The following is a 57671-nucleotide window of genomic DNA, read 5'->3' as shown; positions in this document are numbered from 1 at the left end:
AGATGTTCCTATTGAGTTTAGTGAAAAACTTATGGAGAATAGAAAAAACAAAATTACAGGAGAAAAAGAGAAAGATATTCATGAAAGTGATATAGAGTATTTAGAGAAATCTTATAATAATGCTCTATATATAGCTGATAAGTATGATTGGAAGAAAATAAATTGTGTTTCAGATAATAAATTAAGAAGTATTGAAAGTATACATAATGAAGTTTATGAAATAGTTCTTGATTCAATAAAATCTATGGAGAGATAAATATGTATTTTGAAAATATTATAGGACAAGATTTTGCAAAAAAGTATTTAATAAATTCTATAAATAAAAATAAACTTAATAATGCGTATATGTTTGAAGGAATAGATGGAATAGGAAAAAAGAAATTTGCTGATGAGCTATCAAAATTGTTACTTGACTATGTAAATCTAGAAAATAGTCCAGACTATGTACTTATAAATCCAGATGGAAATAGTATAAAAATAGCTCAAATTAGAAACTTACAATCAGATATAGTAGTACGACCTCATAAGGACTATAAAATATATATAATAAATAATGCTGAAAAGATGACTGTAGAAGCTCAAAATGCCCTTTTAAAGACATTAGAGGAGCCTCCAAGTTATGCTATAATAATTTTAGTCACAAATAATAAAGAATCACTATTAGAAACGATAAAATCTAGATGTGACATAATAAAGTTTTCGCCTATACCAATAGCAGATTTAAAAACCTATTTAATAAATAAAGGCATAGAAGAAGAAAGGGCTCAAATATTGGCTACTTTTTCAAGAGGGAGTATTGAAAATGCTTTAGATTTATCTCAGTCGGCTGAGTTTTCAGTAATGAGGGACGATATACAACAATATATCCAAATAATGCTAGATAAAAATATAGTAGAGATTCTAAATATACCAAATAACATGGAGAAATATAGAAATCAGATTATAAGTTTATTGGATATTATGATAAACTATTTTAGAGACATTATCTTATTAAAAGAGAATGTAAATAGAGATATGTTAATAAATATAGATAAACTAGTTTTTATCCAAAATATGAGTGGAAAAATTAGTTATTCTCAATTATCCAAAATTATTGATATAATAGAAGGTACAAAGACTAAAATTAAAAGTAATTGTAATTTCAATATAAGCATACAAGTTATGTCTTTAAATATATACGAGGTGATTAAATGATAAAAATAGTAGGAATTAGGTTTAAAAGTGCGGGGAAAATATATTATTTTGACCCTGTTGATTTTAATATAGAGCAAGATATGGATGTAGTTGTAGAAACTGCAAGAGGTTTAGAGTATGGTAAAGTAGTGGTTGGGCCAAAAGAAATGGACGAGAGCGAATTAGTTTCTCCTTTAAAGCCAATTATAAGAATAGCTACAGAAGAAGATAAGAAAATATATTTAGAAAATAAGGAAAAAGCAAAAGAGACTTTTGAATTATGCCAACAAAAGATAAAAGAACATGAGTTAACAATGTTTTTAATAGATTGCGAATATACATTTGATAGAAATAAATTGATTTTTTACTTTACAGCAGAAGGTAGAATAGATTTTAGAGAATTAGTAAAAGATTTAGCGGCTATATTTAAGACTAGAATAGAACTTAGACAAATCGGTGTTAGAGATGAGGCAAAGTCTATAGGAGGTCTAGGACCTTGTGGTAGAAAGCTTTGCTGTTCTTCTTGGTTAGGTGATTTTCAACCAGTTTCAATAAAAATGGCAAAAGACCAAAGCTTATCTTTAAATCCAACAAAGATATCTGGTATATGTGGAAGACTATTCTGTTGCTTAAAATATGAACATGATGTATATAGTGAAGCAATAGAAAAAATGCCTGTTGTAGGTGCATTAGTGCAATCAGATGATGGAAAAGGAAAAGTTGTAGAGGTGAATCCTCTGTTAGAACAAATCAAAGTGGAGTTCCAAGATAAAACAGTAAAAATATATACGAGAGAAGATATAAAAATACTTAAAGAGCCTAAAAAATGTGAGGGCTGTGGTGGTAAATGCAAGGGTAATGATGGATTAGATGAAGCTACACTAAAGGAGTTAAAGAAATTAGAAGATTAAATTTAAGGTAGGACTTCTCCTACCTTTTTTAAAGCAATTAATGCTTAGAGCTACTAATATTTGAGGAGAGTTATATATGGATATACAATTAAAAGATTCAGAGAGAATCGACGATTTACAATTAAAAGGTCTTAAAATTATACAAGATACTAATGGGTTTTGTTTTGGTATAGACGCTGTTTTATTAGCTAATTTTGCAAAAGTAAAAAAAGATGCTAAAGTTGTTGATTTAGGCACTGGTACAGGAATTATACCAGTTCTAATTGCAGGCAAAAGTGAAGCTAAAAAAATTATTGGTGTAGAAATACAAGATGATGTATATGAAATGGCAACTCGTTCTATAAAATTAAACAATTTGGAAGAAAGAGTTGAGATTATAAATGGAGATATAAAGTCAATAGACAAGGTTTTGGAAGTTAATGGCTATCATGTAGTTACATCAAATCCTCCATATATGCATATTGATGGTATAAAAAATCCAAATGATAAAAAAGCAATATCAAGACATGAAGTAAAGTGTAATCTAGAGGATGTAATAAAGACTGCATCCAGATTAGTTATGCCTAGAGGTAAATTTTTCATGATACATAGACCAACAAGATTGGTTGATATAATAACTTTAGGGAGAAAATACAGATTAGAACCAAAAGTTATTCAGTTTGTTCATCCAAGACCTAAAAAAGCGCCTAATTTAGTTTTGGTTCAATTTGTAAAAGATGGCAGACCAGAGCTTAAGATATTAGACCCACTATATGTCTATGGAGAAGATGGTAATTATACAGAAGAATTAAAATCAATATATAATAATGAAGATATAGGAGAGTTATAGATGAGTGGAAAATTGTACATATGTCCAACACCAATAGGAAATCTAGAGGATATAACGTATAGGACTTTAAGAATATTAAAAGAAGTAGATTTAATTGCAGCAGAAGATACAAGACACAGTATAAAGCTTTTAAATCATTTTGAAATCTCAAAACCTTTGACTAGTTATCATGAGCACAATAAAGATTCAAAAGGCGATTATTTAATCAATAAATTAATTGATGGAGAAAACATAGCTTTGATAAGTGATGCAGGTATGCCTGGTATATCTGACCCAGGAGAAGAAATAATAAGACAGGCTATACAAAATAATATAGGAATAGAAGTGTTACCAGGAGCAACAGCATTTGTAACAGCTTTGGTTGGTTCTGGTATGGATACACATAAATTTGTTTTTGAAGGTTTTTTGGATAGGGATAAAAAAGTTAGAAGAGAGCAACTAGAAGAAATAAAAGAGGAGAGCAGAACTATAATTTTTTATGAATCACCACATAGATTGAAGGATACACTAAAAGATATGCTTAAAGTTCTTGGAAATAGAAAAATTTCTGTAAATAGAGAGCTCACAAAAAAATATCAAGAGATAATAAGAGAAGATATAGAAACTGTCATAAAAATATTTGAGGAAAAGGAAGTAAGAGGAGAGTTTGTATTAATAGTAGAAGGTTTTTATGGTGAAAAATCAGAAAAAAGAGATTATGATGGTCTTACAGATAGAGAATATGTTTTAAAGTTAATTGAAAGTGGTATGAACAAAAAAGATGCAATAAAAATAGTTTGTAAAGATAGAAAATTAAAAAAGGATGTTGTTTATAAACAAGTTCTGGATTTATAAAACCTGAATCTGAGGTGATTTTATGGAAATAGGAAAAATTATAATAGAGAGTTTAAAAAGGAAAGATACACATAAAACGTTTATAGAGTTGGATAAAAAGAATGAACTAGAAAAAGTAATCCCTAAAGTAAAAGCAATGAAATCTGTAGGAGAATGTAAATATCATGTTGTTAACTGCTTTGAACATTCTATAAATGCATTAAAAGAATTAGAAGTAGTGCTAAATGACAAAGAATTTTTTCCAAATCATTTGAGAGAGCATGTGTCAAATTATTTGAATTTATATATTGAGGATGAAATAAATAAGTCACAAGTACTAAAGTTAGGAATATTTTTACATGATATAGGAAAGCCAGATAGTTTAACTTTAGATGAAACAGGTAGAGTTCATTTTACAAATCATGAAAAAATAGGTGCACAAATAGTAAATAATATGGGTACAAATTTAGAATTATCAACACAGACATATAAACTTATAAGTAAATATGTAAGATATCATATGATACTTTTATCTTTATATAAGAAAAATGATTTGAGTAAAAAAGAGTTAGCTAATGTATTTAATTTAGTAGACGAAGACACTATAGGTATAATATTACTTGGATATGCAGATATAGTATCTACTATAAAACTATTAGACAAGAACGAAGAAGTAGGAGTATTAAAGACCTATATGGAATATATTCTAACAAATTACTTATATAAGAGTAATTATACAAATGCATAAAGTTATTTAATATAATTTAAGGTTTAGACAGTTAATTTAAATTTAAAATATACAAACTTCAAAAACCTAAAAGAAGTTGTCTTTAATAAAAGACAACTTTTTTTACATCAAAACTTAAAATTTTATTAGAAATATCTAGTGGTGTATTAGCGAATAAGCCATTGATGTTCAATTTATCTTACAATATTGATTTTGCTTGTATCGGTGTTGATAATATAACAGAGGTCTTGGTAGAACCTATTTTCTTTATAGTATCAATCACGTTTTCTAATTCATACATATCTTTTACAATAACTTTTAAAAGTAAGCAATCATCACCTGTTATGTGGTGACATTCTACAATTCTAGGGTCATTTCCAGCAGACTCAATGAATTCTGTATATCCATTACTTGGAAGAGATATGTGAATAAACGCTTTTATAACTCTACCTAATGAATCTGGATTAACAATTGCTTTATATCCTTCTATAACACCAGATTCTTCTAATCTCTTGACTCTTTCTGAAACTGCAGGAGAAGTTAAACCAACTATTTTTCCTAAGTCCTTCATAGAAATTCTCCCATCATCCTGTAAAATTTCTATGATTCTGTAATCTGTAACATCCATAAATAAACAGTCCCCCTTAAATAAAAATAATTAATGCCTATAAAACTTTTTTAGAATCTATCATTTTTGTTTTTAAATACCAAAGATCTCTAGATAAATCAACCTTGTAAATGTGTGGATTCGAAAGTCTTTTGTATTGTTCCCAGATAGTACTTAATTCATATTGTACATGATTTCTTATTTCAAGAACAGCTTTTTTATTATATTTACATACACCTTTCATGTACAATGGCTTAAGAAGTTCTTTAACTTTGTAATTTGTAAAGACCTTTGTTTTCCAAGTATAAGTAGGATGGAAGATTTCTAAAGGTTTAGATTCATCTATAATTTCATCATGTAACATAATTAAATCTGCTTCTGCTTTATTGTCTTCGTTATATATTCTTATAACTTTCTTGTAACCAGGATTATTTATTTTTTCTGGATTCTCAGAAATTTTTATCTTAGGTTCAAGAGTACCTTCTTTACAAGATGCAGCTAATTTGTAAACGCCTCCAAGAGAAGGTGAATCGAAAGAAGTAATAAGCTTTGTACCTACTCCCCATGAATTTATAGTAGCTCCTTCTGCCTTAAGTGATGCTATAGTATATTCATCAAGGTCATTAGATGCAGTTATACTAATATCTGAAAAACCAGCACTATCTAGTTGTTTCTTTGCTTCTTTAGATAGATAAGCTAAGTCTCCAGAATCTAGTCTTATACCCATAGGTTTGTATCCTTTTTCAGAAATATTTTTGAAGACTTTTATTGCATTAGGTACACCACTATTTAATACATCATAAGTATCCACAAGTAGTAGGCATTTATCTGGATAAACATCAGCATATGCTTGGAATGCTTCAAGCTCAGTATCAAATTTTTGTACCCAACTATGAGCGTGAGTACCAATTATAGGAACATCAAACATCTTTCCAGCTAATACGTTTGCAGTTCCAGAACAGCCACCAATTACAGCAGCTCTAGCACCGTATATGCCCGCATCTGGACCTTGTGCACGACGTAATCCAAATTCAAGTACAGTGTCTCCTTGAGCTGCAAAGCAAACTCTAGATGCTTTCGTAGCAATAAGAGATTGAAAATTAACTATTGTCAACAATGCTGTTTCAATAAGTTGAGCTTGATACAGGGGTGCTTTAACAGTAATCAATGGCTCATTAGGAAACATTATAGTCCCTTCTTCAACAGCATAAATATCTCCTGTAAACTTAAACTCTTTCAAAAACTTTAAAAACTTATCAGAAAATAAATTTAAGCTTTTTAAGTACTCCAAATCTTCATCTGAAAAATGAAGGTTATCTATGTATTCAACAACCTGATCAATACCACAAACTATAGTATACCCTCCATCACAAGCGTTTTTTCTAAAAAACATATCGAATACAACAATGTCTTCGTGAATATTTTTTTCAAAATAGCCATTTAACATAGTAAGCTGATATAAATCAGTAAGAAGTGTTAGATTTCTCATTATTTCTCTCCTTAATTATTATTAAATATTAAAAATTATAAAAACTCCCACACTTATACTAAAACATAATATAGTACAACTTTCAAGTATAAAGTATTACCTAACTATCATAAAATTATTTAAAGAGGAGGTTGATTATAATAGGAAAAATATGGTTTTACATGGTATCAATAGGAATAATAGGAAGTTTGATTTCTAAAAATATGGGAGAATTAAATAAAGTTATATTGAGTGAAACATCAAAAGGTATAGAATTTGCAATAAGTCTAGCTGGCATTATGGCACTCTGGATGGGTATAATGAATATTGCAAAAGAGTCGGGCTTGATTGAAAAAATAGGTCAGAAATTAAATCCTATAATGAGAAGATTGTTTCCTTCTATTCCAAAAGGTCACAAAGCAATGTCTTATATAGTTATGAATATTGCCTTGAACATGTTGGGTGCTGGGAATGGTGCAACAGCATTTGGTTTAAAAGCAATGAGTGAGCTTCAGACCCTAAACAACAAAAAAGATACAGCTACTAATGATATGATTATGTTTATGGTAATAAACATATCATCTATACAGATAATTCCATTTACTATAATTAAATTAAGAATGGATATGGGAGCTCAAAACCCAAGTGAAATAATTTTTACAACTTTATTTGCAACCATAATATCTACAGCAATAGCAATAATAACATGTAAACTTTTTCAAAGAAGATATAGATAAAGGGGATGTAGATGTATGGAAGTATTTTCAAACTTACTTATACCAGTAATAATTTTGTACATAGTAGTTTATGGTAAATATAAAAAAATAGATGTATATGATAGTTTTGTAAAAGGAGCAATTGATGGTTTAAAGGCTGCATGGGATATTTTACCTTATATAATAGGTATATTTTTAGCAATAGGAATATTTAAAACTGGCAAAGGTCTTGATATGTTAGAATGGCTATTTACACCAATAGCAAATATGATGAGTATACCAAAAGAATTAATAGGTTTAATAAGTGTAAAACCTTTATCTGGAAGTGGTGCTTTGGGAATGTATAGCGAACTTGCAAATAGAGTTGGAATAGGCAGTTTAGTAGAAAAAATGGGAGCTACAATTGTAGGTTCTTCTGAGACTATTTTTTATACAATGGCAATCTATTATGGGAGTTTAAAGATAAAAAATACTAGACATACATTATCATGCGCTATGATTAGTCATGTTGCAGGAGTTATAGCAGCAGTTTTTATTTGCTATGTAATATTTGTATAATTTGTTGACAATGTGGGAAAAATTTTATAATATAGTGATTATATAGAAATAAATTGTAATATGAATTATAAGCTATGAAAAGAAGAGTAGATAAGGATTTTTTCTATCAGAGAGCTAGGTTAGGTGAAAGCTAGTGTAAAAAGATTTATTGAAGATGGTCTTGGAGCTTTTTATCTGAGCATATATGCTAGGGTAAAACGGTTGGGCACGTTATAGTCTGTTAAGATATCTATAAAGTTAATTTCTACATTTCATGTGAAACATAATCGTTATAGATGAATTAGGGTGGTACCGTGAATAATCTCGCCCCTATGATAAATCATAGGAGGCGATTTTTTATTATTTTAAATGAAATATTTATATGACTACGAACGATAAAAAATTAGGAGGTAAATAATATGAGCAAACCGAGTTTTTATGTAACAACACCAATATACTATCCAAGTGGAGGATTACACATAGGTCATACTTACTCAACAGTAGCTGCAGATACAATAGCTAGATTTAAACGTTTCTGTGGATATGATGTAAAGTTTTTGACAGGAACAGATGAACATGGTGAAAAGATACAAAAGAAAGCGATAGAACAAGGAATGTCAGAAATAGAATACCTTGACGGAATGATAAAAGATATAAAGGCATTATGGAATACTATGGATATATCTTATGACGATTTTATAAGAACAACAGAAAAAAGACATACAGATATAATACAAAAAATATTTACTAAATTATATGAACAAGGTGATATATACAAAGGGGAATATGAAGGTAGATACTGTACTCCTTGTGAGAGTTTTTGGACAGAATCACAGTTATTAGAAGGAAACAAATGTCCTGATTGTGGAAGAGAAACATACTTAGTAAAAGAAGAATCTTATTTCTTTAGACTATCTAAATATGAAGATAGATTAAAAGAGTTATTTAAAGACGATAGTTTCTGTTTCCCAGCTGCTAGAAAAAATGAAATGGTGGCAAATTTCTTAGATAAAGGGCTAGAAGATTTAAGTGTAACAAGAACAACTTTTGACTGGGGAATAAAAGTTCCTTTTGATGAAAAGCATGTAATTTATGTATGGGTGGATGCTCTATGTAACTATATAACAGCATTAGGATATATGACAGATAATGATGAAGAATTTAAAAAATATTGGCCTGCAAATGTTCAAATAGTAGGTAAAGAAATAGTGAGATTCCATACAATAATATGGCCAGCACTTTTAATGGCTTTAGGTTTAGAAGTTCCAAAACAAGTATTTGGTCATGGATGGATATTGTTTGCTGATGATAAAATGAGTAAATCAAAAGGTAATGTTGTTTATCCAGAGCCTATAATAGAAAGATATGGAATAGATACTCTTAAATACTTCTTATTAAGAGAGTTTGCATTTGGTCAAGATGGAAGTTATACTCATAGAAATTTTGTAACAAGAATAAATTATGACTTAGCAAATGATTTAGGAAACTTAGTAAGTAGAACTGTAGCAATGGTTGAAAAATACAACGGTGGTATAATACCAACAGTAAAAACTTCAACTGATTTTGATGCTGATTTAAAAGAGCAAGCTGTATCAACTAGAGAAAATTTTGAGGCTGAAATGGATAAAATGCAATTCCATGAAGCATTAGAGAGTGTATGGAAACTAGTTAGAAGAACTAATAAATATATAGATGAGACTATGCCTTGGGTTCTTGCTAAAGATGAAACTAAAAAAGATGAATTAGATACAGTTTTATATAATTTATGTGAATCTATAAGAATAATTGCAACACTAATAAATCCTATAATGAATGAAACTGCTAATAAAATATATGCACATATAGGAATAAAAGGTCAAGATGATATAACTACATGGGAAAGCACAAAGACATTTGGTCTTATTGGAGAAAATGTAAAAGTGTTTAAAGGTGAATCTTTATTCCCAAGATTAGATGTAGAAAAAGAAATAGAAGAATTAACTAAAATGTTTTCTGGGAAACCTCCAGTAGAAGAAAAAACTTTAGAGCATAAAGAAGAAATTACTATTGATGATTTGGATAAAATAGAGCTTAGAGTAGGAAAAATAATAAGCTGTGAAAAGCATCCAAAAGCAAATAAATTATTAGTATCACAAGTTAAAATTGGACCAGAAACAAGACAAATAGTATCTGGAATAGCTGAATACTATAAACCAGAAGATTTAGTTGGTAAAGAGGTTACAGTGGTATGTAACTTAAAACCAGTTAAGTTAAGAGGTGTAGAATCTCAAGGTATGATATTAGCAGCAGGAGATGATGGTGACCCTTATGTTCTACCATTTACACAAGGTGCTAAGGATGGATGCGAGGTTCGCTAATAGGCAATTAAATAGTAAGGAGATAAAAAATGTTATTTGACTCACATGCACATTTAAATGATGAAAGTTTTGATGAAGATAGAGATGAACTTATTAGTTCATTAAAAGAAAAAGGTGTAGAGTTGGTTGTAAATCCAGGAGCAGATATAGAAACGTCTATAACAGCAATTGAACTATCAAAAAAATATGACTTTATATATTCAGCAGTTGGAGTACATCCACATGATGTATCAAAACTAGATGATACAGCAATAGACACTCTAAGAAGACTTGCAACTGAAAATGAAAAGGTTGTGGCTATAGGAGAGATTGGGTTAGATTATTATTATGATTATTCTCCAAGAGAAGAGCAAAAAGAGTGGTTTAAGAAACAAATTGAGCTAGCTAATGAGTTAAAGCTTCCAATAATAATACATGATAGAGATGCACATGGGGATACTTTTGAGATAATAAAAAACACTAAGAGTCCTGAAATAGGTTGTGTGCTTCATTGTTATAGTGGTAATGTGGAATTAGCTAGAGAGTATGTTAAAATGGGATGTTATATATCAATTCCAGGAACAGTTACTTTTAAAAACAATAAAAAAACTAGAGAAGTTGTAAGAGAGATACCTCTAGAAAGACTGTTTATAGAAACGGATTCACCATATATGTCACCAGAACCACATAGAGGAAAGAGAAATAATCCTTCTCAAGTAGCTTTTGTTGCAGATAAGATATCTCAAGAAAAAGGAATATCTTATGAGGAAGTGTGTAAAGTTACTAAAGAGAATGCGAAGAAGTTTTTTAATATAAAATAGGTAAATTAAAAATAAAATTTACAATTATTACAATTATATAAAAATAATAGTTATAAATATAGAGAAAGTATACCATTCAATTTGAGTGGTATGCTTTTTTTATTTGTAATATTATAATTTTTTAGTAGTCTTACAATATATTTCTTAACATTGTTAAAAAAGAATTTACAAGATATTCATTAGAATTAACTCAAACGTAATATCTATTTAACTTAGATTGTATATTATATTCTTAGAAATAAGTAAATAGAGGAAAGATTAAGGAGGCAAAATCTTGCATACAGTTGATAGTACTAAGATATTGATAAATATGAACTATGAGAAATTGGAGCAAATATATTTAATGATAAAAAATACATCAAGCATTTCTATAATTAAAGGCCCTAGCTTAGCTACAGTGATGGTAAGAGCTAACGAAAGTGTAAAAAATACTACATTTAATTTAGGAGAAATATTAGTTACAGAGTGTAGTGTTAAGGTAGATGAAAGCTTAGGTTATGGTATAGTTGCAGAAAATAATGAAAAAAAAGCTATTTGTCTGGCAACTATAGATGCAGTTTTACATAGCAATAATAATAAATTTGATGAATTAAAGAATTACATAAATAAAAGTATCTATGAAGAAAGCTTAAGATATGAGCAAGAACTTATTAATGAATTTAGTTTAATTAATAAAACAAAAGTCCAATTCAATACTATGGATTAAGTAGGAGGAGAATCATGGTAAGTTACATGCAAGAAATATATAGAAAGTTGCTAGATAGTGCTTCATTTCCTGGGAAATTAAATAACATCAATAATATAACTATAGAAAATAATACAAAATTATCAAATGGAGCAATTGGTATAGCAATTACTTTATTAGACCAAGAAGTTACCTTCTATATAGAAAACTGTACTAAAGAAGATATAAAAAATATAAGAGCACTGACAATGTCAAGCCAAGTAAATTACAATAAATCAGACTACATGTTTTTAGATATTAATTCAGAATTAGATATACTACAAATTAAAATAGGTTCTTTTGAATATCCTGATGAAAGTACAACTATAATACATCAAGTAAACGAACTATCAACAGATTATAAAGATAAATTCATAAGACTTTATTTAAGTGGTTCTGGTATAAAATCTAAAAAGAATTTATATATAGATGGAATTAAACAAGAATTCTTAGAAAAATTACTTATGATAAATAAAGACTATCCTACAGGGGCAGATTTGATTTTAATAGATACCAAAGGAGAAGTTGCATTTATACCAAGGTCATCAAAATTAAGTTGGGAGGTATTATAATAATGGCTTATGTGGCAGTTAAAGGTGGAGAAGAAGCTATATTACAGGCTAGAAATATACTTGAATTTTATAGAATAAAAGGAGAAAGCCTACCAATAGATGTAAAACAAATTAAAGAGCAAATGTCTTATGCTGTGGATAAAGTGATTTCTGAGGGAAGTCTATACAACAAGGAATTATCTGCATTAGCTATAAAACAGGCTCAAGGTGATATATTAGAAGCATCCTTCTATATAAGAGCATTAAGGTCAACAATGCCTAGAGTAACTTATTCAGAACCTATAAATACAGAACAAATGAGAATAGGTAGAAGAATCTCAGCTACATTTAAAGATATACCAGGAGGGCAGTATCTTGGAGCAACTAGAGATTATGAAAATAGAATACTAAATATAGAGTTGATTAAAGAAGATGAAGAAAAAAATAGAGATTTTAAAGCTAACTATATAAATGACTTAGAACGAGTGAATGAAATACCTAAATTCACAAAGGTATCTAATATATTTAGAAACGAGAATTTGTTGGAAGAGGATACTTATGAAGATAAATTAGAAGAAGAAGTAATAGATGATATTACAAGAAATAGTCTAAGATTTCCAGTTTCTAGGTCAGCAAAATTGCAGGCACTTACTAGAGGTGAAAGTGGAGCAGTATCAGGGTTTGCTTATTCTATTGTAAGAGGTTTTGGTGATGAGCATCCATATATAAGTGAGCTTAGAACAGGAGATGTATATATAAAAATAAAACATCCTATTTATGAAGATGAGCAAATAACAATAGGAGAAATGTTGGTTACTGAGTGTGAAATAGTATCAAAAGCATCACAAAATAAGTCTGAAAATTCTAAAAATAAATCGGGAGATATAAATAAAATGTCTTTAGGATATGGTCTTTGTATGGGAAATAATGAAAATAAGGCTATATCTATGGCTATACTAGATAAATCTTTGGAACCAAATAGTGAAAAATTAGCCCAAGATGAAGAATTTGTATTACTTCATATAGATGGTATAGATTCATTAGGGTTTATATCTCACTTTAAGCTTCCTCACTATGTAGATTTTAAAGCAGATGTAGAAAGAATAAAATAGGATATGGAGGGAAATTAAGTGATATATAACTATGGTTTTTTAGATGAAAATACAAAAAAAGAAATCCGAAGAAAAATACTAAAAGCAGTATCAATACCTGGTTATCAAGTACCTTTTGGTTCAAGAGAATTACCTATTGCCAAAGGATGGGGGACTGGAGGACTACAATTAACACTATCATTGCTTGGTGAAAGTGATGTAGTAAAAGTGATTGACCAGGGTAGTGACGATTCTACAAATGCTTGTAATATAAGAAATTTTATTTCAAGTGTAAGTAATGTAGAAACTACAAAAGATACATTAAAAGCTACATTGATTCAAACAAGACATAGAATACCAGAAGAAAAATTAAAGTCTAATCAAATAATGATATTCCAAGTGCCAATACCAGAGACACTTAGAATAGTAGAACCTAGTGAAGTAGAGACAAGGAGGATGCATTCAGAAGAAGATTATAGCAGGATGTGGGTATATCTGTATGAAGATATAGTTAAATTTGATGATATATCAATAGCAGCAGAGTATCCATGTAAAGTAAATGATAGATATTTAATGAATCCATCACCAATACCAAGATTTGATATAAAGAAATTAAATATGTCAGATAACTTATTTTTATTTGGTGCAGGTAGAGAAAAGAGAATATACGCCATACCTCCATACACAAAGGTAGAACCCTTAGAATTTGATGACTATAAATTTGAAGAGGAAAAATTTGAAGGAAAACATTGTAGTTTATGTAAAAGTTCAAACACATTTTTAGATGAAGTATATGACAGTGATACTAATGAAAAGTACTATAGTTGTTCTGATACAAGTTATTGTGAAAAAGTTAGGTTAAGAAATGATGGCGTAGATGTGGCAATTGGAGGTGCTTGGAATGAGTAGTGCAAAACTAGGAGAAGACAAAAAAATAGAAAATATAGATAAACGAGTATTAATAGGAAAACATATCAATCTTATTTATGGAGAGGGATGTGAAAAGTGTTTTGAGAGTACAGGATATGAAAGTAATAATATATGTAAATATTGTGGTTCTATAGTTGCATGTAATAATGTAAATCTTGAACTTTATGAAGGAGAAGTTCTTGGTATTGTTGGAGAATCTGGCTCAGGAAAAAGTACATTGTTAAAGATTTTGTTTTTTCAAGAAAATGCAAATAGTGGAGAAGTGTACATATCAAATTATAACGAGTTCGAAAATATATTAGAACTCTCAGACCAAAAAAAGAGGTACATAAAGAATCATTTTATGGGTATTGTATATCAAAATCCCCATCTTGGTTTAAATTTGAATTTTAGTAGTGGTGGAAATATAGCAGAGAAATTATTAATGGCAAATATATATAATGTTGAGAAAATAAGAGATAGAGCTAAAGAACTTCTAGTAAAGACTAATATACCTGTAGAGAGAATAGACCATAAACCAAAATATTTTAGTGGAGGAATGCAACAAAGAGTTCAGATAGCAAAAGCACTTTCTAATAATCCTCCAATACTTTTATTAGATGAAGTTACAACAGGACTGGATGTTTCTGTACAAGCTGAGGTATTAGATTTAATAAGGGAAATACAAAGAGAACTTAAAATTTCTATGATAGTAGTATCTCATGACTTTGATGTTATAAAAATGCTTGCTGATAGGACAATTGTGATGAAAAATGGAAGTGTAATTGAATCTGGTTTAACAGACCAGATAATGGAAGACCCACAGCATCCATATACTCAGCAACTTATAAATTCACTACTATAAATAATATTTGTAATAAGTAAAATGGGGGTTTTAAATAAAATGGAAGAAATTATACTTGAAGTAAATAATTTTAGCAAAGATTTTGAATTACATGCATTAAACAAAACTATAAAAGCGTGTAGTGAAATAAATTTTACAATTTCTAAAGGTGAATTTTTAGGAATAATAGGAAAATCTGGAGCGGGAAAGTCTACTATATTAAAAAGTATTTATAAAACCTATATCCCAGCGACTGGAGAAATAATATTCAACTCAGAAATATATGGAAAGATAGATTTATCTACAATTGGCGATAGAGAAATGATAAATCTTAGAAAAAAGGAAATAGGATATGTATCACAGTTTTTAAAAACACTTCCACGAATAACTGCTATTGAGCTAGTAGTACATTCTCTAATTGAGAGTGGATTTGAAAAAGATTGTGCATATGATATGGCGAAAGATATACTGACTCAGTTTGAAATAAAGGAAAACTTGTGGGATTCCTATCCGAATAATTTTTCTGGTGGAGAAAAGTTAAGGTTAAATCTAGCACAAGCTATGGTAAAAAAACCTAGACTTTTATTGCTTGATGAACCAACTGCATCACTTGATAATCAATCTAAAATATACGTAAAAGAAAAAATGTTGGAACTTAAAAATCAAGGAACTACAATGATAGGGATATTTCATGATATAGAATTTATGGAGACAGTTATAGATAAAACCTTTACTATGACAAAAGGCACTATAAGTGAAAGCGGGGTAGCTTAGATGGTAAAATTAATTCATAATGCAAATATTGTATTGGAAGATAAAATATTAGAAAATGGCCATTTAATTATAGAAGGAGATACAATAAAGAAAGTCTCAAATGATAAGATTGACTACTTACTAGATTTCAACGAGATAGATGAAATAATAGATGCAAAAAATTTATATGTTATACCTGGTATCATAGATATTCATAGTGATGCTATTGAAAAGGAAATAGAGCCAAGACCAAGTACATTATTACCATTTAATATGGCATTTTATGAGCTAGATAAAAAACTACCTGCAAATGGAATAACAACAGTTTATCATTCTATATCTCTAGGTGATGGAGTAGGAGTTAGAAGTATTGATAATTCTTTAAAAATGATTGAAAATATCGATTCGTACAAAAATATAAATAGTAAGAGTATAAATCATAAAGTTCATCTAAGGTATGAAGTGTTGTACCATGAAGGCTTAGATAAGGTATCAGAGTTATTAGACAAAGATAAAATAGACTATTTATCTATAATGGACCATTCTCCAGGACAAGGTCAATATACAAATCCGAAGTTCTATAGAGAATATGCTACTAAAGTATGGGGAGTAACAGAAAATTATGTAGATACATGGTTAGATGAATTAGTAGATTTACATGATAATTTAGATTGGAATAAAATAGCTAGTGTCATAGGAAGGGCAAAAACTAAAAATATAAATGTTGCATCACATGATGATGATACATTAGAAAAAATGGATTTTATAAAAAATATAGGAGTTAATGTATCTGAATTTCCTATAACTCTTGAAGTTGCAAAATATTCAAAGAAACTGGGTGTTTTAACTTGTCTAGGTGCCCCAAATATTGTAAGAGGGAAATCTCATAATAACAACTTAAAGGCAATGGATGCTATATTGGAAGATTGTTGTGATATTGTTTGTTCAGACTATCTTCCATCAGCAATGATAAAGTCCATGTGCATAGTTGCACAAGGAACTAACAGTCTAAATAAAGCAGTTAACCTATTTACTTCAAATCCAGCTAAAGCAGTTGGTATATATGATGAAAGAGGTAGCATAAAAGAAAATAAAAAAGCAGATTTAGTTTTATTGGATATTGATAGTGAGTATCCAAGAGTTGTAAATACTATTGTAAATGGAAAAACAGTTTATAAAAGGGAGGTATAAAGATTGTTAACAGATTTACATTGTCATACAAGCATATCAGATAACAACTTCACTACAGAAGAAATAATTAAGATAGCATTAGAAAAGAATATAAGTGTTTTAGCAATAACAAATCATGATACATTGTCTGGGCTAGATGAAGCTATCGTATTGGGAGAAAATTATGGAATAACTATAATACCAGGTATAGAAATATCAGCATACGATTATAAAAACAGAAAAAGAGTTCATATCTTGGGCTATAATATAGATTTAAATAGTCAAGAAATAAAAAATTTATGTAATCCAATGGTTTGCGATAGGCATAAAGCATCTGTTAAGATGGTAAATAAAATTATAGATTTAGGATATAAAATATCTCTAGAAGATGTAAAGAAATATTCATCAAAGACTGGAATATTTAAACAACATATAATGAAAGCACTTATAGATAAAGGGTACACAGATAAAATATATTCAAGTTTATATAAAGAGTTGTTTCATAGAGGAAATGGTAAGGTGTATGTATCTTTAAAATATGTAGATTATAAAGATGCAATAAGAGCTATAAAAAGCTCTGGTGGAATTTGTGTACTAGCTCATCCTGGCCAAATGGACAATTTTAATGCTATTGAAAATATGGTGAATGTTGGATTAGATGGGATAGAAGTGTATCATCCATCTCACAATAAAGATTTAGAAAAAGAGTCACTTTCTTATGCTAAGAAATATAACTTAGTTGTTACAGGAGGCTCAGATTATCATGGGCTTTACTCTCAGCATGAGTGTGACCTAGGAAGTAAAAGCTTAAATAGAGAAGATTTATTTAAGTTTAGGTTAGCCTTAGGAGGGGTTTTATAAATGTCTTTTTTACAAGTTAAAGATGTAAGTAAAAGTTATGGACAAGCTAAAGTGCTAAAAGATATATCTATTGATATTAAAAAAGGAGAGTTTATTTGTTTATTGGGACCAAGTGGTTGTGGGAAAAGTACATTGCTTAGAATAATTGCAGGTCTTGAAGACAAACATGATGGAAAAATAATAATGAATGATAAGGATATGACGAACTTACCACCTGAAAGTAGAAATTTTGGTATAGTTTTTCAGTCATATGCACTATTTCCAAACATGACTGTTTACAAAAACATAGCTTTTGGCTTAGAAAATAAAAATATAAATAAATCTAATATTGATAAGAAAATTAAAGAAGTTTTAGAAGTTGTCGAACTAAATGGATATGAGAAAAAGTATCCATCGCAATTATCAGGAGGACAGCAACAGAGAGTCGCGCTAGCTCGTGCAATTGCTTTAGAGCCAGATTTTTTACTTCTTGATGAACCATTATCTGCATTGGATGCAAAAGTAAGGTTGAAACTTAGGGAACAGATTAGAAGTTTACATAGAAAGCTTGGAATTACCACTATAATGGTAACTCATGACCAAGAAGAGGCACTTTGCCTAGCAGATAAAATGGTTGTTATGAATAGTGGAGAAATAATACAGGTTGGGACTCCAAAAGAAGTATATAAAAATCCAGAGACACCTTTTGTAGCTGACTTTATAGGAACAATAAACTTTATAGATGATGGTATTAATAAGATAGCTATCAGACCAGAAGATATAAAGGTAGAATTTAATAGAGATTCTAAAGACAATGACATTAAAGTTGGAGAGATTTTAGATATTGAATTTAGAGGATTTAACTATAGAATTACAGTTGAATATTGTTCTAAGAAAATAAAATTAGACATAGTTTCAAAAGTTGCAGAACAAATGAAACTGTGTATAGGGTCTAAAATAAATTTCAAAATTCCCAAAGAGGGAATTGTAGAATATAAATCAGAGGGATGTGCTTAAATAGCTAGGGGTGAATAAATGATAACAACAAAAAACAAAAGAAGGATAAGTGATAGCACAATACAAAAATGTTTTCTGATTTTTTCGCTAATTGTACTAATAGTATTTATTTTGTTTCCTTTAGTATCATTATTAAAAAATGCATTTTTAGATACAAGTGGAAACTTCATAGGTATTTCAAATTTTAGTAAATATGCTGAAAATCCAAGTCTTATAGCATCATTTAAAAATTCAATTTTTGTATCCACAGTTTCATCTTTAATGTCGCTGTGTTTAGCATTTATCTATTCATATGCAATAACGAGAACAAATATAAAATTTAAGAATTTTTTCAAAACTATGGGAATGTTTCCTCTTTTTGCACCAACTATGTTATATGGTATTTCACTTATATACCTTTTTGGAAATAAAGGAATATTTACAACAATGGGATTTGAGATACCGTTATATGGACCATTAGGAATAATTGTCTCTCAAATACTGTTTACATTCCCACAAGCTTTTTTAATACTATCTGTTGCGCTTTCTATGGCAGATTATAGACTTTATGAAGCAGCAGATAGCTTAGGGGCTAGTGATTTTAAAAAGTTTTTTAAAATTACAATTCCAGGCATAAAGTACTCACTAGTAAGTTCTTTCTTTGTATCCTTTATACTTGCATTTACAGACTTTGGAGCAGCAAAGGTAGTTGGAGGAAACTATAATGTATTAGCTACGGATATATATAAGCAAGTAGTAGGGCAGTTTAATATACCAATGGGGGCAACTGTTTCTATGGTAATGTTAATTCCTGTACTAATAGCTTTTACATTAGACAAGGTGGCAAGTAAAAAACAAGGAATGACTATAACAGCAAAATCTATGCCTTATAAAATTAAAGAAAATAAATTTAGAGATAGAGTATTTTTAATAGCGTGTAGTTTTATAACTTTACTAATCTTCATTTTGATATTCGTTTCAGTTATAGGTTCAGTTATAAAATTATGGCCATATAACCTAAGTTTTACGATGGAACATTATACATTTAAAGGTATTTTAGGAAGCGGATTAAAAACTTATTTAAGCAGTTTAAAAATATCAACACTAACAGCTATATTTGGAACTATATTTGTGTTTTTTAGTGCATACATGATAGAAAAAGTGGATAAATTTCCACGATTAAGACAAACAGCTTACTTCTTATCTATGATACCAATGGCATTACCAGGTATAGTACTAGGAATATCATATATAACTTTTTTTAACTCAGCAAGTAATCCACTAAATTTCCTATATGGTGGTACAGTCATACTTGTCATAGTAAACATAGTACATTTTTATTCTGTTTGTTTTATAACTTCAAACTCATCACTAAAAATGTTGGATAGAGAGTATGAATTAGTCGCAAAATCTATAAATATTCCATTTTATAAAGTGTTTTTTAACATCACAGTACCAATGTCTATAACATCAATACTTGAGATAGTGGTATATTATTTTGTAAATTCAATGGTTACTGTTTCAGCATTAATATTTTTGTATACCCCTCAGACTCAGACTGCATCAATTTCCATATTGAAGTTAGATGAGATAGGATATATAGGGCCATCAGCAGCTATGGCAGTATTAGTGCTTTTAACAAATATAATAGTAAGACTTTGCTATGAATTCGTAACAAAAAAATTAAAAAACAATACACAAAAATGGCAACAAAAAGATGTTGCATAGGGGAGGTAAAGATGAAATTTAAGAAGCTAGTTTCTTTAGGAGTATTATCAACACTTTTATTGAGTGTAATAACAGGATGTAGCACTGCCTCATCAGGTGGAGATTCAAAGTCTGATAGTAAAACAAAAGGAGAATTAACAGTTTATACAGCAATCGAAGAAGACAGTATAGACCCATATTTAGCTACATTTAAAGAAAAATATCCAGATATTAAATTAAATGTTGTTAGAGCATCGACAGGAGATATAACAGCGAGATTATTAGCAGAAAAAGATAATCCACAAGCAGATGTTGTATGGGGGATTGCTGCCACAAGTTTGTTAGTTGCAGATGACCAAGGAATGCTAGAACCATACGCTCCAGAAGGGTCTGATAAGATAGACACTGCATTTAAAGATGATAAAGAAGTGCCTTCATGGGTTGGTATAGATGCTTGGATGACAGGTATAACTGTAAATACTAAAGAATTAAAAGATAAAAATATACCAGTTCCTAGTTCTTATGAAGATTTGATAAAGCCAGAATATAAGGGGCTTATATCTATGCCAAATCCATCTTCTTCTGGAACAGGATATTTAACAGTGTCAGCGCTTATACAAATTATGGGAGAAGAAAAGGCATGGCAATATATGGATAAGTTACATGAAAATATTGGTGTATATACTCAATCTGGTTCAGCTCCAGCTACATCATCAGCTTCAGGAGAATACCCTATAGGGATATCTTTTGGATACAGAGGCATAAAATTAAAAGAAGAAGGTTATCCAGTAGAAGTAGTGTTTCCAAAAGAAGGTTCTGGATGGGATATAGAAGCAAATGCTCTTGTAAAAAAAGAGAATATAAAAGAAGCTTCTAAGGTATTTTTAGATTGGGCGATAAGTAAAGATGCAATGAATGAGTATTCTAAGAACTATGCAGTTACTACAGTTGATACAGGAAATCCAATTCCAGAAGGATTCCCTAAAAAGCCATTAGAGCAAATGATAGATAATGATTTAAAATCAGCAGCAAAAAATAGAGAAACTATATTAAATAAATGGATATCAAAATATGATGGAAAGACAGAAAAGGAAAGTTAAATTCATTAATAAAATCCAACAAAAGAGAACCTAGAATATAAATTTTATATCTAGGTTTTTTTAATATATATTTTATATTTGTCATGAGACCCACATATTTTTTCTATAAATCATTGATATTAAAAAAGAAAATTGTATGGATGATATAATATTAATATAGGTAATGCTACAAGGGACTTATTGTTGCTTATAAGTGATTCAATAGAATATAATAGTGAATATATTTATCTAGTAGAAATAAATTTTTTTTAAACTATAGATTTCTAAATAAAAATAAATAGGTTAGTGCCTTGATTAAATCAAATAAAAACCTTAAAATAAAGAGATGTAAACAAAAACTAAAAACAAATAAAAGGTGAATTTATATGATAAAAGAGATAATAGTAGTAGAGGGAAGAGACGATGTTACAGCAGTTAAGAGAGCGATAGATGCAGAACTTATAACCACAGGTGGATTTGGATTTCCAAAAGGAGTAATGGAGCGTATAAAATCAGCTAATGAAAGACGTGGAGTTATAATATTTACAGACCCAGATTTTGCAGGTGAAAAAATAAGAAAAAAAATAGCATCAGAAGTCCCAGGATGTAAACATGCGTTTTTACCAAGAGAAGAAGCTAAAAAGGATGGAGATATAGGAATAGAAAATGCTACTCCAAAAAGTATAATAGCAGCTTTAAATAAAGTTAGAACTGAAAGTACAGAAAAAAGAGATGAATTTAAACAAGTTGATTTGATTAGAAATGGTCTTATAGGAAATGAAGATGCATCATCTAGGAGAGATGCACTTGGTAAAATACTTGGAATTGGCTATGGAAATGCAAAGCAATTTTTAAATAGATTAAATAATTATGGTGTTGAAAGAGAAGAATTTGTAAGTGCATTAAAACAAATTTAAATGTAAGCATGTATGATATGAAAAAAATATAAAAAATAAATATAAAATTACAGAGTAATTTAAAATAAATTGTCTTTAATAACTATTTTGCTTTGAATACATGTAAATAAGTATAATTAATAGGATAAAATCTTAAAATAAGTTAAAAAGGAGTAAACGATGGATAGACTATCTTCACATAGCGCAACAAAAGAAGTAGTACAAAAACATAATTTTAAATTTTCAAAGTCTTTAGGTCAGAATTTTTTAATAGATAGTAATATAATAGATAAAATATTGGATGGAGCTAGAGTGGCAGACGGAGATAATATAATAGAAGTAGGACCTGGTATAGGTACACTAACTCGTGAAATGGGTAAGGTAGCAGAAAAAGTAGTAGCTATAGAAATTGATAAAAACTTAATTCCTATATTGAAAGATACCTTATCAGATTTAGAGAACATAGAAGTTATAAATCAAGACATATTAAAAGTAGATATACAAGAGCTAATAAAAGATAAATTAAATGGTGGACCAGTTAAGCTTGTAGCAAATCTTCCATATTATATAACTACACCAATAGTTATGAAGTTTTTAGAAGAGGATATACCTGTAACAGATATAGTGGTTATGGTTCAAAAAGAAGTTGCAGATAGAATGAATGCTGTTCCAAGTACGAAGGATTATGGAGCATTGTCTATAGCTGTTCAGTACTATTGTGAAACAGAAATTGTAGCAAAGGCTCCAAGACATATGTTTATACCACAGCCTAATGTAGATTCAACAGTTATAGGTTTACATGTTAGAGCTGAAAAGAAATATGATGTTCATAATGAAGAAATATTTTTCAAGACAATAAAAGCATCTTTTGGACAAAGAAGGAAGACTCTACTTAATTCATTGGGAGGCCTTGGTTTTCTTAATAAGGACGAAATAAGAGAAATATTAAAAGAAGCTAATATAGATGAAAAAAGACGCGGTGAAACTCTTAGTATAGAAGAGTTTGCAGTTCTTTCAAATATAGTAAATACAAAAGTATCTTCTAAATAGGAGGTACTTTTTTTTATTTTATTAACATATATTGTTTAGAGAAACTGTGTTAAGGGGGGATTGCAGTGGGTTCTAAAAGAAAGTTTAAAAGAGACTATATAATACTAGAAGCTAAAGACATAAACTTTAGATACAAAGAACGAGTACTGCCAAAAGCTTTTGCAAAAGTCGAAGTAAATGATGAAAAATCAATCATTGCATTATATGTAGAAAATCTAAAATATGTTAAAGATGGGTATAAAGCAGTAGCAATAAAAGGTGACCATGGATTAATAGACTTAGGAAATATAATTTTAAATGAACAAGGAAGAGGTGAATTTGTTTTAGATTTAGAGGATTATGATGAAGAGATAAAAGGAATTGCCTTATTGTATGAAAGAAATATTCCTTTAGTTGGCTTTAAGGGAAATAAGATTGAAAATTATGAGGACATATTATTCCAAGATGTAGAAGATGAAGAATTAGCTGAAAGTGAAGAAGAGTATTTAGAAGACGATATAGATGATGCAAGTGAAGAATATAGAGAAGATGATGATGACAATGAAGAAAATAGTGATAGTGACGAAGAATATATCATAGAAGAATATGATGAAGATGAAGATGAATATGACGATTATTGGGAAGATGATGAAAGTGAAGAGGTAGAATTAAAGGCAAGAGCAGATATAGAAGATTCTAGTGATGGTGAAATTGAAGAATTTAATAACTATAAAGAAATAGAAAATTATAACAAGGCTAAAGAAAATGAATGCTATGACGATATAGAAGATGATGAGGAATATGATGAGGATGAAGAAGACTTTGAAATAAGACATGAAGAAAAGATAGTTGCTTCTCCAAAAACTACTAAGTCAAAGAAAGCTCAAAAAGAACAAAATAATATTGAAAAAGTAAAAAGAGCTAATGGGATAAGTCAAGTAGATAGTGGAAATAAGCAAGCTGGAACATTACTTATGCCTAGACAAATAAAAAAAGGGCTAAAACTATTCAGAGAAGTTAAGCCTTTTGTAGCAGATTATATAGACAATACAAGATGGTGGAAAATAGAGGTAAATCCTACAACATTGTGTGGATATTCAATGCCTTATTTAGGATATTTAAATGTATTGAATTATACAATGTATAGTGATGCAGTTTTACATTCATATAAATATAGACATTACTTATTTGGAGTACAATATGATGAATATAATAAGAGAAAGCATTATATTTATGCTATTCCAGGGAATAGAAATGAACAACCAGATAATGGAAGCACAGGATTTTTAAAATATCAAGTTTGTGACCATAGAACCAATAGTTTAGGCTACTGGTTATGCTTTATAGATTCTAGACAGAGAAATATAGTTAGATAAAACAATAAGAATGAAAGAATTTAACTTTAACTTTCATTTTAGTAAAGAAAATTAATGAAAATGATATAAAAGTTTAAAAACTATTGATAATATTTAAATATTACACTACAATATATGTTGAAATACCTATTATATTATGGAGGAAGATTATGATAAACGAGCAAAGAATTTTAAATGAGTTCCTTGAATTAATACAGATAGACAGTTTATCTTTAAAAGAGGGGAATGTAGCTAAAGTATTAGTTGAAAAGTTAGAAGAAATAGGTTGTTCAGTTGTAGTAGATAATGCTGGTGAAAAAGCAAATGGAGAAACAGGCAATATAATAGCTACTTTAAAAGGAAATAAAGAAGGAAAGAAAATATTATTTAGTTCACATATGGATACAGTAACTCCAGGAATAGGGGTAAAACCTATAGTGGATGAAGTAAATGGAATAATAAAAAGTGATGGTACTACAATATTAGGCTCTGATGATAAAGCAGGTATAGCAGCTATATTAGAGGGATTAAGACAGGTAAAAGAAAACAATATAGAACATACTGATATTCAAGTTGTATTCTCTATATGTGAAGAATGTGGATTAGTTGGAGCTAAAAATTTAGACTATGCAAAAATAGATTCTAAATATGCCTTTGTATTAGATAGTGGTGGTTCTCCTGGAGAGATAATAGTAAAAGCTCCTGCACAAGATGTAATAAATGTTAAGATATTAGGAAAGACAGCTCATGCAGGTCTTGAGCCTGAAGCTGGTATAAGTGCTATAATGGTAGCTGCTAGAGCAATAGATAATATGAATTTACTTAGAATAGATGAAGAAACAACTGCTAACATAGGAATTATAAATGGTGGAACAGCTACAAATATAGTAACAGGAGAAGTTAACATAGTTGCAGAAGCTAGAAGCCTAAAAGAAGATAAATTAGATGTTCAAACTAAACATATGGTAGAAACTTTTGAAAAAGCCGCTAAGGATTTTGGAGCTAAAATTGAAATAGATGTAAATAGAGCATATACTCCAATAGATGTTAATGAAGATTCAGAAATAATACAACTTGCAAAAAAAGCATTTTCAAATTTAGGAATAGAAGGTCATACTGAATCTACAGGAGGAGGTAGCGATACTAATATATTAAGTAAAAATGGTATTGAAGCTATAACTCTAGGAATAGGTATGAAAAATGCTCATACATTAGATGAACATATAGCTATAAAGGATTTATATGATTCTGCCAAAATGGTAATAGAGATAATAAAAGAAGCATAAATTTAAATAATAGTGTATAATATATATATCGCCTAGCTCAAGCTAGGTGATTTTTCATTTTATAGAAGATTGATAATCTCTATTGAAAGTAAAAGATATACATTTGAATATAATAATAACTTTAATTTATGTTTAAATATATGTTTTTAATAATATTTAGATTTGGTTTATGAGGAGGAATAACAATGGAAACAAGGTACGAGGAAGCAAATAAAATAACAATACAATCAATAATTTGGAATATAGTCTTAACAATAATTAAGGTGATAGCTGGTATTATTGGTAATTCTAGTGCTATGATTGCAGATGGATTACATTCCGCTTCAGATATTATAAGTTCTGTAGGTGTGCTGATAGGTAATTATGTATCTTCTAGACCAGGAGATAAGGAACATAATTATGGTCACGAAAAGGCAGAGACATTGGTATCATTCGTATTATCAATATTACTTATATTTGTTTCTATCACAATAGGTATAGGGGCTATTAAATCCTTATTTAACTTAGATGCATTGAGTGTTCCATCAATACTTCCATTAATAGTGTCAGTCATTTCAATTTTGATAAAAGAGTATCAATATAGAATAACAATAAAAGTTGCTAAAAAGATAAATTCACCCGCTTTAAAAGCAGATGCTTGGCATCATAGGTCAGATGCTCTATCTTCAGTGGCTGCATTTATAGGTATAGGAGGTTCTATTTTAGGATTTAAACCATTAGACCCAATTGCATCAGTTGTAGTAGCAGTATTTGTAGCTAAGGTAGGAATTGATATACTTATAAGTTCTGTAAATGAATTGATGGATGTTTCAGTTGAAGAAGAAGAAAGACAAGAATTAAAGTTTATTGTAGCAGATACAGAGGGCGTTAAAAATCTAGGAGATATAAAGACTAGAAAACATGGAGCTATGGCATATGTGGACTTGACTATATGTGTTGATGAAAATCTAACAGTAAAACAGGGGCATGATATTGCTACTAAGTTGGAAAAACATATAATAAAACATATGGAATTTGTAAAAGGGATAACAGTTCATGTTGAACCATGTACTAATTGCCAAGGAAATAAGTGTATAAAATAATTATGGCTTAAAAAAAAGTGTAAAAAGTTATATAATTGTTTTATGACTATAAACTCTAGGGGTGGTTAAATGAGTAAGAAAAGAAAACTAAAGAAAAAAGCTGCAATATTAATAGGAGTAGTTGTTTTCTTTATAATATACTTTATATCTTTTAAAATAGGTCTAAACATGGAAAAGGATAAGAGTGAGGTTCCAAAGAAAGTAGAAACAGAGACAGAAGATAATAGGTCTTTAATGACTCAAATAAAAGAGAAGAAGAAAATTTATGTATCAGATAAAAATGTAGAAAACATAAAAATCGAAGAAGATATGTGGAACGAGATAAAGTTCTTTTTCTCAGAATTTAAGAAAGTGAGAAATACTACTTCTTATGAAGCAATTTATGAAGGGTATTCTGATGATGGAATTAAATTTTCTACAGACCTTAATTTTTTTAGAGTCTATACTGTAAATAAAGAGGAATATTATAAAGTTCCAATTGATTCCAAGAATTCTTTTAAGAAGCTTTTAGATGAGAGCATATATACTTCATTTGACCTTTTGAGTCACTATAAAGACTGGAAAGAGGTCACTATAACTTATGGAAAAGAAACTAAGAAGATTCATAAATGGAAGTTTGATGATTTAGCACATAAGATGATTTCAAAAAGAGTTGTAGGAAAGGTTCAGCCAGAAAAAAGTAAGGAAAGAAGTGATTATAATTTCAGTATAAATATAAAAGGTGAAAATTTTGCGGTGAAAGTGGATACAATGGGCAAGGATTATGTAAAAGTTACTTCTAAGAAAACTGTCTCTTACTACGAGGTTCATACAAGTTTATTTGATTATCTTAAAAATGAAATATTTGAGATTGGAAAGAAATAAAATATTAAGAAGGCTATCAAGTGATTATATCATTTGATAGCCTAAATTAATTTTTATATGTTATTTTTAGTTACATACTATTTTTCAACTAGTAAGTCTGCAACCTTATATATTGGACCAGCACCAGCAGTTATTACTAAATCATTATCATTAACATTTTCACGTAAATATTTTACTATATCTTCAAATTCTTTTATGTAGATAGCATCTACATTGTTTTGATATAATTTTTCAACTAAGTCTTTAGAGTGTATATCTCCTGGGTCATCTTCTCTTGCAGCATATATATCTGTTATTATAACTTTATCAGCTGCATAGAAAGCTTCTGAAAATTCACCTAAAAGAGATTTTGTTCTAGTGTAAGTATGCGGTTGGAAGATGCACCATAAAGTTGATTTTTTTAACTTTTTAGCAGCAGCTAAAGTAGCCTTTAGCTCAGTTGGATGATGTGCATAATCATCTATTACTAAGGCATTTTTGTAATATCCCTTAGATTCAAATCTTCTTCCTACGCCTTTATATATTTTTATATTTTTTCTTATAGTCTCTAAATCAATACCAGAAACAAGAGCTGCCATTATAGCAGAAGAAGCATTGTATATGTTATGAAGGCCATATACAGAAAGTTCAAATTCTCCTAAATCTTTTCCTTGGTACTCTATTTTAAAGATTCCGTGACCACCATTGTCAAAATGTATATCTTTTATAACAGCATCATTGTCAGAATCTCTACCATATTTTATAATAGTAGCTTTAACATCGTACAATATGTCATCAACATTTTCATCATCACCATTTATTATGAAATATCCATCTGGAGGTAAAAGTTTACCAAATTTGTTAAACGAAGCTTTGATTTCATCTATACCAGAGAAATAATCAAGATGGTCTTCCTCAACATTTAAAACTATAGATATCTTAGGATTAAAATTAAGGAAACTATCTACATATTCACATGCTTCAGTTATAAAGTGGTTAGAATTACCTATCTTAACATTACCGCCTATCATACTTAAGTTACCACCAACCAATATAGTAGGGTCTAAGTCTGCATATTCAAAAATTGTAGACAGCATAGATGTTGTAGAAGTTTTTCCATGTGTCCCAGAAACTGCTATAGAGTTTTTATACTCCCTCATAATCTGACCTAAAAAAGTAGCTCTGTTCATTATTAATTTATTTTTTTCTCGAGCAGCTATAAGTTCTTCATTGTCTGGGTGAACTGCTGCAGTATAAACAACCATATTTACATCATCTGATATATTTTCTTTTTTTTGACCGATATAGATAGTTGCCCCTTGATCCCTAAGTTTGTCTAATAGGTATGATTCGTTTGAATCCGAACCTGAAACCTGATAACCCTTATTGATACATATTTCGGCTAATGCACTCATGCTGATACCGCCAATTCCTATAAAGTGTATATTCATAATAAAACCACCTTTCTTTTTAATTAAGTCCTACAATATGAACTATTTTTGTGGTATAATAATATAATGTTCAATATTTTATAATTAATATGCATATAATATTATATGTATTTTATTTTTGAATATAATAAAACATAAGTAATATTATACCACAATACGAATTGTTATGCATTAGTTAGTTTAACGTTATATAAAGGTACTGGCAGGAGGAAATAGTAATGAAATTTAAAAGAACAGAGAGAATTGGGGCAATAGTTAAAATACTATCTGATAACCCAAATAAAATATATACATTAAGTTATTTTACAAATCAATTTAATGCAGCAAAATCAACAATAAGTGAAGATTTATTAGTTGTAAAAAATGTATTTGAAAAACTACACTTAGGTAAAGTTATAACTATCTCAGGAGCAGCAGGAGGAGTAAAATATATACCTAAAACTTCTATAGCAGAAAATGCAGAGTTTTTAATGGAATTGTGCGAGAAAATATGTGACACATCTAGAATACTATCTGGCGGTTTTTTATACTTAATTGATTTAATTTATGACCCTACAATAGCTGCTAAGATAGGAAAAATATTTGCTTCAAACATTGAATATGTAGACGCAGATTATGTTGTAACAATGGAAACAAAAGGTATACCTATGGCACTTATGACTGCAAAGGCTATGAATTTACCTCTAGTTATAATAAGAAAAGATATAAAAGTATCAGAAGGTCCTACCCTTAGTATGACATATGTAAGTGGAAATAATTCGAAGGTTGAGAGTATGAGTTTACCAAGAAAGGCTCTTAAACCAGATAGTAAAGTTATAATTATAGATGATTTCATGAGGGGTGGAGGTACTATAAAAGGAATGGTAGACCTTATGAATGAATTTGGAGCAGAGGTTATAGGTACTGGAGTATTCATATCTACAACAAATCCTTCAGAAAAAATGGTAAAAGATTATATATCACTAATTCAGTTAGATGTTACTGGAGATAAAATAGTAGTTGAACCAAACTTAAAAACTTTTAAATATGAATATAGAAATGAAGACTTAGATGGGGAAAATGATTCAGAATTTGAATTTGAGATAGATGAAGATTAATAAAAAAATATTTAGAAAAATATGTAAAAATAAAAAGAGGATATCCCTAGTTGTCCATAGAATTACTTAAAAAACAGTTTATATTAATTTATTCCAACAATAATAATTTTAATATAAATTAATTTCTGTCAAAATCAAAGGGGGATATATTGGTATGAAGATAACTGACGTAAGAGTAAGAAAATTAACAGAAGAAGGTAAAATGAAATGTATAGTGTCAATAACTTTTGATAATTTGTTTGTAGTACATGATATAAAAGTTATAGAAGGCCACAATGGGTTATTTATAGCAATGCCTAGCAGAAAAGTAGGCGAAGGAAATTTCAGAGACATAGCTCATCCAATAAATGCAGAAATGAGACAAGTTTTAGAAGATGCAGTTTTACAAGCGTATCATGAAGCATTAGTTCAATGGGAAGTAGCTGCTGAATAACAATAAATATAAAAATGGAGAGAGCCCGAACATTTAGGCTCTTTTTAAATGTAGAATTTGCATTAAAATATGTACTTTTTAGTAAAAAAGTGCTATATTATTAGTGATAATGTATATGTTGTATACAAATTGTTAAATAAATGTATTATAATGTATATTGATTGAGATAATAATACGAATAAAATTAAATTAGATTGAATGGAGTGTATCAATGAACTTTAAAGCTATAATCCTTGCCGCTGGCAAAGGAACAAGAATGAAGTCTAAATACCCAAAAGTTATACATAAAGTATGCGGAAAAGAAATGGTCAACCATATTATAGATGTTTCAAAAAAATCAGGCGTAAAGGATACTGTTGTAATTTTGGGGCATGAAGCGGATGTAGTAAAAGAAAAACTTGCAGAAGAAACTATGATAGCTATGCAAACAGAACAGCTTGGAACAGGACATGCTGTAAAAATGGCTAAAGAATATATAAATGATGAAGATGTAATAGTTGTACTTTGTGGAGACACTCCACTTATAAAGGAAGAAACATTAAAGAAATTATTTGATTTCCATATAGAAAATAAATATCATGCCACAGTTCTTACAACAAAAGTTGGAAATCCAACAGGTTATGGTAGAATAATAAGAGATAAGAAGGGGGACCTTCTTAAAATAGTGGAGCAAAAAGATGCAAATTCAGAAGAAAAAATGATAAGTGAAATAAATTCTGGGATATACTGTTTTAATGGAAAGAGTCTTAGAGAAGCATTAGATTTGTTAAATAATAACAATGCACAAGGTGAATATTATTTAACTGATACTGCTAAAATAATGAGAGACAAAGGCTTAAAAGTTGGTGCATTTGCAGGTTCAACTATTGAAGAACTTATGGGTGTTAACTCAAGAGTGGAATTATCAAAGGCAGAAGAAATTATGAGAAAAAGAATAAATGAATCTCATATGGTAAATGGAGTGACTATAATAGACACTAACTCTACCTATATAGAATCTGATGTTGAGATAGGTAATGATACTATAATATATCCAGGTGTTATGTTACAAGGTAAAACAAAGATAGGTTCAGATTGTATAATTGGAATGAACTCATCTATAACAAACTCAGAAATAGGAACTGGAACAGAAATAAAAAATTCAACTATACTTGATAGTAAAGTTGGAGATAATACTACTGTTGGACCATATGCATATCTAAGACCAAAAACTAACTTAGGAAACAATGTAAAAATAGGTGATTTTGTAGAGGTAAAAAATGCTGTTATAGAAGATGGTTCAAAAGCATCTCATCTTTCTTATATAGGAGATGCACATGTTGGTAAAAATGTAAATATTGGATGTGGAGTAGTATTTGTAAACTATGATGGTAAAAATAAATTTAAGTCAATAGTAAAAGACGATGCGTTTATAGGTTCAAATTCTAATTTAGTTGCACCAGTAGTTGTAGAGGAAAAAGGATATATAGCTACAGGTTCAACAATAACACATGATGTCCCAGATGGAGCTTTAGCAATAGCAAGACAAAGACAAGTTGTTAAAGAAGGATGGGTAGAAAAGAAGAATCAAAAAGATAACCAAAGTAAATAGTTATTTAGTTTATTATTTTGGCTAATAAAATTAGCTCGAAATTATTATAAATTATATTCATTAGGATTTTAAAATTTTCAGGAGGGTTACATAAATGAATACTAGCGGAAGCGAGATTAAAATTATTGCAGGTAATTCATCGAAAGAGTTAGCACAAAAAATAGCTGACTATATAGGTGTATCAGTGCTAGACTGTGAAGTAGGTACGTTTAGTGATGGTGAAATATGTGTAAACATGAATGAGACAGTAAGAGGTTGTGATGTGTTTGTAGTACAATCTACTAATAGTCCAGTAAATGATAACTTAATGGAGTTATTAATCTTAATTGATGCATTAAAGAGAGCATCAGCAGGAAGAATAACAGCAGTTATTCCTTACTATGGATATGCAAGACAAGACAGAAAGGCTAAGGCAAGAGATCCAATCACTGCTAAATTAGTTGCAAACTTAATAACTGCTGCTGGAGCAGATAGAGTATTAACAATGGATTTACATGCTGCTCAAATACAAGGATACTTTGATATACCATTAGACCACTTACTAGGTGGAACAATATTAGCAAATTACTTCAATGAAAAGAAAATAGAAGATTTAGTAGTAGTATCTCCAGACTTAGGAAGTGTTACTAGATCAAGAAAATTTGCTAATACTTTAAATGGAGAAGTTCCAATAGCTATAATAGATAAGAGAAGACCAAAAGCTAATGTATGTGAAGTTATGAACTTAATAGGTGATGTTAAAGGTAAAAATGTTATACTATTAGATGACATGATAGATACAGCAGGAACAATAGTTAATGCTGCAAATGCACTTAAAGAGTTTGGGGCAAAAGATGTTTATGCTTGTTGTACTCATGGTGTATTATCAGGACCAGCTATTGAAAGAATTTCTAATTCAGAAATAAGTGAGTTAATAGTTCTTGATACTATACAACTTCCTAAAGAAAAAAGAATAGATAAGATAAAAATAAAAACAGTAGCTCCTTTATTTGGAGATGCTATAAGAATGATATTCTCTAATGAATCAGTAAGTAAATTATTTTAATTAATTAGATTTATAAGAGTTGCTTAAAAAAGATATAAGTTTTTTAAGCAACTCTTTTTTGATATCTAATTTATGTATTATTATAATTTATTGGATCTGTATGTGTGTATGTAAAAGTAAATGTTTCTTGTAAAACATGTAGATAAGTAATTAAAAACTAAATTTAATAAAAAATACAAAATTATGAATTTTATGAATATAAAAAATATTTAGAAAAAGTATTGAAAAAAATTGAATTATGTAGTATTATGTAAATATAAATTAAAGAAAGAGGTGTTTCCAATGGGAAGGAATGAAGATGAACCCCTAATAATTAAGTGATTTAGTCACAATCTAAAGTAAATATAAAAATCTATTGAAAGTTTATTTATAAGAATTGAAAATATCTATTCTATATCTTTAGTGTTTGTGATAGGGTTCTGGATTATATAAAGTTACTGTAAAGAAAGTAATTTTGCACAATAAGCATACCTGTAAATGAAGAGTTTCATTTATATAGTGATTGTGACTGAATCATAACTGCAAGAATATAGAATGTTTATATATAGATGTTTTTAATAAAATACTATATTGTAATAGCTTTTAGCTTTCAAATAAATATTAGCAAAGGATGGAAATGACAATGATAAAACTAAATGATAATTTATAAATATCTCCTTACGATATATGATAATTGTAGGGAGATGTTTCTTTTTTTGTATAGTATAGTTACTTTAAGAAATTATGTTTGAACATGTGAAAATTTGGTATATATAAATAATATAAACTGTATTGCTAAAATGTGGTAACTATTATATAATATAAGTGGATATGTATCTCTATTATGAGTTATATATCATTCTAAATTTAATAAAATAGAAACGTTGATGTATGTTCTGTAATGTGGGCACCTTGGAACATATTGAGTTAGTGGTGCAACCGGCTATGAAATTGTATTTATGATACTTTTATTTTCATAGCTTTTTTTGTTCAAAAAAATGGTTATATGCTAGAAATAAATCTGGTTAGTACGTGTAAATAATTTTACTTAGATTTTTAACCAGATATATTATAAGTAAGTATTAATTTAAAAATTGAGGGGGAATAAAAATGAAGTTAAGAAAGAATAAAAAAGGTTTCACTTTAGTGGAATTATTGGTAGTAATTGCAATTATAGGAATATTAGCAGTGGTAGCAGTTCCAGCTTTATTTAGTAATATAAACAAGGCTAAGGTAGCAAGTGTTGAGTCTGATTATAGTTCAGTTAAGAGTGCAGCATTATCTTATTATTCAGATACAAATAAGATACCTACTGGAACTTTAACTACTTTAGAGAGCTATATGGAATCTCTTCCTGATAAAGCTGATATAGGTGGAAAATATTCACTGATTAAAGTTGGTAATAGATTAGTATTACAGATAGGTGAAGATGGTGATGGAGTTACATTAACAGAAGCACAATCAGCAAAATTATTGAGTGATATAGGCAAAAAGAAAATATATACAGGTGTTACAGGAGATAATTTTGGGGACGAATTAACAAGTAATACAAAAATAAATAATAAAGTTCTATATATGGTACTTATAGATAATACTGTTATGGATTCAACAAAATAATTAAATCTATTTTTTTATAAAAAATATTATAAACTTAATGAAAAATATAATATAAAAAACAGGAAGAAAATCTTCCTGTTTTTTTATACTATTTTATTTAATACCAAATCATAAATGGTGGTATAATTAAAATAGTAAAGGAGTGAAATCTGTGGCTAAAAAAGTTAGAATAGGAGACAAACTGGTTGAAAAAGGATACATAACAGAAGACCAGCTTAAATGGGCATTATCAGAGCAAAAAAATAGTGGAAAAAGACTAGGAGAATTTCTAGTACAAGAAGAACTTATAGATAGTAACTTATTAATAAGTGTATTAAAAGAACTTTTAGATATAGAAAGTGTATTTTTAGAAGGAACAGAAATAGATACATTAGCTACAAAGATGGTTCCAGAAAATATATGCAAAAGATATACTGTATTTCCATTCAAAATCGATGGAAATAAAATATGTTTAGCCATGTCAGACCCACAAGATAGAGAAGCAGTTCAAGATGTAAGACGTATGTCAGGTAAAGATGTCGAAATATTTATATCAAGTGCAGAAGATATAAACAAAGCAATAGGTCATGCCTATGCACATTCAGAAATAAATAAAGCAATGACTGAATACAACAAAAACAAGACTGGTGGAATTAGAGAAACAGTAATCCTTGAAGAGGATGTAAATGCTGCTCCAATAGTAAGGCTAGTAAATAATATACTAGAAAATGCTGTTAGGATGGAAGCAAGTGATATACATATAGAACAAAGTGAAAATTACATGCGTGTTAGATTTAGGATAGATGGAATGTTAAGAGAATATATGAGGATGAACTCTGCGCCATACAAGGCAGTAATAAGTCGTATAAAAATAATGTCAGATATAAATATATCTGAAAAGAGGATTCCACAAGATGGTAGAATATATTTAAAAGTAGATAATAAACCGATAGATTTTAGGGTTTCTACAATGCCAACCAATAGGGATGAAAAGATAGCCATGAGGGTACTTGATAAGAGTAATTTTATGGTAAGTAAAGAAGTACTAGGAATAGATGAACATGGCTCTAAGATATATGACGAGTTAATAAATACCCCTTATGGGCTTATATTAGTTGTTGGACCTACTGGAAGTGGAAAAACTACTACATTATATTCAATGCTAAATCAATTGAATACAGAAAATAGAAATTTATTGACAATAGAAGACCCTATAGAGTATGAATTACCTGGTGTAAATCAATCTCAAATAAATGAAAAGGCAGGACTTACTTTTGCTAGTGGGCTTAGAGCTTTTATGCGTCAAGACCCAGATATAATAATGGTTGGAGAGATAAGAGATACAGAAACTGCCGAAATAGCAATTAGAGCCTCTCTTACAGGACATTTAGTTTTAAGCACATTACATGCAAATACAGCAGTTGGAGCAATTTCACGTCTTTTGGATATGGATGTGGAAAGTTTTTTGATAACTTCATCTCTTTTAGGGGTAATATCTCAAAGACTGACACGAAAAATATGTGAGCATTGTAGAGTTTCATATGAGGCAGATACTGGAGAAAAAAAGGCTCTTGGTATTGATATAAACGAATCAGTAACTATCTATAAAGGGCAGGGCTGTGAAAGATGTAATAATACTGGATATAAGGGACGTCTAGGTATATTTGAAATGCTTGAAATTACACCAGAAATAAAAGAGCTAATAGATTCCTCTGCAAATCAAAGAGAAATTTTAAAGTTAGCTAAAAAACAAGGTATGGTTAGTCTAAAAGAGGATATAGTTAAAAAGGTTTTAGGTGGAAAGACAACAGTAGAAGAAATGATTAGAATAATTTTGATGACTGATTAAAGGATGATATTATGAAAAGTTTTAAGTATACAATAATAAAAGAGGATGGGAAAAAGCAAACTGATGTGATTGAAGCTAATGATTTTAATGAAGCTAAAAGTCTTCTTAGAAAAAGAAATCTTAGAGTTCTTGAAATCAAAGAAAGTAAAAGTAAAAATATAAATATATCTTCTAGAAAGAGAAGAAAAGACTTAGGGGCTGACCAGATAAGCCACTTTTGCAGACAGTTTGCTATTATAGTGTCTTCTGGTATAAATAGTATTTCTGGATTAGAAACATTAGCAGGAAGGTCAACTAATGTTACATTAAGAGAAGAAATAAATCGTATAGTAGCAGAGATAAAAGTAGGTTCTACTATTGCTGATTCAATGCTTGCACCAAAGTCGAAGTTTCCAAAGTTACTTGGTGCCATGGTAGCTACAGGTGAAGCTACAGGTAAACTAGATGAAGTATTAAAAAGTATGGCTTCATTTTATTCCAGTGAGCATAGAGTTAAGCAAAAACTTAGAAATGCGGCTACATATCCATTAATAGTTTTGATTTCTTCATTTATAATGATTTTTATATTTACAGCATTTATGGTACCTAAGATGATTAATTCAATTACAACAGTAGGTGCTACTCTTCCACTTATAACAAGGATTGTTATGGGATTTGGTACGTTTATGAAGACATTTTGGCCAATAGTACTTTTAGCTATTATATTGTCTATTTACCAATTTAAGAAGTATCTAAAAACACCAGTTGGTAGAGCTCAAAAGGATAGAGTTATAAATAAAATTCCTGTTTTGGGAAAAGGGATAAACTGCATGGTGGCTACACGATTTTCAAGAGCATTGTATCTATTTGTATCAACAGGATATCCATTAGTACAAGGGCTTGATTATATCATAGATAGTGTAAATAATACTATGGCAGAAAAGATTTTAACATCAGCAAAAGATGGAATAACAAGAGGTGAAGGTCTAGCAGAAAACTTACAAAGATATACGTATTTTGATTCAGTTTTAGTGCAGATGATAGCAATAGGGGAGCAGACAGGGGAATTAGAGAACATAAGTAGACAGATGGCCGAATTCTATGAATATGAATCCGAAATTTATCTAAATAGAATGGCATCAATGATAGAACCTGTTTTAATAATTGCAGTTGGTATTATAGTTGCGGTACTGGTTGTATCAATATTCATGCCAATGCTTAGTATATATGATGCTATGTAGGAGGGAAAACAACAAATGAATAAGGTTTATGTATCATATTATGGTGATTCTATATCCATAGTTGAAGGCAGATACAAACATGATAAAGATACGTTTTATATAAAAAACTTTAATGTATTTTCAATAGAGGATATTGCTCAAGATTTTTCTAAAGAAAAGTATGCTCTATTGAGATATGCATTAGAAAATGTAAGGTTAAAATCAAAACACATAGTGTTTTGTTTGAATACGAGAGATGTAATTCTAAAACCTCAAAAGTTGCCTAAGATGGATAAAAAAGATTTAGATGGATTTATGAAGTTAGAAATGGATGAAATGATGGCTTTAGAATCGGATGAGTATGTATTTTCATATGAAGTATCTAGTGAGATATCTGATAGGTCAGAAGGTGAAGAGGCTAGTTTAAATCTGATTATTGGAGCTATAAGAAAAGAAGAAATAAATGCAATTGTAGATATAATACATGAATTTGATTTGGTATTGGATAGAATAGATACATTATCAACTGCCTATTTAAGAATTCTCAAGAACTTAGATTACAATGATATAATGGTGACAAATATAAGCGATAATAGCACAATTATAAACATATATAAAAAAGATACTTTATTCATTAGTGATAATATACCGATAAGAATAACTGCTAAAGATATGGAAATACAATTATTAAATGTGGTCGAAGAGTCAAAAGGACTTATGAATTACTATTCGTCAAGAAACTTTGGTAAGGTAACAGATACTATATTGATATTGGGGAAAAGGTACTCTAATAAATTAATTTATGAGGCTTTTAGTTCTGCATTTTCAAACTATGTTTCTCAAGGTCTTACAGAGATAATGGATATAGCTGATATGGTATCTGGTGATATAGATGAAGATGATATAAATTCAATTGTAGAACTTTTAGGTTGTATGATAGAGCCTAAAGGAAAAAAAGATTTTGAAAATATAAATTTTCTACCAATGGATATACTCAGAAAACAAATGAAAGCTAAACAAATAAAAAGTGTAATGAAGATAGCACCCGTATTTATTTTAGTGGTTTCTATTCCATATTTATGTTTAATTTTTTCAAACAGTTTAGCTAATAAAGAACTTGAAAATGTAAATGATGAAATAAGGAATATTGAATCTGCTTACTATCAAATTGGAAATATAGAAAAAATGATACAAAGTAAAACAGAAGAAATAAAGGTATATGATATGTTAATTGGGAAAAAGGTTAAATGGGAAAATCTATTGGATGATATAGATAAAAATACTCCAAGTAGGGTTGAACTGACAAGCTTATCAACAACATATCAAGGAGTAGGAACAACTAATAAAACTGAAAGCTCAGACAACAGTAAAACTGATACAAATAAATCAAATAATGATGAAGCTAAAACAAGTACAAATACAAAAAGTAATAATAATGAAAGTAAAAATAGTAATGACTTAAATGAAGATAAAACTGTAAATGTGGCAGAGGCGTTAAATGGTAATGAGGAGTCTGATAGTAATACAGAAGCAGATGATAAGACTCCATTATATGATAAGATACCAAATGTTTTGAATATAGAGGGAAATGCTAAGGATTCTTCTTATGTAGGGCAATTTTTATATAAATTAAAGGGATTGTATTATTTTGAGGATGTTAAACTGCATAGTATAAAAAGCAATGGAGAGGATTCCAACTATACATTTAATATGACATTATACCTGGAAGAAGGTGTATTAACTAATGAATAAGGACATATTTAAAAAAGATATAAAAGATATATTTAAAATGGAAGTTAGTCTAAAGGGAATTCTTATAAAAGTTGTAATTTTACTTGCTATTTTATCCTATGGATATTTTGGACTTTATCCACAATATGAGAAATATGTTTCTACAAAAAATTCTGTAAAACAAGCTACACAAAAATTAAATACATATAAAGAGAAAACAGCTCTTATGCCAAAATATGAAAAACAACTTAAAAATATTGAGAATGAATTAAATGAAAAAAGTAAAAATCTATTATATGATATGCAAGATGGTCTGTTTCTAATTGGTTTAGACAAGAAAATGAAAACATATAATATTGACTTAACTAGCTATGATGTTGGAAACATTAGAGAATATGAACATTTTTGTGGAATATCAACAACAATAAGTGTTAGAGGGGACTATAGAAATGTTAAAAAATTGATGGCTTATTTAGAAGAACAAAAAAATGTTACTCAGATATTAGACTATACTATGACTTCATATATAGAACCAGAAAAAGAAGAGCAAGAGACAACAAGTAATAAAGATCTAATAAAAAATGTGAACATAAATAAAGATACAAAAATATATTGGGTAGAAGGCGAAGATAAATGGCATTTATATAATGACTGTCCATTGATAAAAGAGGGAGAAATTCTTAAGAATGACAAACTTTTAGATAGGTCAACAAGTTATCTATGTAATACATGTGTACTTAGAGCTGCAACAGAAAAAGAAACAAAAAAAGAAGTAGCGACTCCAGAAGCAGAAGGTGTAGTAGAGGCTACGTTTAAATTTATAATGTATACGAAAGAAAATACTACAATGGTACTTGATACAGATAATCCATCTTCATGGAGACCAGGAAAATATAATCCATTTAAATCTAGTGCAAAATAAAACCAAAGAGGTTTTAAAGATAGGTGATGAACTTGTACAAAAACAATGAAAAAGGTCTTACTTTATTAGAAATAATAGTGGCTGTATTTATATTGACTATAGTTTTAAGCATTTCTTATAAAGTATTTAATGGTATAACATCAGCAGTAAAAAAACAACAAATCATTACAGATGCTCAGGTAAATATTAATTTAATTAATAAATATTTAAATAGAGACTTAGAAAACTGTAAGGATGTAATAAAGAACAGTTCAGGTAGTGGCTATGAATATAATATAGAAACTCCAGAGAATATAGTGAAGTATGAAGTATCTATAGAGACCAAAAACAATACAGGAGTATACTCTGTAACAAGAATTCAAGAAAATACTACTAATACTGAAGATGGGCTTAGAGAAGCAATAATCTCTAAGCAACCATTAGTTCAAAACAATAAAGAAATGAAGGAAACACCATTTAAAATAGAAAAACAAGCTGATAAATCTATTTATACGGTAAGTGTATATTATAATGAATCAGCTCAAGAAGGCCAGAAAAGCAGTAACTTAAATAATAAGACTTATACATTTGATGTTATGTCAAGAATTGGGTAAATGGGAATTTATTTAAAAAATAAGTAGGTTGATAAAATATGGATAAAAAGAGTAATGAAAAAGGATTTTCTTTAATTGAAGTATTAGTAGCTATGGCAATTATGGGAATTATATTATTTGCATTTTTTAATATTATCAATACTAATGAAAAGGCCAACACTAAAAATGAAGCAGATATAAGTTCCTTAAATTATGTTCAAAGTGAAATAGAGAATTTAAGAGAGAAAATAAAAAGTGGAACATTTGATTTTGACAGTCTAGATAAGCGAGAAGATGGAACGGTGGAATATGAAAAATTAATAGATAAATCAAATAAAGTTGTATATGATAAAGTACTTAACAAGGATGATGTGAGCTTGTATGATACTCCATATAAAGAGATTACAACAATAGAAGATAAAGATGGCAATATAATTGACAAGGAAAGTATTACAAACAAAGTAAAGGTTATTGTAGAGGATAAAAGTGGTCAAATATACAAAATAACTGCAACAGGGAAAAGCATGAATGACTATTCAAGTAAAAAAGAAGTTAAAATTGTAACTGAAATATTTAAAGATAAATAATTTTACTTGGGGGTGAGATTTTGAGGAAGTGGAATAAGATAAAAAACGAAAGAGGAGCGGCGTTAGTTTTAGTTTTGGTTGTAGTAGCATTGCTTTCTATTGTTGGGGTGACATTTTCAAATCAAATAGCTAATAGAATAAAGTCTACAAAGACTACTAATGAGGTGATACAGGCCAAGTATTTAGCAGAGACCTGTGTGGAAAATAGTGTTGATAAAGCATATGAAAAATTGTATGATGAGCTTGAAAAAATAGACAATGAGTTTAAAAAAGATAACAATAAGGAAAATAAGGTAACTTCAAGAACAGTAGCAAATGAGGATAAAGAGGAAAATCTTGAAGAAATACAACTTAATTATATGAATAATATAAAATATTATCTAGCTACAGCTTGTAAAGAGTTAGAGAAAGCAAGAGATGAACTAATAGAAGTAGAAAAATTAGGTATTATGCAAGATGGTGATGCGAATATGGTTTACTCTTCTATTGATTCAAATAAAAAATTTATATTAGCGTTGGGTGAGAAATACAATACTGGTGATATTTCTAATATAACACGACAAAAATTAGAATCAGATATTGATAATATGGTTAATTATGAATCAAAGCTTTTAGGAAATGATATGATGTTTAAATTCTTTTTAGAAGATGGTAATGTTGAAAAAGATGAACATATTGATAATGCGTTTATACACACATATAAAGCTTTGGATAAAATTTCTTTAGCTATACAAAATATGAATGAATATAGGCATACGATATTTCATCGTAATTCGTCAAAAGTAGAAGTTTTAGATGAAATTCCAAATCAAACACAATATTTAGAATTGATACAAAGGGATTTGATTGATAGAAATTGGAGTAAATGTTGGGATGAATTGAATAAATATATAGAAGAAATTCCAAATAGAAGCAAAGAATTAAATGATTTGAGAACTAAATTATTTGATAATGTACAAAAGTTTGAAGTTCTAAGTTTAAATATATCTAAAGGAGAAAAAAATACATCAGAAAATTATGTACAATACAAGAATCTATTATATGAAATTATAGAGCAGTTTAATAAAATCAAAATTGAAATGTACAGAGAGCTACCTTCAAATTTTGATGCATTTGGATTAAGTGAAACTTTGAAACAACTTCAAAGAGAAACACTGACAGAGATAAAATGTAGAATAAAAGAACTAAAACCTCAAGAGGTGGCTAAAACAGAAGATATATCTTTAAAAATACCTTTTTATAAAGCTGAATATGATGCGACAAAAGAAGATTGGTTAAATCTAATTGAGAATGGATATAGCACAGAGATGAAATTTACAGTTACTGGAGATAAAAATGGAATAACTGAGATAGAACCAGAGAAAATCGAAAAAATTATTCCTGGATTAGGTGAGGAAGTAAATTCAAATTCAAAATATAAAGTTCAGGCAACTGTAAACTTTAAAATCAAGAAAAATGAGTCAGATAACGATAATATAAAAGATATAATTTCAATTAGTCATGACATAAGTTCATATAAAAAAATAAACTAGATACAAATAAAAGATAATTTAGTGTAAATTAAGTAATAAAATAACCTTATGTATTTATTACTAAAAAAGTAAGTAAACTAATAGAAGATATGGAGAATAAATATTATGTATATTTATGATTTATTAGAACAAGGTATAAGATTGAACGCATCAGATATACACATAACAGTTGGTACAAATCCTGTAGCTAGAGTCAAAGGAGGATTTGTAAAGCTAAGTGAACAAATCTTGACACCAGAGATAACAATGCAAATGGCCAAAGACATAGCTGGGGAATCTATGTTTAAAGTAATAGAAGAACATGGAGAAGCTGACTTTTCAGCTTCTCTAAAAACTGGAGAAAGATTTAGGGTAAATTCCTATAGACAAAAAGGAAATTATGCAATAGCAATAAGAACTATAACAGCAGAAATACCAACTTTTGAGAAACTAGGACTTCCAGAAAACATAAAATCCTTTACTGAAAGACATAAAGGATTAGTTTTAGTTACAGGGCCTACAGGAAGTGGTAAAAGTACAACACTTGCAAGTATGATAAATATAATAAATGAAACACAACAAAAACATATAATTACACTAGAAGACCCAATAGAGTATGTCCATCACCATAAACAAAGTTTAGTAAACCAAAGAGAAGTAGGAACTGATACAGAAAGTTTTCACTCAGCTCTTAGAGCTATTTTACGTCAAGACCCAGATGTAATTCTAATAGGGGAAATGAGAGACCCGGAGACTGTGTCAATAGCATTAACAGCCGCAGAAACAGGACATCTAGTATTTTCAACACTACATACAGTTGGTGCTGCTAAGACAATAGACAGAATAGTGGACATGTTCCAGCCAGCTCAACAACAACAAATAAAAACTCAATTGTCTACAGTTTGTGAAGGAGTAGTATCACAACAATTACTTCCTACATCAGATGGGAAAGGTAGGATAGCTGCAATTGAATTGATGTTTGCAACACCAGCAATAAAAAACCTAATAAGAGAAGGAAAAACATATCAAATTCCAAATATGATACAAACTGGAGTTAAAGCAGGTATGAAAACTATGGATCAAGATTTGATGGAACTTTATAAAAATGGAAAGATTACAAAAGATATGGCACTTAGTAGATGTACCGACCAAGAATTTATGACTAGAATGATAGGTGGCGTAAATTATAATGGAAATTATAGTCGTTAATTTATATGTATTTGTAATTGGTATAGTATTTGGAAGTTTTTTTAATGTTTGTATTTTTAGGATTCCAGAATGTATATCTATCTCTAGCCCCCCATCTCATTGTATGAGTTGCAATACTAGACTAAAACCTATGGACTTAATACCAGTTTTTAGCTATTTAATGAGTGGTAGAAAATGTAGGTATTGTGGTGAGAAAATTTCTAGCAGATATGCTATAGTAGAGTTAATTACAGGAATTTTATTTTTAACAGTGTTTATGGTTTATGGAATATCTATATCGACTATTTATTATTTGGTTCTTGTATCTTTATTAATTGTAATAACATTTATAGATATTGACCACTTTATAATACCAGATAGGATACTAGTTTTTGGAGCTATATTTGCTATAATTTTTAATCTCCTACTAAAAGAAGTTTCAATTAAAGATTCTATTATAGGTGCTTTTGTATGTGGAGGAAGTGTTTGGCTTATAGTAGCTCTAATTGAATTTATAATAAAAAAAGAATGCATGGGTGGAGGAGATATTAAACTATTCGCAATGTTAGGATTATATATGGGCACTAAAAATGGTCTTTTAACAGCTTTAGTGAGTGTTTATGTAGGAGCAGTATATGGAGTTTGTGTGATAGTTTTCAGTAAGATAAAGGGAAAGAAATACAACTCTGTTATACCTTATGGGCCATTTATATCAATTGGAGCATTGATAACAATTTTATTTGGAAGACAATTACTTGAATTTTACTTTTCTATACTTATGTAGATGATAGTTAAATTTAATGTAATTTTAATTTTTATAAAAGTGAATTAAAGTAATCAATAAGGACAATATTATTATTAACCCTACTACAGAGTACTGTAGACTATGGAGTATATAATAATAATTTCCTTATTTTTTGCATATTTGATAAATAAATCCTTATATATTTTTTGTGATGGAGTAAAGAAAAATTCGTATAATATGTTTTTTATTTACATAATAACTGTAGTTTTATCTGTATTAATATATCTAAAATTTGGGATTAGTGCAGAATGTGTACAATATATAGTATTAATTCCATTTTTAATAATTATATCTATTATAGACTACTACACAATATATGTATATGATATAACAATAGTTAGTGGTATAATAGTTCAAGGTGTAATTTTTTTAATCTTTTGCAATATAGTGCAAATTGACTATATAAGTCATATATTTGGACTGGCAATAGGTTTTATTATACCTTATATTATTGCTAAATTTACAAAAGGATTAGGCTATGGAGATGTAGGTCTCTATAGCTTATGTTGCTTTGCATTGGGAAATAATTATGGATTTTATGTGATAGTTTTATCATTTATTTTAGCATTTTTATTTTTTGTTATTTTATATGGAATTAAAATTTTTAAAAATATAAATATCAAAAAACAAATTCCTTTTACACCATTTATTTCTCTAGCGACAATTATAATAATATTTACAGAGTATAATATATTTGATTTTTATTATAGTTTGTTATATAAATTTCTATAACAGGAGGTAAAAAATGTACGTAGTAGTAGGGTTAGGAAATCCAGGAAAAAAATACGAAAAGACTAGACATAACGTTGGATTTGATGTCATAGATATTCTTGCAAAAGAATACAACATTAGTGTTACTAAAATAAAACACAAAGCTTTAATTGGCGAAGGCAGAGTAGGTACTGAAAAAGTATTACTAGTAAAACCACAAACTTATATGAATTTAAGTGGAGAAACATTAATAGATATATATAAATATTATAAGGTAGATTTAAATAATATAGTAGTAGTGTATGATGATATAGATTTAGATGTTGGAAAGATACGCATAAGAAAAAAAGGAAGTGGTGGTACTCATAATGGAATGAAATCTATAACGAAGTGTTTAGGTTCAAATGATTTCCCAAGAGTAAGAGTAGGTGTATCTAAGCCAGAAGTTGGCCAAGACTTAGCAGATTTTGTACTTTCTAGATTTAGAAAAGAAGAATCTGATAATATAAATGAAGCACTAGAAAAAGCGGCGTGTGCTGTTGACTCAATAATAAGAGAAAATATAGACATGTCTATGAACAAATACAATGGATAGTGAGAGGGAGATTTAAATGAATGATGTTTTTTTATATCCTTTGCAGAACTCAAAAGAGTATAAAGATATAATAAACTGCATAAAAAATACAAAAGGCTCATTATTGGTTAATGGACTTTTACCAGTACAAAAACCTCATATATCATATTCTATGTTTAATGATTTGTCACGACAAATGATTTTTATCACAAGTAGTGATTTAGAAGCAAAAAAAGTATATGAAGATTTAAATTTTTATGTTGGGGATAAAGTCGAATATTTAGGATTTCAAGATATTTACTTTTATCATTTAGATGCAAAGGACAGAAACGAAGAAGCAAAAAAATTAAAGGTATTGTTAAAACTAGCAAAGAAAGAAAAAATAATTTTAGTAACTTCTATTGAAGCAGTTTTAAGAAAATATATACCAAAACAAGTTTTACTTGATAGTGTATCTCATTACAAAGTGGGGGATAGTTTAGATTTAGAAAAATTAACTGAGAAGTTAGTTTCCTTAGGATATGAAAGAGTTTCAAAAATAGAGGGGTTTGGTCAATTTAGTATAAGAGGTGGAATTATTGACGTATTCTCACTTGAGTATACAAATCCGATTCGTATGGAATTATTTGATGATGAGATAGATTCCATACGAACTTTTGACGTATTTTCTCAAAAATCAATTGATAAGTTACAACAGTTCTCTATAACTCCTTCAAGAGAATTTATTTATCCAGAAAAAACTACAGATGCATTAGTTAGGTTAAAAAAAGAAACAACTAAAAATACTGATGAAGGAACCTTTCAAAATATAGAATATATATCAAGTAAGACTTATTTTGAAGGTGTAGAAAACTATATAGATTATATCTATCCAGAAGAAAACAAAAGTATATTTACTTATCTAGCAGATGATGCAATAGTATTTATCAATGATATAACAAGACTTAAGGAAAGATGTGAAAATTACTTAAATGAGTTTAGAGAAAATTACAAACTAAACCTTGAAAGAGGTTTGGCTGTTAAAAATCAAGGAAAACTATTATACCATTATACAGATTTGGAGTACCTAGTAAAAGACAAGTCTGTAGTCTTAAATTCACTATTACCAAAGTCTATAAATAACTTTTCTGTAAAATCCATAATAAATTTTGAAAGTAGAGAAGTACCTACATTTAATGGAAAAGTAGACTTACTTGTAGAAGAATTAAATCGGCTGAAATACAATGGTTATAAAATAATTTTGGCTACAAATACATTGGAAAGAGCAAATAAATTAGGAAAAGATTTATTGGATAAAGGCTTAGAAACGACTGTTTCTAAAGATAGAGATATTGAAATTAAATCTTCTCAAATTGTAATTGTACCTGCACATATAAATAGTGGTTTTCAGTATAAATCTATAAAATTTGTTGTTATAACAGATAATGAAATGATAGGTGTTTATAAAAGAGCCTCTAAGACTAGTAATAAAAAAGCAAAAAAAGGAAAGAAGATAGAGTCATTTTTAGATTTAAGCGTTGGAGATTATGTAGTACATGAAAATAGTGGTGTAGGTAGATACACAGGAATTGAACAGATTACAGTTAATGCAATCAAAAAAGATTACATGAAAATAGTTTACCAAGGTGGAGATAATTTATATGTACCAATAGACCAGATGGATAAAGTACAAAAATATATTGGTGCAGAGGTAGAAAAAGTTAAGTTAAATAAGCTTGGAACCAATGAGTGGACAAAGGCAAAGGCAAAAGTCAAAAAAGAAATTGAAGATATGACAAAAGACTTAATTGAACTCTATGCAAAACGTGAAAAGATACAAGGGTATAAGTTTTCAAAAGATACACCATGGCAGGCAGAGTTTGAATCCTTGTTTCCATATCAAGAAACAGAAGACCAATTAAAAGCAATAGAGGAAACTAAAAAGGATATGGAATCAAGTAAAGTAATGGATAGACTTGTCTGTGGAGATGTTGGCTATGGAAAAACAGAAGTAGCAATTAGAAGTATTTTTAAGGCATGTATGGACCAAAAACAGGTTGCAGTATTAGTTCCAACAACAATACTGGCTCAACAGCATTACAATACATTTAAAGAAAGGTTTGAAAATTATCCTTTGAGAGTGGAAGTTTTAAGTAGATTCAAGACTCCAAAACAACAAAAGCAGATTATTGAAGATGCTAAAAAAGGGTTAGTAGATATTCTAATTGGTACTCATAGAATAATATCTAAAGATATAAATTTACCAAACTTGGGTCTTGTAGTTATTGATGAGGAGCAAAGATTTGGTGTAAAACACAAAGAAGCTTTAAAGAAAATTAAATCTACAGTAGATGTGCTTACACTTTCAGCAACTCCTATACCAAGAACTCTACATATGTCTTTAAGTGGGATAAGAGATATGAGTGTTATAGAAGAACCCCCACAAGAAAGACATCCTGTAATAACATATGTTACTGAGAGTAAGGAAAGCGTAATTCAAGATGAAATAGAAAGAGAATTAAGTAGAGGTGGACAGGTATTCTTTGTATACAATCGAGTTGAGCATATTGAAGAAATGGCAAGTATGATTCAAAAGCTTGTCCCAGATGCTAGAGTAGCTGTTGCACATGGAAGAATGACTTCTAAGTCACTAGAAAATATAATCTTAGGATTTTTAAATAAAGACTATGATGTGCTAGTGTGTACTACAATAATAGAAACAGGTATGGATATATCCAATGCAAACACCATGATTATATACGATGCAGATAAAATGGGATTAGCTCAGTTATATCAGTTAAGAGGTAGAGTTGGAAGAAGTTCCAGACAAGGATATGCCTATCTCATGTATGAAAAAGATAAAACTTTAAGTGAAATAGCAGAAAAAAGATTAAAGGCTATTAGGGAATTTACAGAATTTGGCTCAGGTTTTAAAATAGCGATGAGAGACCTTGAAATCAGAGGGGCTGGAAATATTTTAGGTTCTCAACAACATGGTCATATGGCAGTTATAGGTTATGATTTATATGTCAAAATGCTTAATGATGCAATTAAAAAGGTTAAAGGTGAGCCTATTGTTGAAGAAATTGATGTTGAAATAGATTTAAGTGTAAATGCATATATTCCAGACAATTATATTAAGGATGAATTGATTAAGATTGAAATGTATAAGAAAATTGCTTCTATTGAAAATAGGGAAGATATGTTGGATATACAAGAAGAACTTGAAGATAGATTCTCTGATATACCTAAACCAGTACAAACACTACTTACAATAGCTTATATAAAATCGTTGTGTAAGATATTAAAAATAGAAAAAATTAGACAAGTAAAAGATGAAATATTATTAGTTCCAATAACAAAGTATAGAACTAAACAAAAAATAGGTTATAATATAGTTACAGAATTAGAAGAACTGTTAGAAAAAATGTGCAAGGTCAAATAACTTGTAAATTTAAGAAGGGATGTTTTAAATTTGAAAAAAGTAATAACGTTAGTAATAGCTATGATAGTTGTAGTATCAATAACAGCTTGTAGTGCAAGCACAGATGGAACTGTAGCAACAGTAAACGGTACAAAAATATCATCAGATGAATTTAAAAAAACTATAGCTCTTTATAAAGATTCTATGGAACAAACTTATGGAAAAGACATCTGGGACAAAGAAGTTGAAAAAGGAGTAAAGTATAAGGACAAGTTTAAAGACTTAATTCTTGAACAACTTATAACTACAGAAGTTATATATTCACAAGCTAAAAAAGATAACTTACTTCCTAAAAAAGAAGATGTTGAAAAAAGTTTTAAAGATTTAAAAGATGCTATGAGTAAAGATGAAAATTATAAAAAACAACTTGAAAAATTAGGTATAGATGATACATTTTTAAAAGACCAACAAGAAAAAGATTTAGCTATGCAAAACTATCAAGCTAATTTTACTAAAGAAACTAAAATATCAGATGAAGAAATGAAAAAATACTATGATGCACATAAAGATGAATTCAAAAAAGATGAGGTAGAAGCTTCTCATATTTTATTAAAAACAGTAGATGACAACAATAAACCACTTTCAGAAGAGAAAAAGGCAGAAGCTAAGAAAAAAGCTGAAGAAGCCCTTAAAGAAGTTAAATCAGGTGAAGATTTTGCAAAGGTTGCAAAGAAATATTCACAAGATGCTTCAGCAAGTGATGGTGGTAAATTAGGATTCTTCTCAAGAGGTCAAATGGTCGCTGAATTTGAAGAAGCAGCATTTTCTATGAAAAAGGGTGAAATATCTAACTTAGTTGAAACTCAATATGGATACCATATAATCAAAGTAACAGACAAAGTAAATGAACAAACCCCATTTGAAGATTCTAAAGAAACTATAAAAGATCAATTATTAAAAAACAAATATCAAGAGAAAATAGAAAAATTAACTAAAGAAGCTAAAGTAGAAAAAGATGAAAAAGTAATAAATACAATCACAATCTAAAAACTAAAAAAATAGTAATATGCTTAAAAAAGCTATATCTGGAGAAGATATAGCTTTTTTTGTATATTTTTCTTAACAATGGTAAAAATAAACTTAAAGTAATTTATGGAGGGATTAAAAAATATGAAAGCAACAGGTATAGTTAGAAGAATAGATGATCTTGGAAGGGTAGTTATCCCAAAGGAGATAAGAAAGACATTAAGAATTAGAGAAGGAGATCCTTTAGAGATATTCACAGCAAAAGATGGAGAAGTCATACTTAAAAAATACTCTCCAATAGGAGAATTAAATGAATTCTCCCAAGAATATGCTGAAACATTAGCAGAAGTATTAGGATATGGTGTATTAATAACCGATTTAGATTCTATAATAGCTGTATCTAAACTTCCTAAAAAAGATTATAAAGAAAAAAGTATAAGTGATGAGTTAGAAGCAATAATAAGTGAAAGAACAGTAAAATACTCAAAAGATAAAAATATTTTACCTTTATTTAAAGAAGACCAAAAGGAATATATTAGTCAAGTTATTATGCCTATAATTAGTGCATCTGGTGACTGTATAGGTTCGATTGTAGTTGTTTCAAAAGATAAAGATACAATTGCAGAAAGTGAAGAAAAATCTTTAAAAATAGCTGCTAACTTTTTAGGAAAACAAGTTCAATAATTTTATCATAAAGACCTTTTACGTGAAGGTCTTTTGAAGTTTTTGTTTAAAATATTGAATATAGCATTAAAAATATGGTATATTAAAGTTTGTTATATAAACAGTATGGAGGTTATGTTATGAACAATAACAAAAACAAAGACTCCTTTTTAAAAGGAGCCCTTATACTTGGGCTAGCAGGTGTAATCGTAAAAATAATGGGTGGATTTTTTAGAATTCCCCTTGGGAACATGATTGGTTCAGAAGGAATGGGATACTATCAGGCTGCTTATCCTGTGTACACTCTATTTTTAACATTAGCTACTGCTGGATTCCCAACAGCTGTGGCAAAATTGGTTTCGGAAAAAGTTGCTATTGGAAATTATAAAGGTGCAAATAAGATATTTAAAGTATCGCATACAGTTTTATTTATAACTGGTATAATATCATTTTGTATATTGTTTTTTGGGGCCGACTACATAGTAACAAACATAATGAAAAATCCTGGTGCATTGTACTCTATGAAAGCTATTGCTCCAGCTTTATTATTTGTTCCAGCGATGTCAGCATATAGAGGATATTTTCAAGGTAGACAAGACATGACTAAGATTGCTGTGTCTCAAGTTGCAGAGCAATTTTTTAGAGTTGTATTAGGTCTTACTTTGGCCTACCTACTTATGAAAAGTTTTGGGCAAACTTTAGGAGCAGCAGGTGCTATATCAGGAGCTACAATAGGTTCAGTAGCATCTATGGTTTATCTGATGTTTGCTTATATGTTAGGAAGAAGAGAACGTAGAGCTGAGATAGATGCGAGTCAAAGGTTCAAGGATGAACAAGTTTCTTATATCTTTAAAAAGCTTTTAACAGTTGCTATTCCGATAACAATAGGTGCATCAGTAATGCCACTTGTAAATATGATAGATAATGTTATTGTAATAAGAAGACTTATGGAAGCAGGCTTTACATATAAAGTAGCAAATTCAATGTTTGGTCAATTGACAGGTATGGCAATGGCAACAATAAATTTACCAGCCGTTATAACAACTGCAATGAGTATGAGCTTAGTTCCAGCTATTTCTAAAGCATATGCATTAGGTAATAAATCAAAGGCTAGAAAAGATACTAAAAATGCTGTTAAGGTGACTTTGCTTATAGTATTACCTTGTGCGTTTGGTATGGCATCATTAGCGATACCAATAATGGGTCTTTTATTTCCACATGAGCCATCATCTGTAGGAACTATCTTGTTTACTCTTACTCCATGTGTACTGTTCCTAGGATTAATACAAACATTAACAGGTATAATTCAAGGAATGGGAAAACCCATAGTTCCCGTAATTGCTCTATGTGTGGGTATGTTATGTAAGATTGTTATAAGTTACACATTGACAGGTATACCAGATATCAATGTATTAGGTTCAGCTTTTGGAACAGTTACAGCATACTTTGTGGCAGCTATGATTAACTTATTATATGTTAAAAAATATATGAATGTAAAATTTCCTAAGAAGGAATTTATAATAAAACCATTTATAACAGTTATGACAATGTTTATAATGGTTAAGTTGAGTTATGGTGCTTTAGTTGGATTATTGGGCAATAGTCTATCTACAATAATCGCAATAGGTGTTGGTGGGATTGTATATGTAGTAGTTATTCTTGGAATAGGCGGAATTAAAAAAGAAGAGATATTAACTATGCCAAAAGGTGATAAATTATATAAATTGTTAAAAAAAGTTAAACTTATAAGATAATATAGGAATATATATGCAAATAAAGGAAATACTATACAAATAAAGGAAATACTATACAAATAGTAAAGCTCCTTATTTGTATAATAATACAAAAATAAAGTGAAATTTGCTAATGGGAGTGATGTTATGGGTAAGATAAGTATTGTAGGGCTTGGACCAGGAGACTATTCTCTTATAAGCCAAGGTGTACTGGAATCTTTAAAAAACAGCCCTAGAGTCTTTTTTAGAACAGAGAAACATCCAATAATTGATAAACTTAAAGAAACTATACAATACACTTCTTTAGATTACTTTTATGAAAATGAGGAAAACTTTGAGAGTGTTTACTTAAAAATATCTGAATTTATTATAGAAGAATCTACAAAAGGTGATTTAGTATATGCGGTTCCTGGTCATCCAAGGGTCGCAGAAAAGACTGTAAGTATAATAGAGAGACTTGCCGATGAAAAGCACATAAAAGTGGAGATAGTACCTTCTATGAGCTTTGTAGACGCTATGTTTAACTATTTAGCTATAGACCCATCTGATGGATTTAAATTGATAGATGCCTTTGAGATAGAAAACTCATACATAGATTTAGATACAAGTATGATAATAACTCAAGTGTATGATAAATTTATAGCATCAAATGTAAAGTTAAAACTTATGGAATATTATGATTATAATCAAGAAGTATGTATAGTAAATGGAGCAGGTGTCAAAGATTTAGAAAGTAAAAAGTTTATAAAATTATGTGAATTAGACAGAAATGAAAACTTTTTTGACTATTTAACTAGCTTATATATACCCAAAAGTTCTAAAAAGATGTATAATACAGTACATGACTTAGAAATAATAGTTAATACATTAAGAAGTCCATCTGGATGTGAATGGGATAAAAAACAAACACATCAATCATTAAAAAATTCTGTTATAGAGGAAGCATATGAACTTTGTAATGCAATTGATAATAATGATATAGATGAAATGGTAGAAGAATTAGGAGATGTTCTTTTACAAGTTATATTCCATTGTCAGATAGGTAATGAGGAAGGCTACTTTGATTTAAAAGAAGTGGTAAATGGTATATGCAAAAAATTAATTCATAGACATCCTCATATATTTAATGGTGTAAAACTAGATATGTCTAAGTTTGAAAAAACTTGGGAAGAGTTAAAGAAAGAAGAAAAAGGCGAAAGCACTGTAACAGATGGCCTTAGAAGAATACCAAAACATTTACCAGCTCTTATGAAGGCTAGTAAAGTTCAACATAAAGCAGCTCTTGTTGGCTTTGATTGGGACAATGTAGAAGATGTATTTAAAAAAATTGAAGAAGAATATCAGGAATTACTTGACGAACACAGGGTCGGGAATATAAAATACATAAAGGAAGAACTAGGCGATTTATTATTTTCGATAGTAAATCTAGCTAGATTTTTAGACATAGACTCAGGAGAAGCCTTGAACTGTACTACAGATAAATTCATAAATAGATTTGAGTTTGTAGAAAAAAGTGCAATGAATTTAAATAGAAAATTAGAAGACATGACACTTGAAGAGATGGATGAATTTTGGAATCAGGCTAAAAAACAATAAAATTGTGGAAGGAAATTTGTCAAAAATCTAGAACTTTTATCAGAAAGATAGGAGTCTATATTATAAACATTTTTAGGAGGTAAATATCGTGAATAAAGCTGAATTAGTATCAAAGATGGCAGAAAAAAGTGGATTAACAAAGAAGGAAGCAGAGGCTGCGTTAAACGCATTTATGAGTTCTGTTCAAGATGCACTAGTAAATAATGAAAAAGTTCAATTAGTTGGATTTGGAACATTTGAGACAAGAGAAAGAGCTGCTAGACAAGGAAGAAATCCAAGAGATCCAGAGCAAATTATAGATATACCAGCTTCTAAAGCACCAGTTTTCAAAGCTGGAAAAGGATTAAAGGATACAATAAATGGATAATTAGAAATCTTGTGAAAAAGTGTGGATAAATTTACCACACTTTTTCTATAGAGCTAAGGAAGGTGATAATTATGAGATTAGATAAGTTTTTAAAAGTATCTAGGATTATAAAGAGAAGAACTGTTGCTAAAGATGCATGTGATAAAGGAATTGTCACTATAAATGGAAAAGTCGCTAAATCTTCTTCAGAAGTGAATATTGGAGATACACTAGAAATACAATTTGGAGAGAAGAAGATGAAGTTTAAGATAAATGAAGTAAGAGAGCATGTATTAAAAAATGATGCAAAAGAAATGTACGAAATTTTAGAATAAAATTAATAGTCCTCTAGTATATTAATAGTAGTATTAGTGAAATATTTACTGGGGGGATATTATGGAACAGAACATAACTTTGAAAGATAGATCAAAGCTGGTTATTTCAGGAGTCGAGCACATATATTCTTTTAATGATAAAAGAGTAGAGCTTAAAACTTCTGTAGGCGAGATGGTAATTGAAGGCGAAAACCTAGATATGAGCAAGCTAAGTATAGACGAAAATATAATTAGCATAGATGGAACTATAAATTCTATGGTATATGCAAAGCCTAAAAAGCCACAAGAAAGTTTTTTGAAAAAGGTATTTAGATAGATGATACCTTTTACTCAAGATGTAAGTATTTTCTACGCTACTATTTATGGTGGAATACTCATAGGAGTGTTGTTTGATTTTTATAGAGGCCTGAGAGGGAGTTTTAAATTCATCAATTATTTTGCAATAATTTTTGATGTATTGTTTTGGTTTCTGGCAACCATTATAATATTTATAACAATAAACCTTACAGAGTTTTTTAATTTAAGATATTACCATTTTGTGGCTTTGTTTATTGGTTTTATTTTATACTATAACACCATAAGTAAAATTGTTTTATCAATTATCAATAAAATAATTCGTTTTGTGAGGAATTCTTTTAAAAAAGTTACACACTACATAGTCAGTTTTTTAAACAATTTGTATTACGTTATAATCTATTCACTACACCTACTATTTGATATTATATTTTATATACCAAACATATTTATGGCAACAAAAAAAAGTATAAAGAGAAAATCAAATAAAAAATCAAAAAACAAGAAAAAATCAAAATCTAAGAAAAAAACTAAAACTAAAAAAAGGGTGTAGGAAAAATGAACTTAAGAAAAAAATTTTCAGGACAAATTATTGTTATCAGTTTATTTTTAGGAATATCAATTTTTAGTATAATGACAGGATTTGTATTTGAGTACGAAAAAGCTAAAGAATATAAAACAGAAATAGCAAGTCTAAATAAACAATTAAAAAAGACTGAAATACAAATAAACAGCTTAAAGAAAGATGAAAAATCATATGAAGGAGACTTAGAAGAAATAGCTAGAAAAAGATTAAACATGGTAAAGCCTAATGAAACCGTTTATGTAGATATAAATCGTTGATTAAAACTGGCTAATAAGTCTACAAGAATATTGATTTTAAAATTTAAGATTAAATAAAAAAGTCATTCAGTTTAAGGATGACTTTTTATTTTGATTAAGGAGGAATTTTATAATGAAAATAGGAGCTATTGATATTGGGACGAACTCAATGAGATTGTTGATAGTAGATTATGTGGATGGAAAGCTTATAAATAGAAAAAAATTTGTTAATACAACTAGAATTGGGCAAGGCGTAGATAGCAAAGGATATATAAAGGAAGATGCGATTCAAAGAAATATAAAAGCATTAAAAGAATTCTCTGACAAGTGTAATGATGAAAAATGTGAAAATATTTATTGTATGGGGACATCTGCCCTTAGAGATAGTAAAAATGGAGATTACTTTGTTAAACTAGCAAAAGAAGAAGCTGGTATAGATGTTGATATAGTTACGGGTATAGAAGAATCAAATTTGGGCTTTAAAGGTGTTTTAGAAGGTATACAAGAGGATAATGATAT

Annotated in this window: 57 protein-coding genes, 1 riboswitch and 1 other annotated feature (2 of these 59 cut by a window edge); of the genes, 54 read left to right on the top strand and 3 right to left on the bottom strand. The window is 29.1% G+C overall.

Annotated features, from left to right (window positions below):
* From KGF36_RS14070 to KGF36_RS14045, 6 genes are all read left to right on the top strand, one after another.
* On the top strand, window positions 1–256 hold the 3' portion of the coding sequence (locus KGF36_RS14070) for a dTMP kinase (RefSeq protein WP_227829140.1). The gene continues 434 nt to the left of window position 1, outside the view; the window shows 256 of its 690 coding nt (coding positions 435–690); the start codon falls outside the window, past its left edge; the stop codon is at window positions 254–256.
* Between the two features lie 2 nt (window positions 257–258).
* The gene (locus tag KGF36_RS14065) at window positions 259–1194 is read left to right on the top strand and encodes an ATP-binding protein (RefSeq protein WP_227436388.1); all 936 of its coding nucleotides are present in this window, start codon (window positions 259–261) and stop codon (window positions 1192–1194) included.
* The gene (locus tag KGF36_RS14060) at window positions 1191–2084 is read left to right on the top strand and encodes a stage 0 sporulation family protein (protein WP_227436386.1); all 894 of its coding nucleotides are present in this window, start codon (window positions 1191–1193) and stop codon (window positions 2082–2084) included. The genes KGF36_RS14065 and KGF36_RS14060 overlap by 4 nt, the downstream gene beginning before the upstream one ends.
* Window positions 2085–2160: 76 nt before the next feature.
* Entirely contained in the window at window positions 2161–2913 is a 753-nt protein-coding gene (locus tag KGF36_RS14055; protein WP_227829139.1) for a tRNA1(Val) (adenine(37)-N6)-methyltransferase, read from the top strand.
* On the top strand, window positions 2914–3747 hold the full coding sequence (gene rsmI / locus KGF36_RS14050) for a 16S rRNA (cytidine(1402)-2'-O)-methyltransferase (protein ID WP_227829138.1): 834 nt from the start codon (window positions 2914–2916) through the stop codon (window positions 3745–3747).
* A gap of 22 nt (window positions 3748–3769) precedes the next feature.
* Window positions 3770–4474, top strand: coding sequence for an HDIG domain-containing metalloprotein (locus KGF36_RS14045; protein ID WP_227829137.1), 705 nt, complete (start codon window positions 3770–3772; stop codon window positions 4472–4474).
* Window positions 4475–4652: 178 nt separating this feature from the next.
* Here the strand turns inward: KGF36_RS14045 and KGF36_RS14040 are convergent, their stop codons facing one another.
* Both KGF36_RS14040 and KGF36_RS14035 read right to left on the bottom strand, forming a co-directional pair.
* Window positions 4653–5081 (bottom strand): Lrp/AsnC family transcriptional regulator, encoded by a 429-nt coding sequence (locus tag KGF36_RS14040; RefSeq protein WP_227829136.1) that lies wholly within the window; start codon window positions 5079–5081, stop codon window positions 4653–4655.
* 37 nt (window positions 5082–5118) lie between these two features.
* Window positions 5119–6549, bottom strand: a complete 1431-nt coding sequence (locus KGF36_RS14035; protein ID WP_227829135.1) for a nicotinate phosphoribosyltransferase — start codon at window positions 6547–6549, stop codon at window positions 5119–5121.
* A 131-nt stretch (window positions 6550–6680) separates the two neighbouring features.
* On the opposite strand from KGF36_RS14035, the gene KGF36_RS14030 reads away from it, so the two are divergent.
* The 21 genes from KGF36_RS14030 to KGF36_RS13930 all read left to right on the top strand — a co-directional run bounded on the left by KGF36_RS14030 (window position 6681) and on the right by KGF36_RS13930 (window position 28114).
* On the top strand, window positions 6681–7265 hold the full coding sequence (locus KGF36_RS14030) for a nucleoside recognition domain-containing protein (RefSeq protein WP_227829134.1): 585 nt from the start codon (window positions 6681–6683) through the stop codon (window positions 7263–7265).
* Between the two features lie 15 nt (window positions 7266–7280).
* Complete coding sequence (locus tag KGF36_RS14025) at window positions 7281–7802, top strand: nucleoside recognition domain-containing protein (protein WP_227829133.1); 522 nt, start codon at window positions 7281–7283, stop codon at window positions 7800–7802.
* 65 nt (window positions 7803–7867) lie between these two features.
* Window positions 7868–8116 (top strand) — a binding site (T-box leader).
* Window positions 8117–8200: 84 nt separating this feature from the next.
* Window positions 8201–10138 (top strand): methionine--tRNA ligase, encoded by a 1938-nt coding sequence (gene metG, locus KGF36_RS14020; protein ID WP_227829132.1) that lies wholly within the window; start codon window positions 8201–8203, stop codon window positions 10136–10138.
* A gap of 29 nt (window positions 10139–10167) precedes the next feature.
* Window positions 10168–10938 carry a TatD family hydrolase gene (locus tag KGF36_RS14015; protein WP_227829131.1) on the top strand — a complete coding sequence of 257 codons (771 nt, stop codon included), beginning with the start codon at window positions 10168–10170 and terminating at the stop codon, window positions 10936–10938.
* Window positions 10939–11212: 274 nt separating this feature from the next.
* Window positions 11213–11644: a phosphonate C-P lyase system protein PhnG gene (phnG, locus tag KGF36_RS14010; RefSeq protein ID WP_227829130.1), complete on the top strand. Its 432-nt coding sequence runs from the start codon at window positions 11213–11215 to the stop codon at window positions 11642–11644.
* A gap of 14 nt (window positions 11645–11658) precedes the next feature.
* The gene (gene phnH / locus KGF36_RS14005) at window positions 11659–12234 is read left to right on the top strand and encodes a phosphonate C-P lyase system protein PhnH (protein WP_227829129.1); all 576 of its coding nucleotides are present in this window, start codon (window positions 11659–11661) and stop codon (window positions 12232–12234) included.
* A 2-nt stretch (window positions 12235–12236) separates the two neighbouring features.
* Window positions 12237–13325, top strand: coding sequence for a carbon-phosphorus lyase complex subunit PhnI (locus KGF36_RS14000; RefSeq protein WP_227842877.1), 1089 nt, complete (start codon window positions 12237–12239; stop codon window positions 13323–13325).
* Window positions 13326–13343: 18 nt separating this feature from the next.
* On the top strand, window positions 13344–14213 hold the full coding sequence (locus KGF36_RS13995) for an alpha-D-ribose 1-methylphosphonate 5-phosphate C-P-lyase PhnJ (RefSeq protein ID WP_227829127.1): 870 nt from the start codon (window positions 13344–13346) through the stop codon (window positions 14211–14213).
* A complete protein-coding gene (locus tag KGF36_RS13990; RefSeq protein WP_227829126.1) occupies window positions 14206–15078 on the top strand; it encodes an ATP-binding cassette domain-containing protein in 873 nt (290 codons plus the stop codon). Before KGF36_RS13995 ends, KGF36_RS13990 begins: the two co-directional genes overlap by 8 nt.
* Before the next feature lie 39 nt (window positions 15079–15117).
* Window positions 15118–15831 carry a phosphonate C-P lyase system protein PhnL gene (locus KGF36_RS13985; RefSeq protein WP_227829125.1) on the top strand — a complete coding sequence of 238 codons (714 nt, stop codon included), beginning with the start codon at window positions 15118–15120 and terminating at the stop codon, window positions 15829–15831.
* On the top strand, window positions 15832–17001 hold the full coding sequence (locus tag KGF36_RS13980; RefSeq protein ID WP_227829124.1) for an alpha-D-ribose 1-methylphosphonate 5-triphosphate diphosphatase: 1170 nt from the start codon (window positions 15832–15834) through the stop codon (window positions 16999–17001).
* Between the two features lie 3 nt (window positions 17002–17004).
* On the top strand, window positions 17005–17841 hold the full coding sequence (locus tag KGF36_RS13975; RefSeq protein WP_227829123.1) for a PHP domain-containing protein: 837 nt from the start codon (window positions 17005–17007) through the stop codon (window positions 17839–17841).
* The gene (locus KGF36_RS13970) at window positions 17842–18837 is read left to right on the top strand and encodes an ATP-binding cassette domain-containing protein (protein ID WP_227829122.1); all 996 of its coding nucleotides are present in this window, start codon (window positions 17842–17844) and stop codon (window positions 18835–18837) included.
* An 18-nt stretch (window positions 18838–18855) separates the two neighbouring features.
* Window positions 18856–20544: a putative 2-aminoethylphosphonate ABC transporter permease subunit gene (locus KGF36_RS13965; RefSeq protein ID WP_227829121.1), complete on the top strand. Its 1689-nt coding sequence runs from the start codon at window positions 18856–18858 to the stop codon at window positions 20542–20544.
* A gap of 11 nt (window positions 20545–20555) precedes the next feature.
* Window positions 20556–21623, top strand: coding sequence for a putative 2-aminoethylphosphonate ABC transporter substrate-binding protein (locus KGF36_RS13960; RefSeq protein WP_227829120.1), 1068 nt, complete (start codon window positions 20556–20558; stop codon window positions 21621–21623).
* A 365-nt stretch (window positions 21624–21988) separates the two neighbouring features.
* Window positions 21989–22519, top strand: coding sequence for a ribonuclease M5 (gene rnmV / locus KGF36_RS13955; RefSeq protein WP_227829119.1), 531 nt, complete (start codon window positions 21989–21991; stop codon window positions 22517–22519).
* A gap of 159 nt (window positions 22520–22678) precedes the next feature.
* Window positions 22679–23548, top strand: coding sequence for a 16S rRNA (adenine(1518)-N(6)/adenine(1519)-N(6))-dimethyltransferase RsmA (gene rsmA / locus KGF36_RS13950; RefSeq protein WP_227829118.1), 870 nt, complete (start codon window positions 22679–22681; stop codon window positions 23546–23548).
* A 65-nt stretch (window positions 23549–23613) separates the two neighbouring features.
* Window positions 23614–24903, top strand: a complete 1290-nt coding sequence (locus KGF36_RS13945) for a hypothetical protein (RefSeq protein WP_227829117.1) — start codon at window positions 23614–23616, stop codon at window positions 24901–24903.
* Window positions 24904–25052: 149 nt separating this feature from the next.
* The gene (locus KGF36_RS13940) at window positions 25053–26168 is read left to right on the top strand and encodes a M20/M25/M40 family metallo-hydrolase (RefSeq protein WP_227436340.1); all 1116 of its coding nucleotides are present in this window, start codon (window positions 25053–25055) and stop codon (window positions 26166–26168) included.
* Window positions 26169–26353: 185 nt separating this feature from the next.
* A complete protein-coding gene (locus tag KGF36_RS13935) occupies window positions 26354–27250 on the top strand; it encodes a cation diffusion facilitator family transporter (RefSeq protein ID WP_227829116.1) in 897 nt (298 codons plus the stop codon).
* A gap of 69 nt (window positions 27251–27319) precedes the next feature.
* Entirely contained in the window at window positions 27320–28114 is a 795-nt protein-coding gene (locus KGF36_RS13930) for a hypothetical protein (RefSeq protein ID WP_227829115.1), read from the top strand.
* Between the two features lie 77 nt (window positions 28115–28191).
* On the opposite strand, the gene murC is transcribed toward KGF36_RS13930, so the two are convergent.
* On the bottom strand, window positions 28192–29544 hold the full coding sequence (murC, locus tag KGF36_RS13925; RefSeq protein ID WP_227829114.1) for a UDP-N-acetylmuramate--L-alanine ligase: 1353 nt from the start codon (window positions 29542–29544) through the stop codon (window positions 28192–28194).
* Between the two features lie 218 nt (window positions 29545–29762).
* Between murC and purR the strand changes: the two genes are divergently transcribed.
* The 27 genes from purR to KGF36_RS13790 form a co-directional block, all read left to right on the top strand.
* Window positions 29763–30641, top strand: coding sequence for a pur operon repressor (gene purR / locus KGF36_RS13920; RefSeq protein ID WP_227829113.1), 879 nt, complete (start codon window positions 29763–29765; stop codon window positions 30639–30641).
* Between the two features lie 154 nt (window positions 30642–30795).
* The gene (gene spoVG / locus KGF36_RS13915; protein ID WP_003421453.1) at window positions 30796–31074 is read left to right on the top strand and encodes a septation regulator SpoVG; all 279 of its coding nucleotides are present in this window, start codon (window positions 30796–30798) and stop codon (window positions 31072–31074) included.
* A gap of 211 nt (window positions 31075–31285) precedes the next feature.
* Window positions 31286–32665: a bifunctional UDP-N-acetylglucosamine diphosphorylase/glucosamine-1-phosphate N-acetyltransferase GlmU gene (glmU, locus tag KGF36_RS13910; protein ID WP_227829112.1), complete on the top strand. Its 1380-nt coding sequence runs from the start codon at window positions 31286–31288 to the stop codon at window positions 32663–32665.
* Between the two features lie 94 nt (window positions 32666–32759).
* The gene (locus KGF36_RS13905) at window positions 32760–33710 is read left to right on the top strand and encodes a ribose-phosphate diphosphokinase (RefSeq protein WP_227829111.1); all 951 of its coding nucleotides are present in this window, start codon (window positions 32760–32762) and stop codon (window positions 33708–33710) included.
* A gap of 847 nt (window positions 33711–34557) precedes the next feature.
* Window positions 34558–34643, top strand: a riboswitch (cyclic di-GMP riboswitch).
* A gap of 156 nt (window positions 34644–34799) precedes the next feature.
* A complete protein-coding gene (locus KGF36_RS13900; protein ID WP_227829110.1) occupies window positions 34800–35306 on the top strand; it encodes a type II secretion system protein in 507 nt (168 codons plus the stop codon).
* Window positions 35307–35457: 151 nt separating this feature from the next.
* Complete coding sequence (locus KGF36_RS13895) at window positions 35458–37134, top strand: GspE/PulE family protein (RefSeq protein ID WP_227829109.1); 1677 nt, start codon at window positions 35458–35460, stop codon at window positions 37132–37134.
* Window positions 37135–37145: 11 nt separating this feature from the next.
* Window positions 37146–38354, top strand: a complete 1209-nt coding sequence (locus KGF36_RS13890; protein ID WP_227829108.1) for a type II secretion system F family protein — start codon at window positions 37146–37148, stop codon at window positions 38352–38354.
* 15 nt (window positions 38355–38369) lie between these two features.
* Window positions 38370–40085, top strand: coding sequence for a PilN domain-containing protein (locus KGF36_RS13885; protein ID WP_227829107.1), 1716 nt, complete (start codon window positions 38370–38372; stop codon window positions 40083–40085).
* Window positions 40078–40986: a type 4a pilus biogenesis protein PilO gene (pilO, locus tag KGF36_RS13880; RefSeq protein ID WP_227829106.1), complete on the top strand. Its 909-nt coding sequence runs from the start codon at window positions 40078–40080 to the stop codon at window positions 40984–40986. Before KGF36_RS13885 ends, pilO begins: the two co-directional genes overlap by 8 nt.
* 26 nt (window positions 40987–41012) lie before the next feature.
* The gene (locus KGF36_RS13875) at window positions 41013–41579 is read left to right on the top strand and encodes a prepilin-type N-terminal cleavage/methylation domain-containing protein (RefSeq protein WP_227829105.1); all 567 of its coding nucleotides are present in this window, start codon (window positions 41013–41015) and stop codon (window positions 41577–41579) included.
* A 38-nt stretch (window positions 41580–41617) separates the two neighbouring features.
* Entirely contained in the window at window positions 41618–42145 is a 528-nt protein-coding gene (locus tag KGF36_RS13870; protein ID WP_227829104.1) for a prepilin-type N-terminal cleavage/methylation domain-containing protein, read from the top strand.
* A gap of 20 nt (window positions 42146–42165) precedes the next feature.
* On the top strand, window positions 42166–43677 hold the full coding sequence (locus KGF36_RS13865; RefSeq protein WP_227829103.1) for a hypothetical protein: 1512 nt from the start codon (window positions 42166–42168) through the stop codon (window positions 43675–43677).
* A 105-nt stretch (window positions 43678–43782) separates the two neighbouring features.
* Entirely contained in the window at window positions 43783–44865 is a 1083-nt protein-coding gene (locus tag KGF36_RS13860) for a type IV pilus twitching motility protein PilT (RefSeq protein ID WP_227829102.1), read from the top strand.
* The gene (locus KGF36_RS13855) at window positions 44846–45628 is read left to right on the top strand and encodes a prepilin peptidase (RefSeq protein ID WP_227829101.1); all 783 of its coding nucleotides are present in this window, start codon (window positions 44846–44848) and stop codon (window positions 45626–45628) included. The genes KGF36_RS13860 and KGF36_RS13855 overlap by 20 nt, the downstream gene beginning before the upstream one ends.
* A gap of 102 nt (window positions 45629–45730) precedes the next feature.
* Window positions 45731–46381, top strand: coding sequence for a prepilin peptidase (locus tag KGF36_RS13850; protein WP_227854800.1), 651 nt, complete (start codon window positions 45731–45733; stop codon window positions 46379–46381).
* A gap of 13 nt (window positions 46382–46394) precedes the next feature.
* Entirely contained in the window at window positions 46395–46955 is a 561-nt protein-coding gene (gene pth / locus KGF36_RS13845) for an aminoacyl-tRNA hydrolase (RefSeq protein WP_227436306.1), read from the top strand.
* A 16-nt stretch (window positions 46956–46971) separates the two neighbouring features.
* Window positions 46972–50358: a transcription-repair coupling factor gene (mfd, locus tag KGF36_RS13840; RefSeq protein ID WP_227829099.1), complete on the top strand. Its 3387-nt coding sequence runs from the start codon at window positions 46972–46974 to the stop codon at window positions 50356–50358.
* Between the two features lie 30 nt (window positions 50359–50388).
* Window positions 50389–51384: a peptidylprolyl isomerase gene (locus KGF36_RS13835; RefSeq protein WP_227829098.1), complete on the top strand. Its 996-nt coding sequence runs from the start codon at window positions 50389–50391 to the stop codon at window positions 51382–51384.
* Between the two features lie 123 nt (window positions 51385–51507).
* The gene (locus KGF36_RS13830; RefSeq protein ID WP_227436300.1) at window positions 51508–52047 is read left to right on the top strand and encodes a stage V sporulation T C-terminal domain-containing protein; all 540 of its coding nucleotides are present in this window, start codon (window positions 51508–51510) and stop codon (window positions 52045–52047) included.
* 119 nt (window positions 52048–52166) lie between these two features.
* The gene (locus KGF36_RS13825; RefSeq protein ID WP_227829097.1) at window positions 52167–53780 is read left to right on the top strand and encodes a polysaccharide biosynthesis protein; all 1614 of its coding nucleotides are present in this window, start codon (window positions 52167–52169) and stop codon (window positions 53778–53780) included.
* A 126-nt stretch (window positions 53781–53906) separates the two neighbouring features.
* The gene (mazG, locus tag KGF36_RS13820; protein ID WP_227839022.1) at window positions 53907–55355 is read left to right on the top strand and encodes a nucleoside triphosphate pyrophosphohydrolase; all 1449 of its coding nucleotides are present in this window, start codon (window positions 53907–53909) and stop codon (window positions 55353–55355) included.
* Window positions 55356–55443: 88 nt separating this feature from the next.
* Window positions 55444–55722, top strand: a complete 279-nt coding sequence (locus tag KGF36_RS13815; protein ID WP_227436295.1) for an HU family DNA-binding protein — start codon at window positions 55444–55446, stop codon at window positions 55720–55722.
* Between the two features lie 71 nt (window positions 55723–55793).
* The gene (locus KGF36_RS13810; protein WP_227436285.1) at window positions 55794–56036 is read left to right on the top strand and encodes an RNA-binding S4 domain-containing protein; all 243 of its coding nucleotides are present in this window, start codon (window positions 55794–55796) and stop codon (window positions 56034–56036) included.
* Between the two features lie 61 nt (window positions 56037–56097).
* On the top strand, window positions 56098–56352 hold the full coding sequence (locus tag KGF36_RS13805) for a YabP/YqfC family sporulation protein (protein WP_003421411.1): 255 nt from the start codon (window positions 56098–56100) through the stop codon (window positions 56350–56352).
* Complete coding sequence (gene yabQ / locus KGF36_RS13800) at window positions 56353–56883, top strand: spore cortex biosynthesis protein YabQ (RefSeq protein WP_227829095.1); 531 nt, start codon at window positions 56353–56355, stop codon at window positions 56881–56883. It begins immediately after the preceding gene.
* A 5-nt stretch (window positions 56884–56888) separates the two neighbouring features.
* Window positions 56889–57173 carry an FtsB family cell division protein gene (locus KGF36_RS13795; RefSeq protein ID WP_227436281.1) on the top strand — a complete coding sequence of 95 codons (285 nt, stop codon included), beginning with the start codon at window positions 56889–56891 and terminating at the stop codon, window positions 57171–57173.
* Window positions 57174–57285: 112 nt separating this feature from the next.
* A protein-coding gene (locus KGF36_RS13790) for a Ppx/GppA phosphatase family protein (RefSeq protein ID WP_227829094.1) crosses the window boundary here: on the top strand, window positions 57286–57671 show its 5' portion. It continues 535 nt past the right edge of the window; the window shows 386 of its 921 coding nt (coding positions 1–386); its start codon is at window positions 57286–57288; the stop codon falls past the right edge of the window.

The sequence above is a fragment of the Clostridioides sp. ZZV14-6009 genome, assembly GCF_020658095.1.
GTDB lineage: Bacteria > Bacillota > Clostridia > Peptostreptococcales > Peptostreptococcaceae > Clostridioides.
This window is presented reverse-complemented; position numbering and strand designations above follow the sequence as displayed.

Excerpts from the sequence above, each read along its gene's own strand:
- KGF36_RS13960 (WP_227829120.1), top strand. The coding sequence starts at position 20,556 with ATGAAATTTAAGAAGCTAGTTTCTTTAGGAGTATTATCAACACTTTTA.
- phnH (WP_227829129.1), top strand. The coding sequence starts at position 11,659 with ATGGTAAGTTACATGCAAGAAATATATAGAAAGTTGCTAGATAGTGCT.
- KGF36_RS13870 (WP_227829104.1), top strand. The coding sequence starts at position 41,618 with ATGGATAAAAAGAGTAATGAAAAAGGATTTTCTTTAATTGAAGTATTA.
- KGF36_RS13860 (WP_227829102.1), top strand. The coding sequence starts at position 43,783 with ATGTATATTTATGATTTATTAGAACAAGGTATAAGATTGAACGCATCA.
- murC (WP_227829114.1), bottom strand. The coding sequence starts at position 29,544 with ATGAATATACACTTTATAGGAATTGGCGGTATCAGCATGAGTGCATTA.
- KGF36_RS13985 (WP_227829125.1), top strand. The coding sequence starts at position 15,118 with ATGGAAGAAATTATACTTGAAGTAAATAATTTTAGCAAAGATTTTGAA.
- KGF36_RS13855 (WP_227829101.1), top strand. The coding sequence starts at position 44,846 with ATGGAAATTATAGTCGTTAATTTATATGTATTTGTAATTGGTATAGTA.
- KGF36_RS13980 (WP_227829124.1), top strand. The coding sequence starts at position 15,832 with ATGGTAAAATTAATTCATAATGCAAATATTGTATTGGAAGATAAAATA.
- KGF36_RS13970 (WP_227829122.1), top strand. The coding sequence starts at position 17,842 with ATGTCTTTTTTACAAGTTAAAGATGTAAGTAAAAGTTATGGACAAGCT.
- rnmV (WP_227829119.1), top strand. The coding sequence starts at position 21,989 with ATGATAAAAGAGATAATAGTAGTAGAGGGAAGAGACGATGTTACAGCA.
- KGF36_RS13890 (WP_227829108.1), top strand. The coding sequence starts at position 37,146 with ATGAAAAGTTTTAAGTATACAATAATAAAAGAGGATGGGAAAAAGCAA.
- pth (WP_227436306.1), top strand. The coding sequence starts at position 46,395 with ATGTACGTAGTAGTAGGGTTAGGAAATCCAGGAAAAAAATACGAAAAG.
- KGF36_RS13900 (WP_227829110.1), top strand. The coding sequence starts at position 34,800 with ATGAAGTTAAGAAAGAATAAAAAAGGTTTCACTTTAGTGGAATTATTG.
- KGF36_RS14045 (WP_227829137.1), top strand. The coding sequence starts at position 3,770 with ATGGAAATAGGAAAAATTATAATAGAGAGTTTAAAAAGGAAAGATACA.
- mazG (WP_227839022.1), top strand. The coding sequence starts at position 53,907 with ATGGGTAAGATAAGTATTGTAGGGCTTGGACCAGGAGACTATTCTCTT.
- KGF36_RS13805 (WP_003421411.1), top strand. The coding sequence starts at position 56,098 with ATGGAACAGAACATAACTTTGAAAGATAGATCAAAGCTGGTTATTTCA.
- KGF36_RS13875 (WP_227829105.1), top strand. The coding sequence starts at position 41,013 with ATGAACTTGTACAAAAACAATGAAAAAGGTCTTACTTTATTAGAAATA.
- purR (WP_227829113.1), top strand. The coding sequence starts at position 29,763 with ATGAAATTTAAAAGAACAGAGAGAATTGGGGCAATAGTTAAAATACTA.
- pilO (WP_227829106.1), top strand. The coding sequence starts at position 40,078 with ATGAATAAGGACATATTTAAAAAAGATATAAAAGATATATTTAAAATG.
- KGF36_RS14000 (WP_227842877.1), top strand. The coding sequence starts at position 12,237 with ATGGCTTATGTGGCAGTTAAAGGTGGAGAAGAAGCTATATTACAGGCT.
- rsmI (WP_227829138.1), top strand. The coding sequence starts at position 2,914 with ATGAGTGGAAAATTGTACATATGTCCAACACCAATAGGAAATCTAGAG.
- yabQ (WP_227829095.1), top strand. The coding sequence starts at position 56,353 with ATGATACCTTTTACTCAAGATGTAAGTATTTTCTACGCTACTATTTAT.
- KGF36_RS13795 (WP_227436281.1), top strand. The coding sequence starts at position 56,889 with ATGAACTTAAGAAAAAAATTTTCAGGACAAATTATTGTTATCAGTTTA.
- KGF36_RS13830 (WP_227436300.1), top strand. The coding sequence starts at position 51,508 with ATGAAAGCAACAGGTATAGTTAGAAGAATAGATGATCTTGGAAGGGTA.
- KGF36_RS13885 (WP_227829107.1), top strand. The coding sequence starts at position 38,370 with ATGAATAAGGTTTATGTATCATATTATGGTGATTCTATATCCATAGTT.
- rsmA (WP_227829118.1), top strand. The coding sequence starts at position 22,679 with ATGGATAGACTATCTTCACATAGCGCAACAAAAGAAGTAGTACAAAAA.
- KGF36_RS14065 (WP_227436388.1), top strand. The coding sequence starts at position 259 with ATGTATTTTGAAAATATTATAGGACAAGATTTTGCAAAAAAGTATTTA.
- KGF36_RS13825 (WP_227829097.1), top strand. The coding sequence starts at position 52,167 with ATGAACAATAACAAAAACAAAGACTCCTTTTTAAAAGGAGCCCTTATA.
- KGF36_RS13850 (WP_227854800.1), top strand. The coding sequence starts at position 45,731 with ATGGAGTATATAATAATAATTTCCTTATTTTTTGCATATTTGATAAAT.
- glmU (WP_227829112.1), top strand. The coding sequence starts at position 31,286 with ATGAACTTTAAAGCTATAATCCTTGCCGCTGGCAAAGGAACAAGAATG.
- KGF36_RS14025 (WP_227829133.1), top strand. The coding sequence starts at position 7,281 with ATGGAAGTATTTTCAAACTTACTTATACCAGTAATAATTTTGTACATA.
- KGF36_RS13940 (WP_227436340.1), top strand. The coding sequence starts at position 25,053 with ATGATAAACGAGCAAAGAATTTTAAATGAGTTCCTTGAATTAATACAG.
- KGF36_RS13990 (WP_227829126.1), top strand. The coding sequence starts at position 14,206 with ATGAGTAGTGCAAAACTAGGAGAAGACAAAAAAATAGAAAATATAGAT.
- KGF36_RS14015 (WP_227829131.1), top strand. The coding sequence starts at position 10,168 with ATGTTATTTGACTCACATGCACATTTAAATGATGAAAGTTTTGATGAA.
- KGF36_RS14040 (WP_227829136.1), bottom strand. The coding sequence starts at position 5,081 with ATGGATGTTACAGATTACAGAATCATAGAAATTTTACAGGATGATGGG.
- KGF36_RS13905 (WP_227829111.1), top strand. The coding sequence starts at position 32,760 with ATGAATACTAGCGGAAGCGAGATTAAAATTATTGCAGGTAATTCATCG.
- spoVG (WP_003421453.1), top strand. The coding sequence starts at position 30,796 with ATGAAGATAACTGACGTAAGAGTAAGAAAATTAACAGAAGAAGGTAAA.
- KGF36_RS13935 (WP_227829116.1), top strand. The coding sequence starts at position 26,354 with ATGGAAACAAGGTACGAGGAAGCAAATAAAATAACAATACAATCAATA.
- KGF36_RS14035 (WP_227829135.1), bottom strand. The coding sequence starts at position 6,549 with ATGAGAAATCTAACACTTCTTACTGATTTATATCAGCTTACTATGTTA.
- mfd (WP_227829099.1), top strand. The coding sequence starts at position 46,972 with ATGAATGATGTTTTTTTATATCCTTTGCAGAACTCAAAAGAGTATAAA.
- KGF36_RS14060 (WP_227436386.1), top strand. The coding sequence starts at position 1,191 with ATGATAAAAATAGTAGGAATTAGGTTTAAAAGTGCGGGGAAAATATAT.
- KGF36_RS14055 (WP_227829139.1), top strand. The coding sequence starts at position 2,161 with ATGGATATACAATTAAAAGATTCAGAGAGAATCGACGATTTACAATTA.
- KGF36_RS13965 (WP_227829121.1), top strand. The coding sequence starts at position 18,856 with ATGATAACAACAAAAAACAAAAGAAGGATAAGTGATAGCACAATACAA.
- metG (WP_227829132.1), top strand. The coding sequence starts at position 8,201 with ATGAGCAAACCGAGTTTTTATGTAACAACACCAATATACTATCCAAGT.
- KGF36_RS13810 (WP_227436285.1), top strand. The coding sequence starts at position 55,794 with ATGAGATTAGATAAGTTTTTAAAAGTATCTAGGATTATAAAGAGAAGA.
- KGF36_RS13930 (WP_227829115.1), top strand. The coding sequence starts at position 27,320 with ATGAGTAAGAAAAGAAAACTAAAGAAAAAAGCTGCAATATTAATAGGA.